The sequence below is a fragment of the Desulfothermus okinawensis JCM 13304 genome, assembly GCF_054654515.1.
Map to the genome: position 1 here is coordinate 1 of NZ_BAAIEW010000026.1, position 41850 is coordinate 41850.

Below are 41850 nucleotides of genomic sequence, written 5' to 3' on the forward strand. Positions count from 1 at the left end.
AATGAAACTTGTTAGTTAGGTTTAAAGATAAAATCTCAATTATCTATCAAACCAAATGCCTTTAGATATGCATCTGTAGCATTTTTTATAGTATAAGGCCTTGCAGCTTTTTTTAGAAAATTAGCAGGTAAAGGATTTTTTATAACTTCAATGATTGCTTCTGCCATGTTTTTATAATCCCTTAGAGGTACTAAAGGTCCGTATTTTCCATTTTGTAATATCTCTCTAGATCCACTTGGACAATCTGTAGATATTGCAGGAGTTCCCAGGGCTAAAGCCTCTATAAGACTAACAGGCAGGCCTTCCCACAAAGAACTTAAAACAAAGACATCAGCATGAGCCATATATGGATAAGGATCATCTTTAAACCCTAAAAAATCTACAAATCTTTCAATATCTAATTCCAAAGCCAATCTTTTAAGAGACTCTATTTTTTTCCCTTTTCCTAAGATTATTAACCTACTGTCAAAAACGTCTTTTACAATTTTAAAAGACTTAATTAAGGTTGGAAAATCTTTTCTCATACAAAGCTCACCAACTCCAATAATTATAGGACAACGTTTATTTTTATACCAAGGATGATCTGGAATAGGTAAGGTATTGATGTTGTTAATCATGGAATCATCAATTACAGGTGAAGGTACAACTGATATATATTTGGGATTTAACCCTGTATATCTTGTTATATCTTCTTTAACTCCCATGCTTGGAACAAGAACTTTATCTGCATATTTATAAAGTCTTCCAATGGAGTTTCTTTGAATTAGTCTATCTAAAAAACCTCTTGAATTAAGATTAATAGAAACCGTTGTCCCTATCCTTACAAATACCTTGGTGGGGATTTTAAAAAGAAGTTTACATAAGATAGCCAAACGATTCACCCGGTCTTTATCAGTAAATAGAATATGAGGAGTATTTGACTTTAAATAGTTTGTTAATTTAAAAAAAGAGGAATAAACATGAGAAGTATTAAATTCCAATACCCTAACATTGTCATGCGCTTCTTTTAAATATGGTCCATGATCTTTTATTTTGAGTAAGTCTACCTTATATCCCATTTGAGCTAAATGAGATATAAGATTTTTTGAAATCCTATCTACTCCACTATGACCTGATGTAGCCAAAAAAACAGAAATTTTTATTGTTTTTTCAGATAACTTCATAATCTCCATATTTCTTTGTAAAATTTTTAAAACATATCAAAATAAATACAATGAAAAAATCTCTTTTAAAATAATTTTACACATATTTTCGCCTTGTGTTTTATTTATTTATTTATTCTTTCTACTCTTCTATTTTAAGAAGTATTAAAGGACCATGTTTTTTGGTATTAAAGGTATATAATTTCTTAAGATAAAGTTTATATCCTGTTGAAGTATTTATTTTTTTTAAATCGCTGGATGTTGCTACATAATAGTCTATGTTCCTATTTATTAATAAATTAGTAGACAGCTCCTTTGATGATATTCGTAATTCTGAAGGGAAACAAACAGGGCCTGGAAAATTAATATTTGCATAAAAATAGATTATGTTAGTCCTCTTAATGGAACTTCCTACCCTGATGATCTTATTTTGTTTATCAATTTTACTAATTTTATATCCAATCTTTCTATATATAATTTTATCTGGATTTTTTGTTTTCAGGAAATTTTGGGGGAATGTAACTAAAAATATAATGATACAAAACAATATAATTGAAAATTGTGAGATTTTGCTAAAATTATTAGCAATAAATTTAATAAAAGCATCAATTACATATCCCATAAATATAAAGCTAGGAAATAGTATTAGAACTATATAACGATTTGTTATTGCCCAATCATATAAAGTCTGTAAATATAATATAATGAGTCCACAAATAAAACATAAGAACAAAAAATTGACTTTTATATCTTTTTTTAACGATTGTTTAGCTAAATAAATTCCTATAAGTGTAATAACAAAAAAAGGAAGATAGAATGCTTTAGCCATAGATGTAATTAATGCCCCCAATGCAACCCACCATAGTAGATTTTTAGTATTAATAAAAAAATAGTTAAATCCAAAACCTGTATCCCAATCTTCAAATTTCTTAAGTATTTCTCGTAATGATTTGTAATTATAAATTAAATATTTGATTCGGATTACTATTTTTTTGTAGGGCAGTATATCTAAAACTGAAATATTTAAATACAACGAAATTATAATCAAAAATGTTGTGATAATAAAAAATAATATTGTAATAGAAAATAAAATTTTTATTCTGTTTTTATTTATAATTATAGATAATAATATAGATATAAAAAAATACGTTAAACATTCTACCCTACACCATGCTCCTAAAAGAAACGATATAAGACTAAGAACCAAATGATAAAAATATTTTTTTTCTAGATATGAAATAAAAAAATACAATCCTGTTAAAGCAAAAAACCAATATACAGGGCCTCTTATCACGTAATAAGATAAAACTGCATAAGACGGAATGCATGCCCATATGATTAAAATTATAAAGGATATTTTTTCATTAAAGAATTTTTTACAAAGAAAATATAAAGGACAAAAACTAAGAATACTGAAAAAAAGGGAGGTTAGTTGACCTGATAACACCCAATTATGAATAATTTTATAAAAAAAGGCAACAAGTATAGGATATAAAGATAAATAAGAGTAACACGAACTTATAGAATCAAATTTACCGTAATAAATAGATTTAGCCTGTTGTATATAGCAATTAGCTCCATCTGGATTGATCACTGGGTTATTATAGAGTGAATAGATTCTTATAATTATTGCAAGTGCAATGGAGATTGAGAGATAGAGTATTGAAATTTTGTTTTTTTTGAAGAAACTTAGCATAAACTATCTGTTGATATGTTGAATAAAGTCCGCAAATAATACAAAGCAAAAAGTTAGTCAACAATAAGAAGTTCATAGTTTGAATTTATGAAAACTTTTACTTGTCAAACGAAAAAATTTATACTAAAAGAGCTTTTTGTCTTCGGAGAGGTGTCCGAGATGGCCGAAGGAGCACGATTGGAAATCGTGTGTACCGGAAATACCGGTACCGAGGGTTCGAATCCCTCCCTCTCCGTATAGATTTAAGGAGCCAGACGGCAGAGGCGCTGTGAACCCCGTCAGGCCCGAAAGGGAGCAGCGGTAGCAGGTCTGCCTCTGGGTGTCTGGTTCCTTATAAAAAGGGGACACATATATATGTGTCCCCTTTTTCTTTGGGTAAGTTTCTAGACAATGAATAGGTTCTTTGTTAATTTCCACTTAGCTTTGTAAGAAAGACAAAAATTTTCCCAGGAGAGTCAATATGTTAGATTTAAAATTCATTCAAAAAAATCCAGAAATTGTCCAGGAAGCAATTAGAAAGAGGAGGATGGATTTAGATATCAAAGACTTTCTCAATCTTGATAATAAAAGAAAGTCAATAATTCAGGAAGTAGAAAAACTTAGAAATCAACTAAATACAGAATCTAAGGAAGTTGGCAAACTAAAGTCAAAAGGCGAGGACGTATCTGATAAGGTTAAAGAGCTCTCTGTAATTTCAGATAGAATCAAAGAATTGGAAAAAGAAAAAAAGGAGATTGAAAAAGAACTATTTGACTTTAGGGCAAGGATTCCAAATATTCCTGCTCCAGATGTGCCAGAAGGAGACAGTGACCAGGACAATATAGAAATAAACAAATGGGGCACTAAACCTGAATTCAATTTTGATCCTAAACCACATTGGGAGGTGGGAACAGACCTCAAAGGATTGGATTTTGAAAGGGCTGCAAAGCTAGCTGGTTCCAGGTTTGCCCTGTATTTTGGGTGGGCAGCGAGGCTTGAAAGGGCCCTTATCAATTTCATGTTAGATGTACAGACCAGGGAAAATGGATATACAGAGGTATTACCCCCATTTCTGGTAAATGCTGATACAATGTTTGGAACCGGGCAACTTCCTAAATTTGAAGAAGACCTTTTTAAAATCACGGATTGGAATTATTATTTAATTCCAACAGCTGAAGTACCTGTTACAAACATATACCGAGACGAAGTATTGGACGAAGATGAACTCCCAATTGCATATACAGCCTATACTCCATGTTTCAGATCAGAGGCAGGATCATATGGTAAAGACACAAAAGGACTTATCAGGCAACATCAGTTTAACAAAGTAGAGTTGGTGAGATTTGTGCATCCAGACAAGTCCTATGAACAACTTGAATTACTACTTTCCCATGCAGAATCAATTTTACAAAAACTGGGACTTCATTACCGGGTGGTGATATTGTGTACAGGAGATCTTGGTTTTTCTGCCGCCAAGACATATGACATTGAAGTGTGGTTGCCTGGTCAAAACACATACAGGGAGATATCCTCTTGTTCTAATTTTGAAGATTTTCAGGCAAGACGTGCCAACATTAAATTTAAGCCCAAAAACTCTAAGAAAAAAGAGTATGTCCATACCTTAAATGGATCGGGCCTTGCTGTTGGCAGGACCCTTGTTGCAATACTTGAAAATTATCAACAAGAAGATGGGTCAATTATTATACCTGATGCACTGAGACCGTATATGGACGGAGTCCACAAAATTTCTCCAACGGAATAAAAATGGTAAAAATAAAAAATCTCCTTTTAGATAGAGATGGCACTATCATTGTTGATAAACATTATTTAAAGTCCCCCAATGAAGTAGAATTAATACCTCATGCTGGTTCGGCGCTTCAAAAATTTAGTAAAAAAGGGATAAATCTTTTTATTGTCACAAATCAATCTGGAATAGGTCGTGGATATTATAATGTAGAAGATTTTTTTAAAGTACAAAAGAGGCTTTATGATATTTTAAATAGCTATAATGTTGAGATAAAGGATACAGAATTTTGTCCCCATCTACCTGAAGATAAATGCAAATGTAGAAAACCTGCAACAGGAATGTGGAAAAAATTAAAGAAAAAATATCACTTATCAGAACAGGAAACTGGAATTGTAGGAGATAAGATATGTGATATAAATTTTGGACAAAGGGCGGGACTATCTCTTAAAAGCTTAGTACTTACTGGCTATGGTATCAGTGAAATAAAAAAATATTCAGACATTAAAGCAGATATTATTGCCGATGATTTATTACACTTATATATTTTATTGGAACAAGAAGGTTTAATTTAGTATGAAAAACAAATCTGATAGTTACAAATCAGGATGGTATTATTTTAAAAGGACTCTCTTCTATTTTAAACCATATATTCCACGAATAATTTTATCAATTATTGCCATGATTATTGTGGCTGGTTGTACAGCATATGCTGCATATCTTGTACAACCAGCTCTAGACAAGATATTCATACAAAAGAACAAAGAAGCATTAAAAACTATTCCAGTCCTGGTTATTCTGATTTTTGCCATTAAAGGAATTTTCAGGCTAATCCAGAGTTATCAACTACAATTTTGTGCGATGAAAGTTCTGGAAACACTGCGTAATGAGCTATATCAGAAAGTAGTAAGGCTCCCAATAACTTTTTTTGAAGAAAATCGAGTTGGAATGCTCATGTCACGAATTATAAATGATGTTAATTTGTTGAGAAACAGTGTTCCTGAAATAGTAAATTTAGTAAAGGAGCTATTTACTGTCATTGGTCTTACCTTTGTGGCCTTTTACAGGGACCCATACCTTGCCACATGGGCCATTGTTGTACTGCCACTTGCACTATATCCAATTGTGTATTTTGGCAGAAAGTTAAGAAAACTGGGAAGGAAGAATCAGGAAAAAATTGCTGATATATCAAATATACTTCAGGAGATATTTAGTGGCATAAAAGTGGTCAAGGCCTTTGCAATGGAAAAAAAAGAAACCGAGACCTTTAAGGGTCAAAACCGGAAATTAATAAAAATTGCCCTAAAGAGCATCTTCTATAATTCTCTATCTTCTCCTGTAATGGAGTTTATTGGATCACTTGGAATTGGACTTGTTATTTGGTATGGAGGCACTCAGGTTATAGCAGGACACTCCACGCCAGGAACATTCTTTTCTTTTCTAACTGCTGTGATGATGCTGTATGATCCTGTAAAAAGATTAAACAAATCAAATATGGTACTACAAAGGGCAATTGCAGGCGCAGAAAGGGTGTTTGAAGTTTTAGATTCAGAAGATATCTCAATTGAAGATGAGGGAAACACCCAATTAAAACCCCCTTTTAAAAATCTAAAGTTTATACATGTCTGGTTTAAATATCAAAACACTCCTGACTGGGCACTTGAAGATATAAACCTGGAAATTAGGCCAGGGGAAAAACTGGCTATTGTAGGACCATCAGGGGCAGGTAAGACAACTATAATAAACCTAATTCCAAGGTTCTATGACCCTCTAAAGGGACAGATAATCTTAAACGGACACGACATTAAAGAATATACCCTGAGCTCCCTTAGAAGATTTATTGGAATTGTATCCCAGGAAACTATACTCTTTAATGCATCTATTAGGGACAACATAACATATGGAATATCAGACGTTGATGATGAACAAATTATCCGAGTTGCCAAAATTGCCTATGCCCATGATTTTATATCCGCCCTACCAGATGGTTATGATACAATAGTTGGGGAAAGGGGCGTTAGATTATCTGGTGGTGAAAAACAGAGAATAACAATAGCAAGGGCGCTTTTAAAGGACCCTCCACTCTTAATTTTAGATGAAGCCACAAGTGCACTGGACACAGAGTCTGAGAGGATCGTACAAAACGCACTGGACAATCTTATGCAAAACAGGACATCAATTATCATTGCCCACAGACTTTCCACCATATTAAGCGCAGATAGAATCGCTGTAATGGAAAAGGGGAAAATAATAGATATTGGACCTCACAGGGAAATCCTGAAAAGGTGTGAGCTCTATCAAAAATTGTATGAAATGCAGTTTAAAGATGAATAAAATATGATGAGACGTTTTGTAAAATATATCCTTTTGGCCTTTATTTTCTCATATACAAATTTATTTGCCTCCCCTCCTGTTTTATTTTTTGAAAAAAAAATACACAAACCCAATAAACAGTACACCTTGTACAGGGTAAAAAAAGGAGAACACATCTATTCAATCCTGAGAAAAAAAAAGATTCCTTTAAGTAAATTTGGTGAATATATAGAAAAAATAAAAAAATTAAATCCAAATATAAAAAATATAAATCACCTATACGCAGGTCAGATAATAAAATTGCCAAAAACTCATTATTTTCAATATAACCATAATATAAATGAAATTAAGATACACCCATCATTGAGGCTTTTATCTATAGATGAATTAAGAAAAAAATATCCCTTTTATGAGAAAAAATACATTGTCAAGAAAGGAGACTCTTTAACTAAACTACTCAAAATAATTGGTGGAATCCCTAAAAACTTAATATACAATGAATATTTATTTATTTTTGAGAAACTAAATCCACACATAAAAAACATCAATAAATTGCCAGTAGGTGCAAATGTGACTATACCTACTATATTCAGAAAAATAAAAAAAAATATAAAAAATAAAAACACTATAGTTTATAATAATGTTACACTATCTATATTGGAAAAGTTGGGATTTAAGATATACAAAAAAGATATAGTTGTACTTCCAATTAAAAAGGGATGGATGCAAATTGATACATCCAGATCTCCCCTGCTTGAATATGGAGATAGAAAAAAGATCATCTTATTAAACGACCCTAAGCTCTACTCACAATATAGGGATATTGAAGATCCTGATATATCAATTTGCTTTACCACGGGTTTATCGGTCTATGATGAACTGGTACAATTAAGTAAGTATATAGATAGAATCAAGGTCTGGCCAAAGGGTGAAAATATCATTATAACAGAAAAATTATTTGTAGCAGAATTAAATGGAGATATACAAATAATTAAACACTTTAACTTGCTGAAAAATAATGACATCTCTTATTACATATTTTTCTTAAATAAGAAAAAATGTGGATTTGTCCAGAAAATAGCTTATTCTTTTTTGTCAAAACACAATGTCTTTGTATATTTTTGGTCTAACAGAAAAAAAGATTTTGTATTATATGTAAAAAATGATACTAAAGATATCTATATTCCAAAAATTAAAACAAAAGATAATATCAATTTATTTAAATTAAAAAGTTCACAAGAAAATATCAAAGTAAACATAACAAATGGTATATCCCTTTTCCTGCCTTTGATTAAAGTAAAAGATAGAGAAAATGGATTTATCTATCTCATTGAGGATAATTCACCTGAGTTGGCAGCTATTTTAAGGGCCAGGGGCTACAGATGTTATGTCTATTAAACCCAATAAAAAAGGGAAACTGCAATGAAAAAAATATACATATGTGCAATTATGGTTATTTTTCTATTGTCTGGCCATAGCGCATTTAGCTCAAAAAATACAGTTTCTGCTCTTTATATTCGCATATCAGGGACCATAAATCCTGCTCAGGTTGATCTCCTGGAAAATGGGTATAGAAAAGCTATTTCTGACAATTTTGACCTAATAATAATTGGACTGGATACCCCTGGAGGTCTAGCAAAGTCCATGAGGGAGATGGTTAAGATAATACTTAATTCCCATATTCCAGTAGTAGTCTGGGTTGGACCAAAAGGAGCCAGGGCAGCATCAGCAGGGGTCTTTTTAGTTGCAGCCTCAGATATTGCTTCAATGGCACCTAATACCAGCATTGGGTCTGCTTCTCCAGTTTCAATGGGAGGAAAAGACGTACCAAAGACATTAGAGAAAAAAATAAAAAACGACTTTATGAGCCTAATTAGGTCCATGGCCAGGGAAAAGAACAGAAACTTTTTATGGTATGAGAGGGCCATAGAGAATGCAGAATCCCTAAATGCACAAGAAGCTGTAATAAATAGAGTAATAGATTTAATTGCTCTGTCCCCCAATGATCTCATGGAACAGCTTGGGAAAAGAGGGATTACAAAGAATGGACAACTCATTAAATTCCCAAAAAATGGATACAAGTTAGTTAAGTTCAATCCGTCATTTAGGTATAAATTTCTCTCATGGCTCTTAGACCCACAAATAGCCTATTTACTCCTACTTGGTGGTATTGCAGGACTGTTTTTTGAGCTATCTCATCCAGGGGCAATATTTCCAGGTGTTTTTGGTGGTATATGTCTTTTGCTTGCACTCTACGCCCTATCTGTCCTGCCAACTAATGTGGCTGGACTACTTTTAATATTGTTTGGCCTTGTACTCTTTATACTTGAGGTCAAGGTTATAAGTTATGGATTGCTGACCATTGGAGGGCTTGTGTGCATGTTTTTAGGCTCTACTATTCTATTTAGATTTGAATTTGGGGGTAGTGGTCTATCATATACCACAATATTGCCATCGCTTCTGGGTATTGGTATTTTCGTAATACTGGTTCTCTATCTGGTGACCAAAGTTCAAATTAAACCCAGTGAGCTAGGGATAGATGGTATGATTGGTAAGATTGGAGAGGTAATTGAATGGGAAGGAAACAAAGGTAAAATTAAGGTCAGGGGCGAAATCTGGAAGGCAGAGACAACCAGGGGAAACAATAATCTGTCCAAAGGGATGAAGGTCAGGGTAGTTGGTACCCTTGGTTTGACATTAATTGTTGAACCAATTTAAACTAAAAAAAACAGGAGGATCACCTATGTTTTCATTACTACCAATTTTAATAATAGTTTTTTTATTTCTGGCATCATCCATCAAGGTTATCAATGAGTATGAAAGGGCCGTGGTATTCAGACTTGGAAGGATTTTAAGGGCAAAGGGTCCAGGGCTCATTATTCTAATACCATTTGTGGACAAAATGATAAAAGTATCGCTTAGAATAATTACCCTGGATGTGCCTTCCCAGGACGTAATTACAAAAGATAACGTAAGCGTAAAGATAAATGCTGTAGTGTATTTTAGAGTTGTTGAACCTGTAAATGCAGTGTTAGAAGTTGAAGACTATATGTTTGCCACAACCCAACTTGCCCAGACCACTTTAAGATCAATCTGTGGCTCAGTGGAATTGGACGAAATACTAACACACAGGGACAAAATAAATACACAAATTCAAAGCATCTTAGATGAACACACTGATCCATGGGGTATAAAAGTGACCAATGTGGAACTAAAGCACATAGACCTACCACAGGATATGCAAAGGGCAATGGCAAGACAGGCAGAGGCAGAAAGAGAACGTAGGTCCAAGGTAATCGCTGCAGAAGGTGAATTCCAGGCAGCTGAAAAACTTGCACAAGCAGCTGAGATAATTGCCAAAAGACCAATGGCTCTGCAACTTAGATATCTACAGACCTTAAGGGAAATGTCATATGAGAGTAATGCAAGTACCATACTACCTATTCCACTGGATTTATTTAAAAATTTAATACCCCAAAATAAAATCCAGCAAGGAGATGAGGAATAATAGTTATTGACTAGACTACAAGGGAACATATACTCTGTACTTCAACGAATGAACCCAAAAAACAAGGAGATAGAAAATGGCTGAGAAAAGGTATTGTCCTTATTGTCATCAAGAGATGGAGTATTGGCTAGCACCACCTGAAACTGGATGGGGCTACATTTATGTCTGTTTTAACAACCAATGTGTATTTTATAGAAATTCTTCTGATGCCATTCAAAATAAGGGTGAAGACCAAAGACACTTTGCAGCCAGATATGGGGAAGATCCTGCCAATAACTTTCATCCAATTAATGTACTTGCCTACAATCCATTTGTTAAATTAGAAGAAGAGAAATAGAAAAAACCCGCCTTGAGCGGGTTTTTATTTTTACTATGGATAACAAATTATACACAATTAAAGAACTCTCCTCTATTTTAAATGTACCAGAAAGCACCCTTAGATATTACAGGGATAGATTTGAAGAATTCATTCCAGTAGTTGGAAAGGGAAGAAAAAGGAGATATAAAGAGGAAGCCATTGAGATTTTTAGACAAATAATAAAAGGATACGAAGATGACCTAACAACAAAACAGATTAGAAATAGACTCATAGAAAAATTGTCAACCAGTGAGTCAGAATCAAAACTCAGTAAAGATCATCTGGAAGAGCTACTTAAAAAGCAGACTCAGATAATAGAGCTTTTAACTGAAGATATTCTGCTAAAAAAGGAGATTCAAGGTGAAATGGAGACCTTAAAATCTAAAATAAAAAAGATTGAAAAGGTATTGGTTAAGCTCATCGAGGACTATAAGGGCTTTAAAAATGAACTGAATAAATATATTGATTTTTCAAACAACAAAAAGGAGATTTTGTGATGGAACTGGAAAAAAATTTAAAAGAGATAGTTGAAGCAATTGAACCAATTGATGGTGACATTTTAGAAAAGGCCAGAGAACACACAGCACAATTGGTAATGCCCCCTAGGGCACTGGGCAGGCTGCACGATATTTCAGAGAGGATATGTGCAATTCAAAGGACATTAAATCCTGATGTTTCAAGAAAAAAAGTAATAGTTTTTGCAGGAGATCACGGAATTGTAGAACAAGGGGTTTCTGCATTCCCTCAGGTGGTCTCTCTGGAGATGGTGCGTTGTTTTGTCAAAGGAGGGGCTGGAATTAGCGCAATCACCAGGTTTGTAGGTGCAGAGGTAATGGTTGTGGATATGGGAATAATCCCTGATTTTGTACCTGAAACTCCAGACGAAAAGGCAATATTTAAGGAACTTAAGGTTGGCAAAGGGACAAATAATTTTGCAAAAGGTCCTGCAATGACCAGGGATCAGGCTATCCAATCCATATTAAATGGATTTAATGTTGCAAAAGAAGCGATTTCAGATGGTGTAAAAATAATTGGAACAGGAGACATGGGAATTGGTAATACCACACCTTCTTCTGCCATTGGATGTGTATATACAGGGGAAAGTGCAGAAGTTATGGTTGGTCCAGGCACAGGAATTGACCATGAGGGAATAAAGAAAAAAGTAGATGCCGTTAAAAAAGGGATAGATATAAATAAACCAGATCCCGCAGATCCAATTGATGTCCTATCAAAGGTTGGCGGATTTGAGATCGGCGGTATTGCTGGGTGTATTTTGGCATGCGCTTATCACAAAGTTCCAGTTATGGTAGATGGCTTTATTTCAACAGCTGGTGCTATAATTGCCAAGGCCCTATCTTCAAAATGCGTAGATTATATGTTTGCAGGACACATGTCAGAGGAACCAGGACACAGGATCATGCTAGACTACTTAGGCCTTAGTCCAATTTTAAATTTGGGTATGAGGCTTGGAGAAGGAACAGGCGGGGCACTTTCTATGAATATTGTTGATGCAGCCTGTCATGTATTCAATGAAGTTATGACCTTTGAACAGGCGGGTGTGTCTGAAAAAGAAAAATAGTGAGCTATGAACAAAGAAGATATAAAAAAGTATCTATCACTTTATTTGATTATAAGTAGATCAGCGTGTGGTAAAAGAGATATTTTTTATGTATTAGATAGAGCTATCAAAGGTGGAGTAAGTCTAGTCCAACTTAGAGAAAAGAATATCACTTCAAGGGAATATGTAGACCTGGCAAGAAAGATAAAGGCCTTTTTAGATAAACATGGTATCCCATTAATTATAAATGACAGGGTGGATGTGGCTCTGGCATCAGATGCTCATGGTGTACATGTGGGTCAGGAGGACATCCACCCTTTAGATATAAGAAAAATTGCAGGGAAAAAGCTAATTATTGGCCTTAGTGTAAATACCATTGCCCACGCCCAGGAGGCCAATGAACTGGATGTAGATTATGTTGGTATTGGTCCTGTATTTAGAACACTAACAAAAAAAGACCCAAAACCCACTCTTTATATCCATGGTCTAAAAAATATCTTAAAATCTTTAAAAAAACCATGTGTGGGCATTGGAGGAATAAATCCTGAAAATTGTTATGATGTGGTATTAGCAGGGACTCATGGGGTAGCTGTTGTTTCTGCTATTTGTAGTGCCAATGATCCTTATAATATTGCAAAAAGGATGTATCAAATGATAATTGCAGCTAAGAAAGATACTCAGAGACAAGATTAATACACAATTCTATAAAGTTATCCTTTACTACAGCAAAGGGTCCTTGATTTTTAAATACTGTGTTATTTTTTGCTTGAAATTTTAGTTTATATCTTTCTATCCTCTGTTTTATTATAAAATCTTGTTCCCTATTTCTATTTTCTAGCCTCTTGATTATAGTATTTAAATCAGCAGTTATAAGAATAGTATGTACATTGGCAAAATTTTTTTCAAAAAATGGAACAACTGTCCTGGATACAGACAAAAAATTACAACAATCTTCTTTTATAAGATATTTGGGAATCCCATATAAATTTTCGTAATTCTCCCACCATACCAGAAAAAAACCTTTATTTTTTAAGGTGTTAAATCCTTTTTTACACACATAAAAATTCTCCTCATACTCATCAGGCGGCCTAGTTATATACCTTGTTACAAAATTAACCCTGGCAAAGTCTTTAAAATAAACCTTTGCCTCTTTAATCAAACTATCCTTTCCTGCACCACTTGGACCGCAGATTAATATTATTTTAGTCATATATATTTAATAAAAAGATACTATTATTTGGATGGGAAAACTCATATAAAAGAAAAGAACAGATGTAAACCAAAAATCAACTACATAAAAGTCTTTAAATATAAAAATCAAAAATATAAATAAAAAGAAGACAGTATCCTCTACACTCAAATTTCCAATTTATCTATATGTTACCTAAAAAAATTTTAAACGTTTTTTTATGGCTTTAAAAAGTATTGACAAGCCATAGGTAATATGACTACAACTTTGTGAAAATTTTCTCTAATAAAAAATTCATTTAAAATCAAATGTAGGTCTTTATCAAACAAATTAAGGAGGAGCGAAAATGAACATACTCATTTTTGGACCAAATGGCAGTGGTAAGGGGACTCAGGGATCTCTACTTAAAAAAAAGTTTAACTTAGCCCATATAGAGTCTGGTGCGATTTTTAGGGATCACATAAAAAATGGTACTGACCTTGGCAAAAAGGCCAAAGAGTATATTGACAAAGGAGAGCTTGTGCCAGATGAGATAACAATTCCAATGGTGCTTGAGACCTTAAAAGAAAAAGGAAAGGATGGATGGCTCTTGGATGGTTTTCCAAGGAACATTACCCAGGCCAAGAAGCTATGGGAAGCACTTCAGGAAGCTGGGATGAAATTAGATTATGTGGTTGAAATCAAGTTGGATAGGGAGATTGCAAAAAACAGGATCATGGGAAGAAGACTCTGTGAAAACGATCCAAACCATCCAAACAATATCTATATCGATGCCATTAAGCCAAATGGAGACAGGTGCAGGGTTTGTGGCGGTGCATTAAAAACAAGGTCAGATGATCAGGATGAAGATGCAATCAACAAAAGACATGACATCTATTATGACACTGAAACAGGAACACTTGCTGCTGCATATTTTTTTAAGAAACTTGCAGAAGAGGGTAAGACCAAATATGTTGAAGTAGATGGCTCAAGGGATATTGAGACCATCAAACAGGAGCTTCTCTCCAAGATAGAGGGATAAATAAAAGGGGCCAAATTTGGCCCCTTTTATTTAATCTTCATTTAGCTCGGGGATATTTTTAAAATAATCCAAAGATTCAGGATTTCTTAAGGCATCCTTGTTTTTCACTTCTTCGTTGTGAATTACCTTTCTCACTGCAATTTCCACCTTCTTCATATTTAAAGTATATGGAATGTCTGGTACCTCTATGATCTTATCTGGAACATGACGGGGAGAGGCATTGTTCCTTATTGCCCTTTTGAGTCTGTTCTTTAGATCATCGTCTAGTTTGTATCCTGGATTCATCTTTACAAAGAGTATTACCCTTACATCATTTTTCCAGTTCTGGCCAACTACCAGGCTGTCTTCTATTTCTTCAAATTGTTCTACCTGGCGATAAATCTCAGCTGTGCCAATTCTCACCCCTCCAGGATTTAGGGTTGCATCAGACCTGCCATAAATAATTACTCCTCCCCTGTCATTGATTTCAATAAAATCGCCATGACGCCACACACCAGGATAGACATCAAAGTAGGCACTGTGGTATTTCTTTCCATCTGGATCGTTCCAGAAATAAAGGGGCATTGAAGGAAATGGCGCAGTGCATACAAGCTCACCCTTTTTATTATACACTGGCTTTCCGTTTTCATCATATGCATATACCTTCATTCCAAGGCCCCTACACTGGAGCTCTCCAGAATACACTGGAAGTATTGGATTACCCAGGGCAAAACAACCATTTAGATCCGTGCCCCCTGAAATAGAAGATAACTGGAGGTCTTCTTTTATGGCATCATACACATATTCAAATCCCTCTTCTGGAAGGGGAGATCCTGTGGACAAAACTGCCCTCAGACTTGAGAGATCAAATTCATCTTTTGGACGCACCTTTGCATTTTGCAGGGCTGATATGTAACCTGCACTTGTGCCAAAAACAGAGAGTTTAACATCCTCTGCCATCTCCCACAATACCTTTGGTGATGGATAAAAAGGATTGCCATCGTATAAAACAACTGTTGCCCCTACTGCCAGGGAACTAACTAGCCAATTCCACATCATCCAACCACATGTGGTAAAATAAAAAATCTTATCATCACGTGACAGGTCAGTGTGCAAAATAAGTTCTTTTAAATGATTTATTAAAACTCCACCAGCACTCTGGACCATACATTTTGGCAGACCAGTGGTTCCAGAAGAGTACATAATATAATGGGGGTGTGAAAAAGAAAGTTGAACAAAATCCAGGGATGGATCTGTTTCACTTGATTTAAATTCATCTAAAAACACTCCATTCTTAATACCAGAAATATCTGGATTTTCCTCTAAAAATGGAACCACCACCACTTTTTCCACAGAATCTATTTGTTTTAATACCTCTATTACCCTGGATATGGAGTCTATCTTTTTACCCTTATAGCTATACCCATCAGCAGTAAAGAGTACCCTTGGTTTTATCTGACCAAACCTATCTAAAACCCCCTTGATTCCAAAATCTGGAGAACAGGAAGACCATGTAGCGCCTAGAGATGCAGCAGCAAGCATGGCAATTATGGTCTCAGGGATATTTGGCATGTAACCAACTACCCTATCCCCTGGCTGAATACCCAGCTGCTTTAATGCCTTGGCCACCCTTGCAACTTCCCTGTTAAGTTCCTTATAAGTAAGGGTCCTTTTTTCTCTATCCTCTCCAAAGGCTATTATTGCTAAATGGTCATCATTGTATCTAAGTAAATTTTCAGCAAAATTCATCTTGGCACCAGAAAACCATTTGGCCCCTGGCATCTTGTGAGGATCGTCAACCACCTCATCAAAATCCCTGGAATAAATAATCTTTACAAAATCCCACACAGCAGCCCAAAAATTAGAAATATCTGTAACAGACCACTCCCACAATTCACTGTAAGTAGAAAATGACTTATTAAATCTTTCGTTTACATAAGTTAGAAATTTAAACATATTGGAATTTTTTACCCTATCTTCAGATGGCTTCCAAAGTAATTTGCCCATCTCATCCCCCTTTTGCTCCAATTGGTTAAAAAACTCTACAACTAACCCTCATATACAACTGCCAGAATAGTAGCAGATCCCTTTTTTGCGGCAAGCATGTGGGGATAGTTGGATAGATAGTAAAGGGAATCGCCTGGTTTTAGCTCAAATCTGTCCTCACCTATTTTTACAATCACTTCACCATCTAAGACAAATATAAATTCTTCTCCCTCATGGATAGATGTCTCTTCATCTGGATTTTCTTTAAGCTGTACAATCAAGGGCTCCATGTGTTTACCCTTAACATCAGGGGCCAAGGACACATAGGAATAAAGTTCCCTTTGACCTTTAGGGGTAGTGGACCTTACTATCTTTTTTCTACCCTTTGCTGGTGTTAAACAGTAAGGCTTATCACCACCTTCACCTAAAAGGTCCCCAAGCCCCCTATCAAGTACCTTGGACAATTTTATAATCATCCCAAGTTGGGGCTGAATCTCCCCTTGTTCAACTTTCTGAAGAAGCTCCTTATCAAAACCTGTTCGCTTTGATAATTCATCCAAACTAAGCCCCTTTTCTTCCCTGGTCTCTTTTATTATCTTTCCGATTTCCGCCACATCCCTTTTGTCCTGTTCCTCTATTTCTCCAGTCAAGGACTCAAAATAATCTACATTAATATATGGTTTTTCCTGTGCCATAGACTCTCCTTAAACTTTTTTTCAAATTGATTAAAATCCCTATATAATACAACTCAATCTTTAAAATAAAAATTTTTAGGGATTCAATATTGATTCTGGAACCTTTGGATCTTTTGCCCATCCATTTGGAATCTTTTGTCCTTCATTTTCTCCAAATTTTTTCTTTAATTGATCAAGTCCTGGTCGTGCAAACTCTGGATATCCTTCCTCTTTTTTTCTACCATTTACAACTGCCTCAGAGCGGAGCCTCCTTCCAACTGTTTTTTCCATCATTTTGCCCAGCCAGAGAACTTTCTGAACATCATAACCATGTTCAATCCCCATTTCATCTAACATAACAATTAAGTCTTCAATACAAATTAGCCCCACATATCTGGGATCTTCATAATAATAATCCCCAGTTCCAGGAACTGGTCTGTCATCTAAAAAATTTGCAGGCTGACCCCCAAGGCCACCTAATGTAGCCTCAAAATGGGTAATCCCCGCCTGCAGGGCAGCCAGTACTGCAGCTGAGCCTATTCGCCTTGTCTCGTGAAAATGTGCAATATGGACATCTGGATTGGGAATTTCATCGAGTATCATGGAAAAATACCTATAGACCTCAGGGGGTGAAGCACTTCCATCATGATCCGCATGTTCCACATCATGGGCTCCAATCTCAAACCACCTTTTGGTAAATTCCACCGCTTCCTTTAATTCTGTAGGTCCGCTAATTGGACTGCCCCAAATTGTGCTAACAGTCCCGCACATCTGAATACCCACATCTGAACATTTCTTTATACAACGCTCAGCTTCTTTCCAATATTCTGGCAGAGTTGTTCCAGAATTTGCAAAGTGGTGTTGTTCATCTGTGGACACCATCATAAGCACCCTATCAGGCCCTATTCCCTTCTCCTTTAACTCAATTGCCCTGTCAACTGACTTTTCCCTGATAGTTACGCATGTAAAGGTAATATCATCTGGATTTATTCCCCTCTTCGCACATCTTTTCTTAAACCTATCACCTCTAAAATAGGCAAGAACATCCTCTGCATCCCTAAATTGAGGCATTATATAGGGATTTCCAAGATTGGTAAGCTCAATATCCCTGCATCCGGCAAAAATAAGTTGCTCTGCATAATAGATTTTTGCCTCTGTTGATATAAATTTTTCCTCGTGTTGAAATCCGTCCCTTATGGTTATATCACCTATCACCACTTTCTTGGGCATCCTTGGAAATATCTTCCAAAGATCGTATTCACTCATAAAATCCTCCCTTAAAATCTGAAGTTACCAAATGAAGGCTCTGAAATTGGCTTAATTAAACTCACTTCAAATGCCATGGACAGCCACTTTCTTATTTCAGAAAACTTAAGGACACGATCATTAAGGAGTCTGGCTCCACAATAAAATGGATGGGCCTCTGTGTCGTATTTGTCCATCATTTTCTTATAAAAGGCATCCTCCTCTTCCTTGCTCATGGGTTTACCCTTTGCAGCCCTTTTCCTCTTTTCAATGGAAAGCAAGACCCCTGCTGCGCTCTTCCCACTCATAACAGAGGTCCTGGCCCTCATTGTGGCAAACAAAAAGTGTGGTCTATATGCCCTTCCACACATACCGTAATTGGCAGCACCGTGGTCAGGTCCAATTACCAGTTGGATCCTGGGAACCTGTGCACAGGATACAGCCCTCACCATATCAGCACCATATTTACCAATTCCCATGTGTTCAGACTCAGAGCCAACCATGTATCCAGGAGAATTCTGAATAAATAAAAGCGGGATTTTTTCATAAGAACACCTAACAATCCATTCTGTTGCCTTTTTTGCAGCCTCAACAAATATGATACCCACACCATTTGAGGCAATAACCCCCACAGGTATTCCATCTATTTTTATCTTTCCAGTTACAATATTTTCACCTCTACCAGGTGCAAATCTCCGTTTATATTCAACAAATTCACTGTCATCGGAAATGGCCCTTATAAATGCCCTTACATCTATTCCCCTGCTAACCTGTGCAGGTAAGATTTCGTATATTTCATCAGCAGGAACCCTGGGAGGCCTTTTATCAAATCTGTGACAATGGATATTCTGGGGAGGCTCCATTGATAAGATTTCCCTTACCTTTAAAATACCTTCTTCCTGGGTCTTACAAAAATAATCAGCACCCCCTGAAATCCTTGTGTGAACGTCTGCGCCACCTAAAGCCTCTGCAGTTATTTCCTCTCCTGTGGCCATCTTGACCAGGGGAGGACCACCTAAAAAAGAATAGGCCAGTTTCTCCACCATAACCGCCTGACAGGCCATAAAAACTATATATGCACCACCAGCGGTATTACCGCCTGTGCTCATGGTGATTTGCTTAAGACCCATGGCAGACATCCTGGCCATGTTATAAAACATTGCACCAAAGTGGTCTTCTCCAGGAAATACATCTGCCTGCATGGGGAGATAAGCCCCACCTGAATCTGCTATATATACACAATTTAGACCACACTTTTCTGCTATTGCTTGGGCACGAAGGTGTTTTTTTAGGGTAATTGGAAAGTAAGTTCCAGCCTTTACCCTTGAATCATTGGCTATTATCATTGTCCAATTACCGTGTATCTTGCCAATTCCAGTAACAATCCCTGCGCAGGGCACATCTTCAACATCTGGGTAGTTCATTCCAAAACCAGCAATTCTACTGAGCTCATAAAATTCAGTACCAGGATCTATTAACAGATTAATTAATTCCCTAATAGGCCTTTTACCCTGTTTCTTTAACTTTAAAACCGCCTTTTCACCCCCAGGCCACATGGCTTTTTTTACCAGCTCATCTAGCTTTTCTTCTTCCTTTTGCCAGAAAAGCCTATTATTTGTCCTATCATCCATTTTAACTTACCCCTATTATTTACCTTTGTAGTTGGGTTTTCTTTTTTCCTTAAAGGCCTTTAATCCCTCCAACCTATCTTCTGTTGGAATGGTTATCCAATAGGCATTTGACTCAATTGCAAGTCCAGAATTAATATCTACTTCAATTCCTCTGTTTATTGCATATTTTGCCTGTTCAATTGCAATTGGCCCTGTTTCACATATCTCCATGGCAATTTTTTCACATTCTGAAAGTAGCTCATCCAGAGCACATACCTTGTTAACCAGACCCATATCAAAGGCTTCTTTTGCACTTATTCTCTTGCCTGTAAAAATAAGCTCCTTGGCCTTTGCCCTGCCAATTATCCTTGGAAGTCTCTGGGTTCCACCAGCCCCTGGGATTATGGCAAGCCTTGTCTCTGTTAGACCCATTGTGGCATTTTCTGATGCCATACGAATATCACATGCAAGGGCAAATTCAGTTCCTCCTCCCAGTGCCACACCATTTACAGCAGCAATAACTGGCTTGGGCAGGTTTTCAATATCTGTAAATAAATTTCTTATGGTGTAAATAAATTCCTTTACCTTCTCTTCTGGCATAGTTGCCCTTTCCTTTAAATCAGCACCAGCACAAAAGGCCCTATCGCCAGCTCCAGTTATTATAACAACGCGAATGTCCCTTCTGAATCTGAGATCATCTATTTCTTTCTTTAATGCAAGTAAAAGTTCAAAGTTGAAGGCATTCATCACCTGGGGGCGATTTAATGTTAAAATGCAGATTTGATCCTTTTCCTCTTTTAAAAGAATTTCATCTCCCATTATTTATACCTCTTAATTTTAGATTCTTAACAGCAAAAAGGCCTAGTTAAGGCCTTTTTGCTTACAGCTACTAATTACTTTAATCGCTTAAGCTGTTTCTACCTTTGCATCTTCTTCTCTACCAAGCAACCTTGTTGCCTCTTCCCTTAATTTATATTTTTGAATCTTACCACTTGCTGTTGTGGGATATTCGTCCACAAAAAACCAGTACCTGGGTATTTTATGGAAAGCTATCTTGTCTTTACAGAACTCCTTCATCTCCTCTTCTGTGGCCATTTCACCTTCTTTTAACTGGACAAATGCTGCAACTTCTTCACCATATTTCTTGCTTGGAACTCCAACCACCTGTACGTCCTTGATCTTGGGATGTGTGTATAAGAATTCTTCGATTTCCCTTGGATAAATATTCTCACCACCCCTTATTATCATATCCTTTATTCTACCAGTTATCTTACAATACCCATTCTCATCCATAATAGCCAGATCACCAGTATGTAACCAACCATCTTTATCTATGGCATTCTTTGTAGCTTCTTCATTTTTATAATACCCCTTCATTACATGATACCCTCTAGTACACAGCTCTCCCTGAACCCCTGGTGGAACTTCTTCACCTGTATCAATATCCACAATCTTTACTTCAACATTTGGAAGTGCCCTTCCAACAGTGGAAACCCTGATTTCAATTGGATCTTCAGTCCTTGTTTGAGTTATAACAGGTGATGCCTCTGTCTGGCCATATGCAATTGTCATCTCTTTTGCACCCATTACATTTACTACCTTCTTCATAACCTCTATTGGACATGGAGAACCTGCCATTATTCCTGTCCTTAAATGTGATGTATCGTATTTCTTCTTCTCCATCTCCTCTAATTCTGCAATAAACATAGTGGGCACGCCATGGAGTGCAGTACACTTTAATTGCTCAACTGACCGTAATACTGCATCTGGCTTAAATTGAACAACCGGACACATGGTAGCACCTGACACTAAACATGTTAACGTCCCAAGCACACAACCAAAACAGTGGAAAAATGGTACAGGAATACAGAGTTTATCTTTGGGACTCAACTTCATACACTCTGCAATTGACTTTGCATTACCAATTATATTTGTATGGGTAAGCATAACCCCTTTTGGAAACCCAGTGGTACCAGAGGTATATTGCATATTGATTACTTCATCTGGATGTAAGGTTTTTTGCACCCTATCTAGTTCCTCATCAGATACTTTTTCTCCCAACTCCATTAAATCCTTCCAATTAAACATCCCAGGAGGAGTCTCATCTCCAATAAAAACTATATTTTTCAAAAATGGAAGGTTATCATTTTTGAGCTTTCCAGGTTCACTATCCTTTAGCTCAGGACATACCTCATTTATTACCTTTATGTATTCATCAGGCTCTCTAACTCCTCCTATTAAAAAAAGCGTTGTTGCATCTGATTGTTTTAAAAGATACTCAAGCTCAAATGACCTATAATTGGTGTTTACTGTAACTAAAACAGCCCCCATCTTTGGAGAACCAAATTGTAAATAGAGCCATTCAGGTACATTATTTGCCCAGATTGCAATATGGTCCCCTTTTTGGACTCCCATGGCCATAAGGCCCTTAGCCACTTTTCTGCAAATCTCGTTAAACTCTTTATAAGTATGGCTAATTCTCTTGGGCTCCAAATACTCCACTGCCATTTGATCTGGCATCTGCTCAGCCACTAAATCTACCAGGTCTCCTAAAGTAATCCTGCCAACTTCAAATTCTGGTAATTTCATATTTCTCTCCCCCCCTTTTTTAACATCCAATATGTCTTGATATTACAATCCTCTGAACTTCAGAGGTTCCCTCGCCTATATCCAATATCTTTTGATCCCTGTAAAACCTCTCAACATCATATTCCTTCATAAGCCCATATCCACCGTGAATTTGAACTGCTCGATCAACTACCCTTCCCATGAGTTCAGAACAATACAACTTTGCCATTGCAGCATACTTAGCAAAGGGACGATTATTGTCCCTGAGCCAACATGCCTTATAGAGCAAATTTCTTGCGCACTCTATTTCTGTTGCACAATCTGCCAATTTAAAGGCCACAGCCTGAAATTTTGATATGGGTTGGCCAAATTGCACCCTTTGTTTTGCATATTTAAGTGCCTTCTCATAGGCACCTTCTGCTCCACCAAGACCCATGGCCCCAATGGAAAGCCTACCCCCATCTAAGGTCATAAGCATTTGTTTAAAACCATCACCTCTTTTTCCAAGTATATTTTCTTCAGGCACCCTCACATTGTCAAAATAGAGTTCCGCAGTATTGGATGATCTCCACATCATCTTACCATGGATGGTCTTTGCAGTAAAACCCTTGGTTCCATGTTCAACCAAAAAACAGGTGTACTCAGGTCTGCCATCCTCCCTGGTCCCTGTAACTGTCTGAACGGTAACACCCATGGAGATTGGAGAAGATGCATTTGTTATAAAAATCTTTGATCCATTTATCACCCATTCATTTCCATCTTTTACTGCAGTGGTCTTGGTACCACCAGCATCAGAACCAGCTTCAGGCTCTGTCAAACCAAATCCCCAGAGTCCCTCTCCTGAACACAACTTTGGTAAATATTTCTTTTTTTGCTCTTCTGTTCCAAAATAATAAATTGGGCCAATACCAAGGGAATTTCCCGCCGCAACTGTAGCAGCTTGAGAGGCATCTACCTTTGCAAGTTCCTCTACAGCAATAATATAAGAAAGATAATCAAGCCCCTGGCCTTCATATTTTTCAGATACAAACATGCCAAATAGACCTATCTCCCCCATTTTTTTGGTAATTTCCACTGAAAATTCTTCCTTTTCATCCAACTCCCTGGCAACAGGGGCAATCTCCTTTAAGGCAAACTTCCTAACTTCTTTCCTTATCATTTCTTGCTCTTTGGTAAGATCAAAGTCCATACCCCCTCCTTAACTTTGTTTTTAAATTTACCATCACATACAATTAATACAAAAAATTTATTTTTAATAAACCAATAATAAAACTCAAGATGAGCACCTTTTAAGCAAGTCTGAACATTTTTTTAGCTTAGTTATATCAATTCCAGTGTAAATATTGAAACTATCCAACAAATAAACAACTTCTTCTGTGGAAACATTAATATATCTGTTATTTACAAAAGGACATCCTCCAATATAACCAAAGGAGGTATCGAATCTTTTGATTCCAAATTGAAGGCTTTCATAAATATTTACAATACCTAAATTCATCTTAGAATGATAATGCATTGAAATTATATCTGGATCGATTTTTTTAAGAATTTTATTAAAAAAATTATTGATGGAAATCGGATTTGCAAGTGCAGTTGTATCTGCAAATACTATTTCATTTACTTCGTAATTTAAAAATACATCAACAATTTCTAAAATATCATCTACTGATACATCATTTTCATTTAAATAGCCAAAACAACATTGAACACTTCCTCTAATATACATTCGATTTTCTTCAGACTTTTTTAACATATCCTGTAAGTTCTTTATAGAATCTTTTTTTGACATCCCCGTGTTTTTCACACTAAACTCATCACTTGCAGAAATTGATAATTCAACCCCTCTAGCCCCTGCTGAGATAGCCCTGTCTAATCCTTTTTTATTTAAAACCAACACAGTTAAAACTAAATCAGAATCTCTAAAAACCCCTACAATATCCTCTGCATCTTTAAATTGAGGGACTTTTTGGGGGTTTACAAAAGAGGTTATTTGAATATGTTTTAGGCCTGCATCTAATAAATTTTCTAAAATCTGTATCTTCTTTTGCGTGGAGATAAAGGCTGGATAGGACTGTAGTCCATCCCTGGGGCCTACTTCAGTAATGACAACTTGCGAAGGTAATTCATTTAATCCCATATTTTTACTAGTTCTTTTAAGTAAACAGAGTTACAGAAAATTAATTAAAATCCATTCTATGTAGGAAGTTTATAAAAACATCTATTTTTTGTCAATATAATCTAGACCAAATGATAACAGAAATTAATTAAATATTCTTTACCTCCAACCTAGATTTTTCCTTGACAGGAAACACAAAAAAACTTAACAAGATTCTTCGTCAGGGGCCATTAGCTCAATTGGCAGAGCAACGGACTCTTAATCCGGAGGTTGAAGGTTCGACTCCTTCATGGCCCATCATAAAATCAACTAATTAAAGAAATTTCCAACCTATAAAAATCTGGGAAGTTGGGTTGGAAAATCAAACTTTAGGGGAAAGATTTTCACAAAGGACTCTTACCTAAGAGGTGAGAGTCCTTTTTTTATCTGGCTTCGTTAAATGAAAAATTTTTACCGCTTACTCCATGCCCCTTTTCTTTTTTTAGTGACAAAATCACTATCACTACACTTGCCAATTAGAGTGGACATGAAATAAAGTTAGAGTTAGGATATAGGGGAATTTTTATAATTATAACCCCTAATCTTTAAGGAGCAGTATGTTGCCTGCAACACATGAAGAAATCAAATCACTCATCTCTGTTGTAAGAGGAGACAAAAAACCAACCTTGCTCCTAAAAAATGTCAGGCTTGTAAATGTCTTTAACGGAGAAATCCTTGAAACCAATGTAGCCATTTATCAAAAATACATTGCTGGTATTGGGGATTATTCTGAAGCCCACGACATCCTGGATTTGAAAGGCAGATTCCTTTTGCCAGGACTCATAGATGCACACCTCCATTTAGAAAGCAGCTTTTTGACCCCATCCAGTCTAGCCTCTGCGCTGATATCCCACGGCACCACATCTATTATCATTGACCCCCATGAAATTGCCAATGTACTGGGTATTAAGGGCGTAGAATACATTTTAAAGGCCTCAGAGGCCATTCCTCTAAATGTTTTTATGTTAGTGCCTTCTTGCGTGCCAGCTACACATCTGGAAACCGCTGGTGGCAAAATTGGCATTAGAGAAATAAGAAGACTCCTAAAGCACCCGCGGGTTATTGGTCTGGCAGAAATGATGAATTACCCTGGTGTTATCACAGCTAATGATAATGTATTAAAAAAGATTACCTGCGTTGGAGCTCAAGGCTTACCAATAGATGGACATGCCCCTATGCTATCTGGTAAGGCGCTTCAGACCTATATTGCCGCTGGTATTGACTCTGATCACGAAACCACTACTTTAACAGAAGCCAAGGAAAAACTTAGCCTGGGAATGTGGCTCATGCTTCGTGAAGGCAGTGCTGCCAAAAATCTTTTAGACCTGTTGCCTGCTGTAAATGAATACACTGTTAATCGTTGCTTGCTTTGTTGTGATGATAAGGAGGCTCAAGACCTAATAGATAAGGGACACATGGATTTTGTCATTAAAAAGACAATTCAATCTGGTCTTAAACCTCTATGGGCCATAAAAATGGCCACTATTAATACTGCCCAGCGTTTTGGACTGAAAGGAATTGGTGCCATTGCACCTGGATATCTGGCTGATATGGTGGTTGTAGATAGTCTTGAAGAATTTAATGTTGTTTTCACTATCAAAAGTGGTGAAACTGTTTTTGAAAATGGAATGGTTAAAGGTAGCATACCATCTTTTGTACCTCCAGAGGTTACACATACCGTTCACTTGCCGAAGCTAAAACCAGATCACTTTAAAATTTGGACCAAAGGGAATAAAGCCCATGTTATTGGACTAATTCCCAACCAGATTGTAAACAAAGACCTCATTTGTGAAGTTAAAAAACATGGGGATGAAGTTATCTCTGATACAGATAATGATATCTTAAAGGTAGCTGTGGTTGAAAGACACAAAGGTACAGGCAACATCGGACTGGGGCTTATTTCAGGTCTGGGACTTAAATTTGGGGCCATAGCCCAGTCCATTGCCCATGACAGTCATAATATTATAGTGGTGGGGACCCACGATAAAGATATCCATTTTGCATTAAGCACTATTCACAAAATGCAAGGAGGTATTGCCTTGGTTAATGATGGCAAACTTATAGCCGCACTGGAGCTACCAATTGCAGGTTTGATATCTCAGTTAAGTGTCTCTCAAGTAGCCTTTAAAACCCAACAACTAATTAAAGAATCTCAAAATCTTGGTGTCAAATTATCTAATCCATTTTTGTCTCTTTCATTTATTGCCTTGCCTGTGATACCTACATTGCGGTTAACTGATAAAGGATTGGTAGATGTATCACAGTTTAGGTTTGTTCCCCTTGAGGCTAAATGAGGATTTATGTTTAACTCATTTAAAAAGCATAGATACAATTCTGACCATAGTACATATTAAAAAGGTCTGTTTTTTTGCCTCTGCTACAAGCCTATTCTTTGTCTCTTCATTTAAGCCATTGCTAAATGCATTGCTAAGGAGTTCTGGAAGCAACCAAGAGAGCAACTTAGCCCTTTGTTAATAATAGAAACAAATATCTTTTATGTGAGACTCATAAACACACTTAGGCATTTTAACTAAATAAACGTTGTCTTCTAATGGCTCAATACTGAAATCAGGGCTGTTTAAATCATATTTAAAATCTTAGAAAATGGATAAACAAATTTGGTGAATGCAAGATATTGTCTGTTGAATATTTCTCATTGATTTTTATTTTTCTCTTTTATGCATATTCAGATACACCATATATAATAGCAATTTTATATATATATTTGACCACCTATTCTTTAATTTCGCTATGGCAATTAGGACATATTTTCAAAGAATAGCAGATCCAAAGGACATAGCACCTTCCATGGGTGTGGGATTTACCATTAACCACATTGCTGCTGTAATTATACCTGTTATAGGTGGGATCATGTGGATGATAGACTATAAAATACCTTTTATAGTTGGAGCATTTTTGAGTATTATTTCACTTATATTTGTACAGATGATAAAAACAGAGTTATATTAGTTCAAAAAACATACTCAACAATTAAATTGTATTGGAACACGGAATGAATATTGAAACCCTCTTGTTTTTTTAAGAAATTATCTGTAGTATGGAACACACTATATTTGAAAATAATTAATAATTGGGAGGTAGTCATGGAACTAAGGCCAAATATGTTTAAAAAAATGTTGCCAATTCCTCTTACTTTAATAACAACCATAGATAAAAAAGATATTGTGAACGCAGCCCCTTACGGTTGCGTTATGCCCATTTTGAGACCACTGGATCTAATTGCTATTGCTTCAGCCCTACCTAGGGATACCCTAAAAAACATAAGGGAAACCCAGGAGTTTGTTGTGAATGTTATGGGAAGGACAGATTTTAGAGAGACAATTAAATGTGCAAAAAATTTTCCGCCAAATATTAATGAGTTAGATGAGTTAAACATAGAATCCTTGTCTTCTAAAATAGTAAAACCTCCCCGTGTTAAAAATGCCATTGGGTGGATTGAGGCAAAATTGGATAGAGAAATTACTGGCGAAAACTACTCATTAATAATCGGTAAGGTATTGTGTGCAGAAATAAATGAGAACTATTTGAAAGATGGTAAATTAATACAAGAACCTTTGGTACTACTTATGGCTGAATTTAGGCAAATAGGAGAAAAAGTTGCAGATCACAAGGAATTTGCTGATGATTTAAAATCAATAAAATTTTGATGTTAAACATAATCCCCTTTACATATAAGACATATACTAAACCTCTACCTACGCAAATCTAGAAACCAGTATAAAAATTAATATGAACTTTTTTAAGTATAGTGTTGTGAGGACATTATGGAACCTATTGCAAAAGATATAATGGTTACTGATTTTCATACAATTTTATATAGCGCAACTATAGAAGAAGCCATGAGGAAATTTAAAGAGGCCAGTAGCTCAGGTAATAGAAGAAGGGTATTTGGAATGATGGTAGTTGATGAGCAAGGGAAATTAATAGGAATGCTCTCTATGTATGATATTTTACTTTTGCTAAGGCCAAAACACATACATTTATGGGCAGATATGAATGATATTGATATAACGGGCATAATAGACACTGTATGTGACAGAGCTAGACATAAAAAAGTAGAAGACATAATGACAACTGATCTAATAACTATAAGTCCTGATACCCACTTATTTACCATATTGGACATAATGATAAAAAAACATGTAAGACGTATCCCTGTTCTAGATAAAAATACAATAGTTGGAATTGTCTATATATCAGACCTTTTCTATTATCTTTACCATAAACTCATAGGAAAAGGATCTTAGGATATGGGAGTTATAGAAAGACATAGCATATTAACTGGATTTAAAGTTGGCGAGGCCATGAGAAGGCAGGTTTTAAAACTTCCTGAGACAGATTCCATAAAAAATGGTATCTCCTTACTTATCAAATATAAGACAGGTGCACTCCTTATTATTGACAAGGATGAAAAACCCTGCGGAGTTGTTTCAAAAACAGATATAATGTCTGCATATTATGCAGGATTTTCATTGGATCAGAAACTAAAAGATATTATTGGTGCTCAACCTATAACGTGCAGTGATAAAGACGCACTGGAAGACGCACTAGAATTAATGAGACAGAATTACATACATCGTTTGTATGTATATAAAAACCATAACAGTCAAATTGTTGGACTTCTTGCTTATCCTGATATAGTTGGACTAATGTATCGATTATGCATAAAGTGTAAAAACAACTATATGTCCAGAAAAATATCAACAAATCAAGAAGAGATGTTAAAAAGATTTAAAGTAAAAGACGTGATGAGCACTCATGTACAAAGTAAAAAGACAAGTCATACCATTTACCAAGTTATTGAAGGTCTTAGTCAATATCGTTTTGGAGCCATGTTGATTAGAGATAATAGTGATACTCCTGTAGGGGTTGTTTCCAAAACAGACCTTTTATTTGCATACAAACATGGAATAAGCCCTGATGTACATGTAAAAGAAATAATGTCAAAAACAGTTCTTGCTTGCGATCTCAATACATATCTATCAGATGCTATCCAAAAAATGATCTTTTCAGATATCCACAGACTATTTGTATATCAAGGAGAACCTACAAATATTGTAGGAGTTTTATCATTTACAGATGCTGCAAAATTGAGGTCAGGCTCATGTAAGGCATGTATCACGAGCAGAATCATGGTATAATAACAACTCTAAAAATAAATAGATAGATTAAGGAGGATTTTATGAGGAATTTTTTGCCATATCATATGTTGAAAAGAAATATTTTGTTATACAAAAATAAAATAGCGATTTATGATTCAGGGTTAGATAGGGAGTTTACATTTTATGAGTTGTTTATAGAAACAGAAAAACTCTGTACAGGTCTGTTAAACCTTGGACTAAAAAGAGGCGATAGAATAGCAGTAATATCAAAAAATACATATAGATTTTTCCCTCTATTTTTTGCAGCATCTAAACTTGGATTAATATTAGTGCTTGTAAATAAAAGACTTTCAAAAGAAGAAAAAGAATTTGTTATACATGATACAACACCTAAACTAATATTTGCTGATAAAGATGAATTAAATATTTCTCTTGAAATAAAAGAAAAAAATTCCTTTATTCAAAATTGTATATTGTTTGTGGGAGAGGAAAATGGAAATATAAATTATAAAGATATATTATTGGAACAAAAAGAAAATAAAATTTTTGGAAGAGAAGATGATCCATATATAATAATCCACACTGCAGCAGTGGATACCAAACCCAGAGGTGGAGTTTTATCTCAGAAAAATATAGTGTTAATTACACTGTCCCTTAAAAATGAATTAAATTTAAACAAAAATGATTCATATTTAAATATATTGCCCATTTTTCATATAATGGGTATAAATTTGGCCTTTGCAACATTTATAGATGGTGGCACAAATGTGGTTATTCCATCGTTTGATAGGGATTTAAGTGCTGATCTTTTAATAAAAAAAGACATAACCTTGATGGGCACATTTCCACCAATACTTGCATCTATTTTAGATACCTTGGACAAGAAAAATTTATATCCAAAAACATTAAAGCAGGTTGTTGGGTTAGAGCAACCAGATGTAATAAAGAGGCTAACGGAAAGTACAAATGCAAAATTTATATGCATGTATGGTCAGACTGAAACATCTGGTCTCATTACCCTTGCTCCATATGATGAAAAGCCCCAAAATGCAGGAAGGCCAATAAATCTATGTGATATAAAGATTGTAGATGAAAATGACAATGAGCTATCTCCAGGAGAAGTTGGAGAAATAGCCATTACAGGTCCCTTTGTATTTCTTGGATATTGGAATAGGGAAAAAGATAATGAGTATGTGTTTAGAAACAATCTCCATCATAGTGGAGATATGGGATTTTTAGATGAAGATGGATATTTGTTTTTTAAAGGAAGAAAACCAGAAAAAGAACTTATAAAATCTGGTGGAGAAAACGTGTATCCATCTGAAGTGGAAGAGGTTATTTTGCAACATGAGGATATCTTAGAGGTTTGTGTGGTAGGAGTCCCAGACCCTAAATTTGGGGAAGGGATTAAGGCAGTTTGTGTAAAAAAACAGGGAAGTCCCTTAAAAGAGGATGAATTGATAGAATTTGTGGGAGGACGGATTGCCAGATACAAAAAACCTAGATATGTGGAATTCGTGGACCAACTCCCAAAGGATAAAAATGGTAAAATAGACAGATTTAAGGTAAAAGAGTATTATGGTAAAAATTAACCCAAGTTTATTAAAACTTGGGTTAAGCATGGAGTAGTTAGAAAGGCGGACGCCCCAACCACTGCCACTGATCTAGGGGAAAAGAGTGCATCAAAAGCTGCACGTGCAGCCTTGTCCATTTCTGTCATGGTCTTCCTCTTTTTGTAAAACTCGTTTTAATTAGCTGTGGTTGAAATTTTTTTGGCTGCCCCTATTAAAATTTTTTGTAATTTTTTTATTTCTCATTGACCAATTTTTTTGTTTGTGTATAATCTAACCAGTCGGTCAAAATTTGAACAGTCGGTAAGCAAAGGGAATAATGGGTTATGAAAGATAATGAAAAAAGAGAAAAGGAGATTATTGAAGCCGCACTCAGAGTTGTAGCAAGAGAAGGTTATTACAATTTGAGTATGGAAAAGGTGGCTAAGGAAGCCAATATGTCAAAAGGTGGCATAGCACACTACTTTAGCTCAAAGAAAAAGCTATTTAAGGCAGTATTTGTGAAATTTTTTGATATGATATTTTTGAGAAGTAAAAATACAGTAAAAGAAATAGATGACCCAATTGATAAGTTGGTGTCCTTTGTTTGGCTGTATAATTGGGACGATCCAGATGTATTCACAGGTTATCCCATTTTATTTGATTTTATGTCCATTGCGTCCAGAGATGAAGACTATAGAGAGATATTTATATCATGGGTTAACTCCTGGATTGATCTTTTAAAAGATGCATTAAAAGAGGCCAAAGAAAAGGGAATTATAAAAAAAGAGCTAGATGAAGATGCCACAGCTAGGACCATTTCTGCAATATATCAGGGAATAGCAGAAAGGTGGTATCTGGATAGGGAGAATCACTCAACTAATTGGGCAGAATCTGAGTTGAAAAAGAGTGTTTATGGGTTGTTAAAAGCATATTTAATTTAAACTTTAAGGAGGGAATGAGATGGCTATTTTTGATTCAACAGAAAAAATGTACGAAGTATTGGGTTCCTTATGGAGAGACCTGCTATCAAAAGAAGAGATGGCAAAAAAATTTCAAGATGCAGGTATAGTCATAAAATTTTCCATTAACTCACCAAATGGGGAGATATGGCTTTTCCCTGATAGGGAAGAAAAGGTGGTGTGCGGCAAAGCAGATGGAAAACCAGATGTGGAGATGTTTTTAAGTGGGGATGATTGCCACAAATTCTGGATGCAGGAGCTAAAGCTTCCAATTGCTCTAGCAACTAGAAAGATAAAGGCAAAGGGCCCAATTAATAAAATTTTAAAGCTTTTGCCTATGTTAAAACCAGCTTATGAAAAGTATCCTCAAATCGCAAAAGATCACGGCCTAATATGATTTTTTTGTGTATCTCGTAAACAATGTTTTAAAATTTTACTTATAGTTATGGAGAGATGGATATGTATACAGATTTAAATATAGAACTAACAAAAGAACAGATAATGATAAAGGAAGAGACCCACAAATTTGCAAAAGAGGTGCTAAGACCTGCTAGCTTAGAGTTAGATAAGATCTGTGACCCTGAAGAGATGATAAAAAGTCCCATTTTATGGGACAGTTTAAAAAAGGCATATGAACTTGGGTATCATACAGTGTTAATCCCTGATACATGGGGAGGTCTTGGGGTTGGCCCCATTGAGACCCACATCATCTTTGAAGAGATGGGATGGGGTGCAGTGGATTTAGGCATATCAATAGGGGTTTCCTGTTTTCCAGCCTTTTTTGCCTCTCTTCTACCAAATGACAGGTTGGGTGAAGAGATCATTATTCCTTTTTGTGAAAATAAGGATGCGTCTTTCATAGGTTGCTGGGCAATTACTGAGCCTGACCATGGGACTGATACACTGTGTCCTTTTACACCTGATTTTCACAATCCAAAGATTAGTGGGACTTGCAGGGCTGTTTTAGATAAAGATGAGTGGGTTATTTCAGGTCAAAAGTCCGCATGGGTATCCAATGGTACCATAGCAACACATGCCCTGGTTTATCTCACAATAGATCCATCCATGGGTATGGCAGGTGGTGGCATCTGCATAATACCCCTTGATCTTCCAGGGGTCAAAAAAGGTGCACCCTTAAATAAACTTGGGCAGAGGGCATTAAATCAGGGAGAGATATTTTTTGATAATGTGAGGATTCCAAGGGAATATATGTTAATTGAACCAGATTCTTATGAGGCCTTATTAGACATTACCCTAGCCACTGCAAATGCAGCAATGGGAGCATTTTTTACTGGAGTTGCCAGGGCAGCATATGAAGAGGCATTAAATTATGCAAAACAACGGGTTCAAGGTGGTAAGGTGCTTTTTGAGCATCAGATGATAAAACACAAGCTCTTTAATATGTTCATGAAAATAGAGGCAGCAAGACAGCTATCAAGGTCAGTAATGATATATAACTACAACAACACACCTCCCAAGGTGCATTACTCCATTGCATCTAAGGTATTTTGCACCAATGTGGCATTTGAGGTTGCAAGTGAGGCTGTACAGATCTTTGGAGGATATGGTTTATCAAAGGAATACCCTGTTGAAAAATTTTTCAGGGATGCAAGGGCAGGTTTAATTGAAGATGGAGCAAATGACAGCCTTATGATAACTGGGGCACACCATCTTTAAAATAAAATGTTTTCTTTGCTTAAAGTTTTTTTACTACTCGTAGTTGTAAATAATATGCAAATCTTAATTATTATAATAAGTTAACTCAAAGTTTTGACAAAATTGGGTTAAAAAAAGGGGAAGATCTATGAATGCTTATATAATAGGTGTTGGAATGATCAGGTTTTCAAAATATCCCAATAGAAATGTAAGGGATATGGCAATAGAAGCAACCCTACTTAGTCTTAAAGATTGTGAGCTTGAAAAAAAGGACCTGCAAGCAGCATATTTTTCAAACACTTTTTGGGGGATGTTTTCTAACCAGCATTCAATAAGAGGGCAGGTTGTTTTAAGATCAATGGGGATTGGTTCTATACCAGTTGTAAATGTGGAAAATGCGTGCGCTGGTGCATCCACTGCACTTTATCTTGCAATAATGGGAATTAAGGCTGGTATGTATGACTGTGCCCTTGCAGTGGGTTCTGAAAAGATAACCCATGAAGACAAGACAGTATCCCTTATGGCATATGCCTCTTGCATGGATGTTGAAAATTTTGACATGCAATTAAAGCTATTTGAAGAGTTAAACAAAAGTCTAAACTTCCAGATCCCAGAAGATGGTCCTCCTGGGCAAGGAAGAAGCGTTTTCATGGACGCATATGCCATGGGTGCCAGGTGGCACATGAAAAAATTTGGCTCTACCCAAAGGCAACTTGCATACATTGCCTCAAAAAATCATTTTCATGCATCTTTAAATCCCCTTGCCCAATATCAAAATCCAATGACAGTGGAAGAGGTATTAAATGACAAGCCAGTTGCATATCCCTTAACAAGATCCATGTGTGCACCAGTTGGTGATGGTGCAGCTGCTGCAATAGTTTGTTCTGAGAACTTCTTAAAAACACTCAAAAATAAAAGACCAGTTAAGGTGCTGGCCTCTGTTTTGGGCTCTGGGAGAGATAGAGACTTAGATGATGAAGACATAGGTGAGAGGATGGCAAAGCTTGCTTATGAGCAGGCCTCAGTTGGGCCAGAGGATATAGATATTGCAGAACTCCATGATGCAACAGCCTATGGTGAACTTCATCAATGTGAGGCCATGGGATTTTGTCCCCTTGGTGAAGGGGGAATATATGCAGAATCTAAAGCCACTAAGCTTGGTGGTGAAAGGCCCATTAATACCAGTGGAGGTTTAGAGTGTAGGGGGCATCCAATAGGTGCATCTGGACTTGCCCAGATTTATGAGATTGTTCAGCAGCTAAGGGGAGAAGCAGGAAAAAGACAGGTGGAAGGTGCAAGGATTGGTTTAGCTGAAAATGGTGGTGGAAACATAGGGGTTGAAGAGGCAGCAATGTGCATACACATATTACAAAAAGTTTAATGAAATTTTAATCCAAGTTTTGATAAACTTGTGTTAGGGGGAGAGATATGGAACAAAAACTTATACCTGGGCTGTTAGCAGACGAAGTCCAGGGGAAATATGGACTTATGCCTGATTTTCCAGTGCTCACCTTTGAAAATGGTGAATTTCCTGATGAAATTATAACTTATAGTGACCTCTATTTAAAGTCTTTGAGACTTGCCAAAAGATTGGAAGATTTAGGTCTTAAAAAAGGAGATGGGTTCTCAATTGTAATGAGAAATCACCCAGAGGTGGTCTACTGCCTTATTGCTGCCTCAATGACAGGCGCAGTGGCAGTGCCCATTGATCCAAGGGCAAATCCTGATAGGCTTAGGTTTCAAATCCAAAATTCAGATTCCAAGGGCATTTTGTTTAGCAATGAATTTTTTGAAAATGTGAAAGCTGCCATTGAACCTTTGAATATAGAGATCATTGGAGTTGTGTATAAAGATGGCTTTTTAGAACCTAAAAGAGACAAATATCCTGATTTGGATGAATTTATAGAGAAAGAAGATATTCCAGAGCTATCAAATAGAAATAAAGATCTAAATATTCCCCTTGAGATAATATACACATCTGGAACCACAGGGGATCCAAAGGGTGTAGTTGTAAAAGGAGATAGGCTGTTCGCATTTAAACTACTTGCACAACTAATCTGGAAATATTCCTTAAAGGACAAATTATACACAGGACTATCTTTAACACATGGCAATGCCCAGGCGGTGACTATGATACCCGCAATAACACTTGGGATACCTGCTGTGATCAGCAGGAAATTTACAAAAAGTAGGATCTGGGATATATGCAGGTATTACGGATGCACCACCTTTTCCCTGTTAGGTGGAATGATGATGGGCATATATAGTGAACCAAGAAGACCAATGGATAAGCACAATCCTGTTAAAATAGTATTGAGTGCAGGAACACCGAGAGCAATATGGAGAGAATTTGAAGAGAGATTTGATGTAAAGATACATGAGTGGTACGGAGCAGTTGAAGGTGGTTTTGCCCACAATCCACCTGGTGTTGGGCCTGTTGGTTCCTTTGGAAAGCCACCAGAAGGATTTATGGAGATGATGGTGGTGAGGAAAGATGATACCCCTTGTGACCCTTATGAGATTGGAGAGATTGTATGCAGACCCGCAGGGGGAATTGCTGAGGTTGAATATCTTGGAAATCCTGAAGCATCAAAGAAAAAGACGAAAGGTGGATGGCTCAGAACTGGAGATATGGGGCATATGGATGAAAATGGATGGTTCTACTTTGACTTTAGAAAAGGAGGAGGCTTAAGAAGACAGGGAGAATTTATCCAGCCAGAATATATAGAAAAGACTCTAGCTGAAATAGAAGAGATTGAAGATGTGTGCGTGTATGGAATTCCAGCTGAATCTGGTGCCCCAGGTGAGGTGGATATAGTTGCTGCCATAAAGTTATTTGAAGGATATAAATTTGATCCAAAAAAGATATTTAAGGAACTTAAATCAAAGTTAGAAAACAATCAGATTCCATCATACATTCAGGTAGTTGAACAAATACCCAAGAGTGCCTCTCAGAAAAACCTTGATAGATTATTAAAACAAGATTTCTCTAATGACGCAGAGAATGTATATTCTTACAAAAAATATGGTAAAATGTAAGGAGCTAAGTTATGTTTTTTGAAAAATATAGATATTGCCATTTCCCCCCATCAATATTTCCAAAAGTGAACATAGATTATGAAAAATGTAAAAAATGCAAAACTTGTGTAAAAACATGCCCAACTTCTTGTTTGCAATGGGATGAAGATAATAAAATACCAGTACCAACTTCACCTATGAAAATGAATCCTGCATGTCTTGGTTGTGGGAATTGTGAAACTGTTTGTCCTGAGAAGGCAATAAGATTATCTGGAAATTACTTTGTATTTAAAGGTAGATATAAAAGTGATTTAGATAAACCAAGAAAACTCACATTTCCATTTAGAAAAAATGAAGATGAATTAGAAAAACTAGAAGGGAATTTAACTGAAGTGGAAAAATTGATACTAAAAAGAAGGAGTGTAAGGTTATTTAAAGACGATAAAGAAGTAGAAAAAGAGCTAATAGATAGAATACTTGAAGCTGGGAGATTTGCCCCTTCAGCAGGTAATGGACAGCCATATAAGTTTTTAGTTATTACAGACAAAAAGATTAATGAAGAAGTTGATAAAAGATGTGCAAGGGTATTATACAGGATAAAGGACTTTTATCTAACTAATAGTAAAATAAAAAAATTTTTTATATATTTACTGAGCTATATTTCAGCAAACAAATGGGACCAACGACCCATTGCAGCAATGGAGAAGTTAGAGCAAATTGGAGGATTAATTACATATAGAGCTCCTGTTGTAATACATATTTTAAAAGACAAAAGGGGAATATCCAATCCTGATATAGATGTTGGAATTTGTGGTCAAAATATGGTTCTTGCAGCGCATGACCTGGGGCTTGGAACCTGTTTTATTGGATTTATAGCAAGCGCCCTTCCCTTTGCACCTTCTGTTAAAAAACTTTTAGGTATCAAGTATCCATATGAACTGGCGCTATCTATATGCGTTGGATATCCCAGGGTCCCCTACGATAAATTCGTTGAACGGGGTGAGGTGCCAGTTAATTTTATTTAAGCAACAGGAGTTAGGTCTTATGAGAAAAAATATAAATGATATTTATCCCTCAAAAAGGGTTGCAATAACTGGGGCGGGAAGCGGGTTAGGAAGACAACTTGCGCTGGATTTTGCAAAACTTGGCTGGAGAGTTGCCTTATGTGATATAAATGAAGAAAGATGCAACGAAACTTTGCATATGGTGCAAAAAATAGGCTCCTTTGGTTTTTCTGTGAATTGCGATGTGGCAAAATGGGAAGATGTAGAGAATTTTTCAAAAAGAACAGTTGATGAGCTAGGTGGAGTAGATATAGTTATAAATAATGCAGGGGTCATAGTTGCTGGATATGTGGAAGATGTGAGTGTGGAAGATTGGAGATGGATATTATCCATTAATTTAATGGGTGTTGTGCATGGGTGTAAGGCATTTATTCCAATCTTAAAAAAGAATAAAAAGGGTCATATTGTAAATATTGCATCATCTGCAGGAATTGTTAATCTGCCTGAAATGGCTCAATACAATGTTGCTAAGGCTGGGGTAATATCACTCTCTGAGACATTAAAAACTGAACTTAGCCCTTATAACATCAATATATCTTGTGTGTGCCCAACCTTTTTTAAAACCAATTTAATGGATAATGCTAAGTGGGGATGTGAAAGACAAAAGGATATGGCGTCCAAATTTTTTGACAAATCCCTATGTACTGTAGAGAATGTAAGTGCGGATATCATAAAGGGTATAGCAAGAAATAAGATGTACATAATAACTCAGATAGATGGAAAGTTTGCCTGGTATTTAAAAAGACTTAGTCCTTCATTTTTTTACAGGCTTCTTTCCTTCCTATATAAAAGGGGTACTTTTGAAAATTTTTTGAAAAAATAGAGTGTGTATATTAACCCAAGTTTATCAAATATAGTGCAAAAAAATACCCATTATTACAATAGGTTCAACGAATTTTTGATAGACTTGGGTTAAACTTTACTGCTCATTTTGTAATTCTTAAATCTATCATTACTCCTTGTATTGATATTTTTTTAAGGTTTCAATTAAATAAGATGATGGTTCCATTGTCTTGTTTTTTTTATAATCGAAAAACACCTGTACTGATCTAGCCTTTGCACATTCTATGTAATCGATATTATCTGGTCCTTTTTTCAAAAGTCTATATAATAATTCAAAATGTTTTTTTCCAATCTCTCCAACCCACATTTCAAAAAGGAGTTTATCCATTAAAGTGATAGGTTTTAGATAATCACAGGAAATGTGTGCAATAATAAAAAAATAATCCTTTGGGTTTGATATATTAAAAATAGAACTTACAAAATTTTGTCTCCCTTGTTCTAAATATGTAAGGTAAACAGGGAGGGAAAAAGGGACAGGCGAATAATGGTTGAAACTCTTTATTTGCTCGCTGAGTAAACGATTGAAAATGGGCTCATTCAGAAACTGATATCAGTCTGATTCCCATTTCAGATAATATGGAATGTATCTAGACTACAGCGACCTGCAGCATACAAGAAACGCCCGGAACCTTTAAATATACCATAGCTTCATTTTAACCACTTCCAATATATATAACCAATTTTTAAACTTATATAGAATCTATGTTCTATTTAATTTTTTTAAAAAATCTTATTATATCAGCAACTTACAAGCTACATATAACTTCTATAAATTCATTTTAAATCACTCCCAACCCCACAAAACAACTTTACAAATAGGGGGTATTCGGATATAAAAGTTTTAAAAATAGAATAAAGTTAAATAATAATGTTAGCGCCTGTATAAAACAATAATATGGACCAGTTGCCAACTAATTACGACAATATAATATCTTTTTTCTCTAATCCAAATTTCTGGATAGCTATATATGGGGCGTTACTTTCTACGATACTTGCAATCAGAGAATTTTTGAAAGGTAGACGTAGAATCAAAGTTACATGTAATCTTTCTCTTACTGTAAATCCCAATAATAACAAACCATGGTGGCTGATAGCTATAAATATAATAAACAGAGGTTATAGGCCAGTTACTATTACTAGTGTTGCTCTCTTATTAAAAAATGGTAAGTCATTGGTACGACTGAAAAACGCTATTGATCAAAAATCCTTATCTGATAAGCTGCCCCAAAAAATTAATGATGGAGAACATATCGAAATTTTTTTTGATTATTCGGAAGTTAAAGAAACGCTCCAAAATCTCAACCCCCCCGTTTTTTTAGATAGTGTCATTGCAATTGATGCAGAGGGTAAGCACTATTCAGGGAGGTTGCCGAAAGCTTTACAAGGCAAACTGGAACTACCACATAACATTGCTAAATAAATTAAGTAATTTGTCTAAAATACTAATCAAATTAATGAGTTGCGCTAACCATTGGGTGCACTTGACCGCCAATCCGCTGCGCCCTTCGGGCTTGCGTCTTGTCGGCAAGTGACCCTTGTCGTTAGGCGTATTAGGATATAAATAATGATAAAAAGTAAAATAGTAAAAGAACTAGAAGAGATAAAAAAAAGATATCAAGAACATATTATAAAAATTGGTCTTTTTGGATCTTATGCAAGAGGTGAAAATACAGCAGATAGTGATATTGATATAGTGATAGAACAGAAACAACCAGATTTGCTTTTATTAGGGAGAATAAAGATAGAATTAGAAGAGAAACTTAATAAACCAGTTGACGTGATAAGAATGAGAGAAAATATAAATCCTTTTTTAAAGAAAAGAATAGAAAAAGATGTTATTTATGTGTAATGAAGATAGAACGTTACTGATAGAAATTTTGAAGAAAATAAGAGACTCACTTGAAATTATCTTATATCGTTTTGAGCCAATAAAGAAAATTTCAGATTTTACAAATTCGCCATGGGGAATGGAAAAATTAGATTCTATTTGCATGCAATTGATAAAATTACAAAAGGTAATTTACTGATGAAGTATCCTAATATCGATTGGAAAGGTGTTAAAGGAATGCGGGATATAATAAGCCATCATTATTTTGATGTTGATGCAGAAATAATTTATGAAGTTTGTAAAAATAAAATACCAGAATTAAAAAAAACAATTGATCAAATTTTAATGGATATAAAAAATAGTTTAAAAGCCTAACAAATCAGTGCAGTGGACTGGTTTTTCGCTGCGCTCCAAACCAGCCACTGACTTTAGACGTTAGATGAAACAAAAATGAAAGTGGAGAAGCATTATGGCAAAATTTTTGTTAAATAATGATGTAGAGAAGAAGCTATCAGATTTGACTATAGAAGAATTATTAGATCTGGAAGAAAAAATAATGAAAATTATGAAGAAAAAAATTAAAGACCAAAAATCTGAAGATTGGCGAAAAGATTTTCTTGAGATTTCAATGTGGAGTCATTTAGATGATACGTCTGAGGTAAAAGTTGATAAATGGAAAATAGAGACATTTTAATTGATACTAGTATAATAATAGAGTTTTTGCGCAAGCAAAATAAACAGCTCAGTTATTTATGGAAAATAAAAGAAGCAGGTTTTAATTGTCTCATATCAACTATAACTGTTTTTGAATTGTATGCAGGGGCCATCACAAAGAGGCATAAAAAAGATTTAAACAAATTAATGAAATGGATGGATGTAATACCACTAACAACAGAGATAGCTCAACGATCTGCTGAGATTTACAAAGATTTAAAGTCTCAAAATCAGCCAATAGAATTTAGAGACATCTTCATAGGTGCAACAGCTGTTGAAGTAAATGTTCTATTACTAACTTTAAATGAAAAGCATTTTAAAAGGATCAAAGGGATAAAGATATACAATAAAGAAAACATCTAACAAA

At 35.7% G+C, this 41850-nt stretch carries 42 protein-coding genes, 2 tRNA genes and 1 other RNA gene; 32 read left to right on the forward strand and 13 right to left on the reverse strand.

Annotation, left to right across the window (positions count from 1 at the left end; genetic code table 11):
* Positions 1–35: 35 nt before the first annotated feature.
* Together ACYQ0O_RS10245 and ACYQ0O_RS10250 are read right to left on the reverse strand one after the other, a co-directional pair.
* A complete protein-coding gene (locus tag ACYQ0O_RS10245) occupies positions 36–1163 on the reverse strand; it encodes a glycosyltransferase (RefSeq protein WP_459892731.1) in 1128 nt (375 codons plus the stop codon).
* A gap of 121 nt (positions 1164–1284) precedes the next feature.
* A complete protein-coding gene (locus tag ACYQ0O_RS10250) occupies positions 1285–1971 on the reverse strand; it encodes a hypothetical protein (RefSeq protein WP_459892733.1) in 687 nt (228 codons plus the stop codon).
* Between the two features lie 1011 nt (positions 1972–2982).
* Here ACYQ0O_RS10250 and ACYQ0O_RS10255 point away from each other — a divergent pair.
* From ACYQ0O_RS10255 to thiE, 12 genes are all read left to right on the forward strand, one after another.
* A tRNA-Ser gene (locus ACYQ0O_RS10255) sits at positions 2983–3073 on the forward strand.
* A gap of 6 nt (positions 3074–3079) precedes the next feature.
* Positions 3080–3177, forward strand: an RNA gene (gene ffs, locus ACYQ0O_RS10260) — signal recognition particle sRNA small type.
* A 121-nt stretch (positions 3178–3298) separates the two neighbouring features.
* Complete coding sequence (gene serS / locus ACYQ0O_RS10265; RefSeq protein WP_459892735.1) at positions 3299–4579, forward strand: serine--tRNA ligase; 1281 nt, start codon at positions 3299–3301, stop codon at positions 4577–4579.
* Positions 4580–4581: 2 nt separating this feature from the next.
* Positions 4582–5136 carry a D-glycero-alpha-D-manno-heptose-1,7-bisphosphate 7-phosphatase gene (locus ACYQ0O_RS10270; RefSeq protein ID WP_459892737.1) on the forward strand — a complete coding sequence of 185 codons (555 nt, stop codon included), beginning with the start codon at positions 4582–4584 and terminating at the stop codon, positions 5134–5136.
* A gap of 1 nt (position 5137) precedes the next feature.
* Complete coding sequence (locus ACYQ0O_RS10275; protein ID WP_459892739.1) at positions 5138–6895, forward strand: ABC transporter ATP-binding protein; 1758 nt, start codon at positions 5138–5140, stop codon at positions 6893–6895.
* Between the two features lie 6 nt (positions 6896–6901).
* Positions 6902–8272 (forward strand): LysM peptidoglycan-binding domain-containing protein, encoded by a 1371-nt coding sequence (locus tag ACYQ0O_RS10280; RefSeq protein ID WP_459892741.1) that lies wholly within the window; start codon positions 6902–6904, stop codon positions 8270–8272.
* 24 nt (positions 8273–8296) lie between these two features.
* Positions 8297–9592 carry an NfeD family protein gene (locus ACYQ0O_RS10285; RefSeq protein WP_459892743.1) on the forward strand — a complete coding sequence of 432 codons (1296 nt, stop codon included), beginning with the start codon at positions 8297–8299 and terminating at the stop codon, positions 9590–9592.
* A gap of 25 nt (positions 9593–9617) precedes the next feature.
* Entirely contained in the window at positions 9618–10382 is a 765-nt protein-coding gene (locus tag ACYQ0O_RS10290; protein WP_459892745.1) for a slipin family protein, read from the forward strand.
* A gap of 76 nt (positions 10383–10458) precedes the next feature.
* Entirely contained in the window at positions 10459–10719 is a 261-nt protein-coding gene (locus tag ACYQ0O_RS10295; RefSeq protein ID WP_075069377.1) for a hypothetical protein, read from the forward strand.
* Positions 10720–10754: 35 nt separating this feature from the next.
* Positions 10755–11237: a helix-turn-helix domain-containing protein gene (locus tag ACYQ0O_RS10300; RefSeq protein WP_459892747.1), complete on the forward strand. Its 483-nt coding sequence runs from the start codon at positions 10755–10757 to the stop codon at positions 11235–11237.
* Positions 11237–12319: a nicotinate-nucleotide--dimethylbenzimidazole phosphoribosyltransferase gene (cobT, locus tag ACYQ0O_RS10305; RefSeq protein ID WP_459892749.1), complete on the forward strand. Its 1083-nt coding sequence runs from the start codon at positions 11237–11239 to the stop codon at positions 12317–12319. The genes ACYQ0O_RS10300 and cobT overlap by 1 nt, the downstream gene beginning before the upstream one ends.
* A gap of 6 nt (positions 12320–12325) precedes the next feature.
* Positions 12326–12991 carry a thiamine phosphate synthase gene (thiE, locus tag ACYQ0O_RS10310; protein WP_459892751.1) on the forward strand — a complete coding sequence of 222 codons (666 nt, stop codon included), beginning with the start codon at positions 12326–12328 and terminating at the stop codon, positions 12989–12991.
* On the opposite strand, the gene ACYQ0O_RS10315 is transcribed toward thiE, so the two are convergent.
* Complete coding sequence (locus ACYQ0O_RS10315) at positions 12963–13508, reverse strand: hypothetical protein (protein ID WP_459892753.1); 546 nt, start codon at positions 13506–13508, stop codon at positions 12963–12965. The two genes, thiE and ACYQ0O_RS10315, sit on opposite strands and share 29 nt — an antisense overlap.
* A gap of 325 nt (positions 13509–13833) precedes the next feature.
* Between ACYQ0O_RS10315 and ACYQ0O_RS10320 the strand changes: the two genes are divergently transcribed.
* Positions 13834–14508, forward strand: coding sequence for an adenylate kinase (locus ACYQ0O_RS10320; RefSeq protein WP_459892755.1), 675 nt, complete (start codon positions 13834–13836; stop codon positions 14506–14508).
* 30 nt (positions 14509–14538) lie between these two features.
* Here the strand turns inward: ACYQ0O_RS10320 and ACYQ0O_RS10325 are convergent, their stop codons facing one another.
* The 8 genes from ACYQ0O_RS10325 to ACYQ0O_RS10360 all read right to left on the reverse strand — a co-directional run bounded on the left by ACYQ0O_RS10325 (position 14539) and on the right by ACYQ0O_RS10360 (position 24707).
* On the reverse strand, positions 14539–16494 hold the full coding sequence (locus tag ACYQ0O_RS10325; protein WP_459892757.1) for an acetoacetate--CoA ligase: 1956 nt from the start codon (positions 16492–16494) through the stop codon (positions 14539–14541).
* Positions 16495–16535: 41 nt separating this feature from the next.
* On the reverse strand, positions 16536–17168 hold the full coding sequence (locus ACYQ0O_RS10330) for a cupin domain-containing protein (RefSeq protein WP_459892759.1): 633 nt from the start codon (positions 17166–17168) through the stop codon (positions 16536–16538).
* 75 nt (positions 17169–17243) lie between these two features.
* Positions 17244–18413 (reverse strand): beta/alpha barrel domain-containing protein, encoded by a 1170-nt coding sequence (locus ACYQ0O_RS10335; RefSeq protein ID WP_459892761.1) that lies wholly within the window; start codon positions 18411–18413, stop codon positions 17244–17246.
* A gap of 11 nt (positions 18414–18424) precedes the next feature.
* Positions 18425–20023: an acyl-CoA carboxylase subunit beta gene (locus ACYQ0O_RS10340; RefSeq protein WP_459892763.1), complete on the reverse strand. Its 1599-nt coding sequence runs from the start codon at positions 20021–20023 to the stop codon at positions 18425–18427.
* A gap of 15 nt (positions 20024–20038) precedes the next feature.
* Complete coding sequence (locus tag ACYQ0O_RS10345; RefSeq protein WP_459892765.1) at positions 20039–20821, reverse strand: enoyl-CoA hydratase; 783 nt, start codon at positions 20819–20821, stop codon at positions 20039–20041.
* Positions 20822–20908: 87 nt separating this feature from the next.
* Positions 20909–22591: an AMP-binding protein gene (locus ACYQ0O_RS10350; protein ID WP_459892767.1), complete on the reverse strand. Its 1683-nt coding sequence runs from the start codon at positions 22589–22591 to the stop codon at positions 20909–20911.
* A 19-nt stretch (positions 22592–22610) separates the two neighbouring features.
* Positions 22611–23759, reverse strand: a complete 1149-nt coding sequence (locus tag ACYQ0O_RS10355; RefSeq protein ID WP_459892769.1) for an acyl-CoA dehydrogenase family protein — start codon at positions 23757–23759, stop codon at positions 22611–22613.
* Between the two features lie 84 nt (positions 23760–23843).
* Positions 23844–24707 carry a beta/alpha barrel domain-containing protein gene (locus tag ACYQ0O_RS10360; RefSeq protein WP_459892771.1) on the reverse strand — a complete coding sequence of 288 codons (864 nt, stop codon included), beginning with the start codon at positions 24705–24707 and terminating at the stop codon, positions 23844–23846.
* 203 nt (positions 24708–24910) lie between these two features.
* On the opposite strand from ACYQ0O_RS10360, the gene ACYQ0O_RS10365 reads away from it, so the two are divergent.
* The 7 genes from ACYQ0O_RS10365 (at position 24911) to ACYQ0O_RS10395 (ending at position 31440) form a co-directional block, all read left to right on the forward strand.
* Positions 24911–24983, forward strand: a tRNA-Lys gene (locus ACYQ0O_RS10365).
* A gap of 302 nt (positions 24984–25285) precedes the next feature.
* Positions 25286–27019 carry an adenine deaminase gene (gene ade, locus ACYQ0O_RS10370; RefSeq protein WP_459892772.1) on the forward strand — a complete coding sequence of 578 codons (1734 nt, stop codon included), beginning with the start codon at positions 25286–25288 and terminating at the stop codon, positions 27017–27019.
* 457 nt (positions 27020–27476) lie between these two features.
* Positions 27477–27695, forward strand: coding sequence for a hypothetical protein (locus tag ACYQ0O_RS10375; protein ID WP_075069382.1), 219 nt, complete (start codon positions 27477–27479; stop codon positions 27693–27695).
* A gap of 134 nt (positions 27696–27829) precedes the next feature.
* Complete coding sequence (locus ACYQ0O_RS10380; protein ID WP_459892775.1) at positions 27830–28393, forward strand: flavin reductase family protein; 564 nt, start codon at positions 27830–27832, stop codon at positions 28391–28393.
* 117 nt (positions 28394–28510) lie between these two features.
* Positions 28511–28993 (forward strand): CBS domain-containing protein, encoded by a 483-nt coding sequence (locus ACYQ0O_RS10385; RefSeq protein WP_459892777.1) that lies wholly within the window; start codon positions 28511–28513, stop codon positions 28991–28993.
* Positions 28994–28996: 3 nt separating this feature from the next.
* A complete protein-coding gene (locus ACYQ0O_RS10390) occupies positions 28997–29887 on the forward strand; it encodes a CBS domain-containing protein (protein WP_459892779.1) in 891 nt (296 codons plus the stop codon).
* A 41-nt stretch (positions 29888–29928) separates the two neighbouring features.
* Positions 29929–31440, forward strand: a complete 1512-nt coding sequence (locus tag ACYQ0O_RS10395) for an AMP-binding protein (protein ID WP_459892780.1) — start codon at positions 29929–29931, stop codon at positions 31438–31440.
* On the opposite strand, the gene ACYQ0O_RS10400 is transcribed toward ACYQ0O_RS10395, so the two are convergent.
* On the reverse strand, positions 31437–31568 hold the full coding sequence (locus tag ACYQ0O_RS10400; RefSeq protein WP_459892781.1) for a hypothetical protein: 132 nt from the start codon (positions 31566–31568) through the stop codon (positions 31437–31439). The genes ACYQ0O_RS10395 and ACYQ0O_RS10400 overlap by 4 nt on opposite strands.
* Positions 31569–31745: 177 nt before the next feature.
* On the opposite strand from ACYQ0O_RS10400, the gene ACYQ0O_RS10405 reads away from it, so the two are divergent.
* From ACYQ0O_RS10405 to ACYQ0O_RS10435, 7 genes are all read left to right on the forward strand, one after another.
* On the forward strand, positions 31746–32342 hold the full coding sequence (locus ACYQ0O_RS10405; protein WP_459892783.1) for a TetR/AcrR family transcriptional regulator: 597 nt from the start codon (positions 31746–31748) through the stop codon (positions 32340–32342).
* Positions 32343–32361: 19 nt separating this feature from the next.
* The gene (locus ACYQ0O_RS10410; protein WP_459892785.1) at positions 32362–32757 is read left to right on the forward strand and encodes an SCP2 sterol-binding domain-containing protein; all 396 of its coding nucleotides are present in this window, start codon (positions 32362–32364) and stop codon (positions 32755–32757) included.
* Positions 32758–32819: 62 nt separating this feature from the next.
* A complete protein-coding gene (locus ACYQ0O_RS10415; RefSeq protein WP_459892787.1) occupies positions 32820–34037 on the forward strand; it encodes an acyl-CoA dehydrogenase family protein in 1218 nt (405 codons plus the stop codon).
* A 127-nt stretch (positions 34038–34164) separates the two neighbouring features.
* A complete protein-coding gene (locus ACYQ0O_RS10420; RefSeq protein WP_459892789.1) occupies positions 34165–35397 on the forward strand; it encodes a thiolase family protein in 1233 nt (410 codons plus the stop codon).
* A 47-nt stretch (positions 35398–35444) separates the two neighbouring features.
* Positions 35445–37055, forward strand: a complete 1611-nt coding sequence (locus ACYQ0O_RS10425; protein ID WP_459892792.1) for an AMP-binding protein — start codon at positions 35445–35447, stop codon at positions 37053–37055.
* Between the two features lie 11 nt (positions 37056–37066).
* Positions 37067–38059: a nitroreductase family protein gene (locus tag ACYQ0O_RS10430; RefSeq protein WP_459892794.1), complete on the forward strand. Its 993-nt coding sequence runs from the start codon at positions 37067–37069 to the stop codon at positions 38057–38059.
* 19 nt (positions 38060–38078) lie between these two features.
* Positions 38079–38921 carry an SDR family oxidoreductase gene (locus ACYQ0O_RS10435; RefSeq protein WP_459892796.1) on the forward strand — a complete coding sequence of 281 codons (843 nt, stop codon included), beginning with the start codon at positions 38079–38081 and terminating at the stop codon, positions 38919–38921.
* 129 nt (positions 38922–39050) lie between these two features.
* Here ACYQ0O_RS10435 and ACYQ0O_RS10440 read toward each other — a convergent pair whose 3' ends face one another.
* The gene (locus ACYQ0O_RS10440; RefSeq protein WP_459892807.1) at positions 39051–39482 is read right to left on the reverse strand and encodes an acyl-CoA thioesterase; all 432 of its coding nucleotides are present in this window, start codon (positions 39480–39482) and stop codon (positions 39051–39053) included.
* A 354-nt stretch (positions 39483–39836) separates the two neighbouring features.
* Between ACYQ0O_RS10440 and ACYQ0O_RS10445 the strand changes: the two genes are divergently transcribed.
* The 5 genes from ACYQ0O_RS10445 to ACYQ0O_RS10465 all read left to right on the forward strand — a co-directional run bounded on the left by ACYQ0O_RS10445 (position 39837) and on the right by ACYQ0O_RS10465 (position 41846).
* Entirely contained in the window at positions 39837–40361 is a 525-nt protein-coding gene (locus ACYQ0O_RS10445) for a hypothetical protein (RefSeq protein ID WP_459892798.1), read from the forward strand.
* Positions 40362–40505: 144 nt separating this feature from the next.
* Positions 40506–40790 carry a nucleotidyltransferase family protein gene (locus ACYQ0O_RS10450; RefSeq protein WP_029969493.1) on the forward strand — a complete coding sequence of 95 codons (285 nt, stop codon included), beginning with the start codon at positions 40506–40508 and terminating at the stop codon, positions 40788–40790.
* A 111-nt stretch (positions 40791–40901) separates the two neighbouring features.
* On the forward strand, positions 40902–41144 hold the full coding sequence (locus ACYQ0O_RS10455; RefSeq protein WP_459892801.1) for a HepT-like ribonuclease domain-containing protein: 243 nt from the start codon (positions 40902–40904) through the stop codon (positions 41142–41144).
* 94 nt (positions 41145–41238) lie between these two features.
* Complete coding sequence (locus ACYQ0O_RS10460; protein WP_459892803.1) at positions 41239–41463, forward strand: hypothetical protein; 225 nt, start codon at positions 41239–41241, stop codon at positions 41461–41463.
* Positions 41442–41846, forward strand: a complete 405-nt coding sequence (locus tag ACYQ0O_RS10465; protein WP_459892805.1) for a type II toxin-antitoxin system VapC family toxin — start codon at positions 41442–41444, stop codon at positions 41844–41846. The genes ACYQ0O_RS10460 and ACYQ0O_RS10465 overlap by 22 nt, the downstream gene beginning before the upstream one ends.
* The last annotated feature ends 4 nt before the right edge of the window (positions 41847–41850 follow it).

Coding starts and splice junctions, on each gene's coding strand:
- ACYQ0O_RS10245 (WP_459892731.1), bottom strand. CDS start 1,163: ATGAAGTTATCTGAAAAAACAATAAAAATTTCTGTTTTTTTGGCTACA.
- ACYQ0O_RS10250 (WP_459892733.1), bottom strand. CDS start 1,971: ATGGCTAAAGCATTCTATCTTCCTTTTTTTGTTATTACACTTATAGGA.
- serS (WP_459892735.1), top strand. CDS start 3,299: ATGTTAGATTTAAAATTCATTCAAAAAAATCCAGAAATTGTCCAGGAA.
- ACYQ0O_RS10270 (WP_459892737.1), top strand. CDS start 4,582: ATGGTAAAAATAAAAAATCTCCTTTTAGATAGAGATGGCACTATCATT.
- ACYQ0O_RS10275 (WP_459892739.1), top strand. CDS start 5,138: ATGAAAAACAAATCTGATAGTTACAAATCAGGATGGTATTATTTTAAA.
- ACYQ0O_RS10280 (WP_459892741.1), top strand. CDS start 6,902: ATGAGACGTTTTGTAAAATATATCCTTTTGGCCTTTATTTTCTCATAT.
- ACYQ0O_RS10285 (WP_459892743.1), top strand. CDS start 8,297: ATGAAAAAAATATACATATGTGCAATTATGGTTATTTTTCTATTGTCT.
- ACYQ0O_RS10290 (WP_459892745.1), top strand. CDS start 9,618: ATGTTTTCATTACTACCAATTTTAATAATAGTTTTTTTATTTCTGGCA.
- ACYQ0O_RS10295 (WP_075069377.1), top strand. CDS start 10,459: ATGGCTGAGAAAAGGTATTGTCCTTATTGTCATCAAGAGATGGAGTAT.
- ACYQ0O_RS10300 (WP_459892747.1), top strand. CDS start 10,755: ATGGATAACAAATTATACACAATTAAAGAACTCTCCTCTATTTTAAAT.
- cobT (WP_459892749.1), top strand. CDS start 11,237: ATGGAACTGGAAAAAAATTTAAAAGAGATAGTTGAAGCAATTGAACCA.
- thiE (WP_459892751.1), top strand. CDS start 12,326: ATGAACAAAGAAGATATAAAAAAGTATCTATCACTTTATTTGATTATA.
- ACYQ0O_RS10315 (WP_459892753.1), bottom strand. CDS start 13,508: ATGACTAAAATAATATTAATCTGCGGTCCAAGTGGTGCAGGAAAGGAT.
- ACYQ0O_RS10320 (WP_459892755.1), top strand. CDS start 13,834: ATGAACATACTCATTTTTGGACCAAATGGCAGTGGTAAGGGGACTCAG.
- ACYQ0O_RS10325 (WP_459892757.1), bottom strand. CDS start 16,494: ATGGGCAAATTACTTTGGAAGCCATCTGAAGATAGGGTAAAAAATTCC.
- ACYQ0O_RS10330 (WP_459892759.1), bottom strand. CDS start 17,168: ATGGCACAGGAAAAACCATATATTAATGTAGATTATTTTGAGTCCTTG.
- ACYQ0O_RS10335 (WP_459892761.1), bottom strand. CDS start 18,413: ATGAGTGAATACGATCTTTGGAAGATATTTCCAAGGATGCCCAAGAAA.
- ACYQ0O_RS10340 (WP_459892763.1), bottom strand. CDS start 20,023: ATGGATGATAGGACAAATAATAGGCTTTTCTGGCAAAAGGAAGAAGAA.
- ACYQ0O_RS10345 (WP_459892765.1), bottom strand. CDS start 20,821: ATGGGAGATGAAATTCTTTTAAAAGAGGAAAAGGATCAAATCTGCATT.
- ACYQ0O_RS10350 (WP_459892767.1), bottom strand. CDS start 22,591: ATGAAATTACCAGAATTTGAAGTTGGCAGGATTACTTTAGGAGACCTG.
- ACYQ0O_RS10355 (WP_459892769.1), bottom strand. CDS start 23,759: ATGGACTTTGATCTTACCAAAGAGCAAGAAATGATAAGGAAAGAAGTT.
- ACYQ0O_RS10360 (WP_459892771.1), bottom strand. CDS start 24,707: ATGGGATTAAATGAATTACCTTCGCAAGTTGTCATTACTGAAGTAGGC.
- ACYQ0O_RS10375 (WP_075069382.1), top strand. CDS start 27,477: ATGGCAATTAGGACATATTTTCAAAGAATAGCAGATCCAAAGGACATA.
- ACYQ0O_RS10380 (WP_459892775.1), top strand. CDS start 27,830: ATGGAACTAAGGCCAAATATGTTTAAAAAAATGTTGCCAATTCCTCTT.
- ACYQ0O_RS10385 (WP_459892777.1), top strand. CDS start 28,511: ATGGAACCTATTGCAAAAGATATAATGGTTACTGATTTTCATACAATT.
- ACYQ0O_RS10390 (WP_459892779.1), top strand. CDS start 28,997: ATGGGAGTTATAGAAAGACATAGCATATTAACTGGATTTAAAGTTGGC.
- ACYQ0O_RS10395 (WP_459892780.1), top strand. CDS start 29,929: ATGAGGAATTTTTTGCCATATCATATGTTGAAAAGAAATATTTTGTTA.
- ACYQ0O_RS10400 (WP_459892781.1), bottom strand. CDS start 31,568: ATGACAGAAATGGACAAGGCTGCACGTGCAGCTTTTGATGCACTCTTT.
- ACYQ0O_RS10405 (WP_459892783.1), top strand. CDS start 31,746: ATGAAAGATAATGAAAAAAGAGAAAAGGAGATTATTGAAGCCGCACTC.
- ACYQ0O_RS10410 (WP_459892785.1), top strand. CDS start 32,362: ATGGCTATTTTTGATTCAACAGAAAAAATGTACGAAGTATTGGGTTCC.
- ACYQ0O_RS10415 (WP_459892787.1), top strand. CDS start 32,820: ATGTATACAGATTTAAATATAGAACTAACAAAAGAACAGATAATGATA.
- ACYQ0O_RS10420 (WP_459892789.1), top strand. CDS start 34,165: ATGAATGCTTATATAATAGGTGTTGGAATGATCAGGTTTTCAAAATAT.
- ACYQ0O_RS10425 (WP_459892792.1), top strand. CDS start 35,445: ATGGAACAAAAACTTATACCTGGGCTGTTAGCAGACGAAGTCCAGGGG.
- ACYQ0O_RS10430 (WP_459892794.1), top strand. CDS start 37,067: ATGTTTTTTGAAAAATATAGATATTGCCATTTCCCCCCATCAATATTT.
- ACYQ0O_RS10435 (WP_459892796.1), top strand. CDS start 38,079: ATGAGAAAAAATATAAATGATATTTATCCCTCAAAAAGGGTTGCAATA.
- ACYQ0O_RS10445 (WP_459892798.1), top strand. CDS start 39,837: ATGGACCAGTTGCCAACTAATTACGACAATATAATATCTTTTTTCTCT.
- ACYQ0O_RS10450 (WP_029969493.1), top strand. CDS start 40,506: ATGATAAAAAGTAAAATAGTAAAAGAACTAGAAGAGATAAAAAAAAGA.
- ACYQ0O_RS10455 (WP_459892801.1), top strand. CDS start 40,902: ATGGGGAATGGAAAAATTAGATTCTATTTGCATGCAATTGATAAAATT.
- ACYQ0O_RS10460 (WP_459892803.1), top strand. CDS start 41,239: ATGGCAAAATTTTTGTTAAATAATGATGTAGAGAAGAAGCTATCAGAT.
- ACYQ0O_RS10465 (WP_459892805.1), top strand. CDS start 41,442: ATGGAAAATAGAGACATTTTAATTGATACTAGTATAATAATAGAGTTT.